Source organism: Deltaproteobacteria bacterium (assembly GCA_016208165.1).
GTDB lineage: Bacteria > Desulfobacterota > Desulfarculia > JACQYL01 > JACQYL01 > JACQYL01.
In genome coordinates this window covers 1-57,671 of the sequence record JACQYL010000058.1, presented here as the reverse complement: position 1 = coordinate 57,671, position 57,671 = coordinate 1, and the positions used below count along the sequence as shown (strand labels likewise).

The window sequence follows — 57,671 nt, the reverse complement described above, 5'->3', positions numbered from 1 at the left end:
GAGGAAGGATCCAAGGTGAACGTGCCGGAGGGGTTCGACCCGGCGTCCATCAAACTGACGGGCAATGTAAGCGGCAATCCAACTTTTACCGGGATCTTGCGTCATCCGGGTTGGCGGGCGGACAAGGTCTCATGGCCTGAACTTTCGGCTGATTATGATGTGAATATTATCGCACCCGCCGAGGTGGAAGTATTATGAGTCCTCGGCGGTCACTCGCTGAGCCCCGTTTTATCCTTCGGAGAGAGTTGCCGAACAGGTTTCTTCAGGATGTGATTCAAGCTTCTTGGGCGTGGCCGCACCGCCGGAAGCTGTGCGGCTCAAATTTGAAAGCGGTCAAGGTTACCCGCGCATCGCAGAAACAACGTCGATGAAAAGCTGCAGCTCGCTCTCGAGTCTGGAACCTGAAGGAGGGTCCGGATGACTCATCCACGATACATAGTGGGGATCGATCTTGGCACCACCAATTCGGTGTTGGCCTATACACAGGCGCCGGATTCCGACTCCCAAGAACCCGACATATCCTTGTTCCCGTTGCCGCAGGTTGTCGATGCCGGCCGCGTGGAAGAACGCATGCTGCTGCCGTCGTTTCTGTTTTTACCGGGGCCTCATGATGTAAAGGAAAGCGACCTGAATTTGCCTTGGGGCAAGAACTCGCGCGCAGTCGGCGAATTCGCTCGAGAAAGGGGAGCCGAGATTCCTTCTCGGCTGGTATCCTCGGCCAAATCATGGTTGTGCAACAGCGGCGTGGATCGGAGCAAACCGATTCTTCCCTGGGAAGATTCTGCGGACGTGGAAAAAGTATCCCCCGTGGAGGCCTCGGCCGCGTATCTCGATCACATCAGACAAGCCTGGAACCATTCCATGGCGAAAGACGATCCGTCCCGCCGTCTCGAACACCAGGAAATACTCCTGACCGTGCCGGCCTCGTTTGATGCGGTCGCCAGGGAACTCACCGTGAAAGCCGCGGAAATCGCGGGTCTGGGGGCAATTACGCTCCTGGAAGAGCCACAGGCCGCGTTTTACGCCTGGATCGAAGGCATGCACGATACGTGGAGAAAAGCGGTCAAGGCGGGTGACACGATCCTGGTCTGCGATGTCGGCGGCGGAACGACCGATTTCAGCTTGATCCGAGTGGGCGAAGACCAGGGAGATCTCACCCTCGATCGGGTGGCGGTTGGGGATCATATTCTTGTGGGCGGCGAAAACATGGATCTGGCGTTGGCCTACGCCCTGCGTCGGAAGTTCAAGGATCAAGGCCATAATCTCGACTCGTGGCAGATGCGTATCCTCTGGCACAAAGCGAGGGACGCAAAAGAGAAGCTGTTACTCGGCGCGGATATGGATAGGGTCCCCGTATCGATTCCGGGTAGAGGGACGGGACTCATCGCCGGAACCTTGCGGAGCGAGCTCAGCCGAACCGAAATCGAGTCCATCTTACTGGACGGGTTCTTCCCACGGTGCCAGGCCTCGGATCGGCCCGCCGCTTCCCGTCGTGCGGGCATAAGAGAATTCGGACTTCCCTATGCCGAGGACCCGGCCATTACCCGATACCTCGCCAAGTTCCTGGCCGGCGCTGGAGACGCTCAGGCCGGCGAAGAGCTGGTTATCCCCACGGCCGTTCTCTTCAATGGGGGAGTCATGAAAGGAGACCCTCTGCGGCGACAACTGCTGGAGGTCCTCGATTCATGGGCGCACACCGGGGCACGGGCTCGGATCCGTGAGCTGGAAAGCCGGGACCTGGAGTCCGCCGTGGCTCGTGGCGCCGCCTATTACGGCCTGGCTCGTCAGGGAAGAGGGATTCGCATTCGTGGAGGAACCGGACGTTCTTACTATATAGGGATCGAAAGCTTGATGCCGGCGGTTCCGGGAGTGCCTTCCCCCTTGAAAGCCCTATGCGTGGTTCCCTTTGGTATGGAAGAAGGCGCCGAGGCGGTTATTCCGGAGCGGCAATTCGGTCTGGTGGTAGGGGAACAGGTCGAGTTCCATTTTCTTGGATCCACCCTCCGGAAAGAAGACCGGTGTGGTGACGTCGTCGAGACCTGGGAAGATGAAATCCAGGAGATCACCACGATCGAGACCCGGCTCGATTCCGAAGGCGAGGAGGGATCGGTGGTGCCCGTGATGCTCGAGGTCCGGGTTACCGAGGTGGGAACGCTGGAACTCTGGTGCGTCAATACCGAGCGGAATCAAAGGTGGAAGCTCGAGTTCAACGTGCGGGAACAGTGAGCCCTTATGCGTCCCTTCTATCCTGCATTCAGACGGCGGCCCGTATCCGGGCTCCGGACCAACCAGGCCGGAGGAGCGCGTCTTCATCGAGGATGTTCGACCATGATACAAGCCCTCGTCGACGCGACAAAGATATTTCGAACCACGAACAGCTCAAACCAGTCTTTTTCGGGAATCTGAGACCATGGACGGATCGGAAGACAGATACATCATAGGCATTGACCTTGGAACGACCAATTCAGCCCTTTCTTTTGTCAGACCCGAAGGAATGGACCAGGATCGTCCGCCCATCGAGCTGTTTCGTGTCCCGCAACTGGTGGATGCAGGCATGGTTTCGACGGAGCAAGTATTGCCCTCGTTCCTGTATCTGTCGGGCGGACATGAGTTGCCCAAAGGGGCCACCTCCTTACCATGGCGACAGGATTCGTCACAGGCGGTTGGAATTTTCGCGAGAGAGCAAGGCGCGCGCGTACCCGGACGTCTGGTCGCTTCGGCCAAATCCTGGTTGTGTCATGGGGACGTAGACCGACTGGCCCCCATATTGCCCTGGGGGGCGGATCCGGCGATCGCCAAGGTATCTCCCGTGGATGCTTCGGCCTCCTATCTGGAGCATTTGAAGGCGGCCTGGAACCATACGTTTGCCGCTCGTGAGGAGGAGATGCTCCTCGAGAACCAGGACATCATACTGACGGTGCCGGCTTCCTTCGACGAAGCGGCGAGGGAACTGACCGTCACCGCGGCTCGCAAAGCGGGTCTCCACCGGGTTACGCTTATCGAGGAACCGCTGGCCGCGTTCTATTCGTGGCTACGGGAACACGAGCAGGATTGGAGCAATCACATCCGTCCGGGTGAGGCTGTCCTGGTGTGCGACGTGGGGGGCGGCACGACCGACTTCTCCCTGATCACGTTACGGGAAGCCGACGGAAGCCCCCGTTTCGAGCGTCTGGCTGTCAGCGATCACATGATGCTGGGAGGCGACAACATGGATCTGGCCCTGGCCAGATCGGTGGAACACAAGCTGACCGGCAAGGTGGGCAGTCTGGACTCGACCCGGTGGCAGGCCCTGGTTCATCAGTGTCGCCAGGCCAAGGAGGCGATCTTGGAAGGGCGGGAAGAACGCATTAAGGTCGTCGTGGCCGGCACGGGCCAGAAGCTGATCGCCGGGACCTTGTCGGACACTCTCACGAAAGAGCAGGTCGAGCGGATTCTCGTGGAGGGTTTTTTCCCCCTCGTCAAGGAAGGACGCGAACAAGAGGATCACAGAAAGGGGATCACCGAGTTCGGGCTTCCATACGCCAAGGAGCCGGCCATAACGGTCCATCTGTGGAGGTTCCTATTAAAGCACACCGCTGAATTCAAAGACACCATCGGCAGGTCCGAACCCTACCCCGACCTGATTATGTTCAATGGAGGCGTGTTCCGGTCCGCCGTGCTGCGTGACCGAGTAATGGAAGCGGTTCGAAGCTGGTTCCGGGAAACGGCGGACCCGGAATGGGATTTTCGGACGCTGCCCAATCCCAACCCGGATCTGGCCGTAGCCCTGGGCGCCTCCTACTATGGAATGGTCCGGCGGGGAAGGGGGGTGCGTGTAGGCAGCGGAAGCCCTCGCGCCTATTTTCTGGGCCTGGATTCGGAAGCCGGAGATCATCCGTTTCCGCGGCGGGACACGAAGGCCCTGTGCATCTTGGAACGGGGTGTGGACGAGGGCAAACAGTTTGTTATCACGCAGCACGAATTTCAGGTCTTGGCCAACCAGCCGGTGCGTTTCGACTTGTTCAGCTCGACGGCCCGGTCCGGAGATCGGCTCGGCGATCTGGTCGAGGTGTCGCCCGACGACCTGACACAACTCCCGCCGCTGCATACGGTCATACGCTTCGGGAAAAAGGCGGGAGAAACCGCGGTTCCCGTGCTGGTGGAAGTGACGTACACGGAGATCGGGACACTGGAGTTGAGATGCCGCACAGCGTCCGGCTCGAACAGTTGGCGCCTCCAATTCGATCTGCGGGGCGTCCCGAAGGACCAGACCGTTGACGCCGGGGAAACGCTGGACGAAGCCCGCATCGAAAAAGCGGTTTCCCTTATTTCTGATGCGTTCGGACAAAGCAGTTCCGGGAGCGCGAATCCGGAGAAGCTGGTGCGTGAATTAGAGGAGGCCATCGAACTGGAGAAGGAGTCCATTCCAGGTCCGGCCTTGAGGCGCTTGGGAGATGCGATTCTCAAGATCGATGACGGTCGAGGTCCGAGCCCATTGCATGAAGCGCGCTGGCTGAACCTGTTGGGTTTTTGTATTCGGCCGGGATTCGGGGATCCCCTGGATGAATGGCGGATCGGGCGAGTGTGGAAACTGTTCGGACGAGGCCTGCGATTCCCCAAGGACGCCCAGTGCAGGGTGGAGTGGTGGATACTGTGGCGCAGGGCTTCGGGCGGTTTGAGCGCCGGCCAACAGAAGTATTTGTATCAGCAGTTGTCTCCCCATCTACTGGTTGGAACGAAGAAGCCCAAAGAGAAGATCCGATTGAACCCTCAGGAACTGCTGGAAATGTGGCGCACTGCCGCCAATCTGGAACGGCTGCCGGCCGATATCAGAGGAGAGCTTGGAGGGAGCTTGCTGGCGGGACTCACCCCAAAGAAAAATAGCCCGCACGATTGGTGGGTCCTCTCGAGGCTGGGCGCGAGGATTCCGTTCTATGGCCCCTTGGATCGCGTGGTTTCCAAAGAGGAGGTTTCCGACTGGGTTGCATGGATGATCGGGCAGACCTGGAGAAATCCGGATCCCGTGGCGCGCGCCGTATGTCGGTTGGCCCGCCTGGTGGGCGACCGGGAAAGGGATTTGCCCGAAAAGGTGTTGGACTCAGCCCGGGCCTGGATGAATCGGGAGCAGATCAATCACAGATACATACATCCACTCGAGGAGATCGTCTCCCCGGACGCGGAAGAGGATTCGCTGGTGTTCGGCGAGTCGTTACCGTCCGGGATTCAACTGCGGGGCGTCTGATGTCGTGTGCAATGTTGGGGCGTTTGAACGAATCATGCTTTCCCATCTCGATTTCTTCGCAACAACAACACCGCGACGTTACCCGTTTTTACCGCAATCAAAACCGCGGCGCAGCCCGACACACCCACCACCGGGACTAGAAGCGATCCCGTGACGAGTGCGCCCACCAATGCGCCGCCATGGTCCCATGCTTCGAGGTCCGAAGCGGCCGAGGCTACGGCCCGGGCCCCCGAATCGGCGCCGAGCCGGTAGGAAAACACCAGCGGAAACTGGGCTCCGGCCAGCGCTCCCGCGGCCGTCACCAGGAACCACAGGAGCGGACCGCCCAGCAGGTCCAAAGGCAGCAGCGCGAGGGAGACCAGGCCGGTCAGGCCCATGTCCAGCCACAGGATCGGCCGGCGGGTGGAACCGTTTCGACGGGACCGGTTCAGGGCCGCTACAGCTCCGACGCCCAGCCCCAGCATAAACAGGGCCGTTACCAGGCCCACCTCCTCGTACAGAGCGCCTTTCCGAGTTTGATACACGAACAGGAGTATCATCTCGAACGACATGGCGCACAGTCCGGTGGAGAAAATGGTGCTGCAGGCCGCGCCGTTTCGTCCGCCTTTGAACACGAGAACCCCGACGGCGAGTGTCAGTGCGATGAGAAAAAAAGGCCGGATGTCGGGAAGTGACTTCAGCGACGCCAGAAACTCGACGGACCTTTGGCGCCCCGCCTGTTTCTGACGGATCGTCATCTGGTTCAGCACGACTTGGGGCCGATCGTCCGTGTTGAGATCGGTATCCGTGTCCTTTTCCAGAACGTCTTCGAGCAGGCGTTTTCGGCTGGATGAAAAAACCATCATGAAGGATTCGGGAAAGAAAAAAGGACTCGAGACGCCCAGTCTTTGGTACCGATCGGCCAAGGCCCTGGGATCGTCCATGAGAACGCCTTCCGTCTTGGCCGAGAAGAAGCGAACCGACGGTTCGGACGTGAACCGGACGTCTTTAAAGACGGATTTCAATGTGTAGAAAACGGAACGGAACAGCGCGCCCGTTTCGGCCCCCAGATAGGTCCCGCTTACGTTGATCGGGGTTACAAAAACCCCTTTCGGACTCAGCGCATCGGACACATCCTCATAGAATTCGCGGGTAAACACACGTCCCAGGAGGATCGAGTCGGGGGAAGGATACTCGAGCCAAATCAGGTCGTATCGATCCGCGGTGGAGCGGACAAAGGCCCTTGGATCGCCGATGACCGGACGGCATTCAGGACGGCTCAGATCCGAACGCATGCCGGGGTCCAGATGACGCGTCACCACGTTCACCAGGGTCGGATCCATTTCCAATACCGTAATCCGTTCTATCGGGAGTTTGAGAAAGGAATGCAGCAGGGCGCCGGGTCCGTTCCCGATCAGCAGGATCTTCCGAGGCGCATCGGCCACCGTGTACACGAGATGCGCCTCTTCGTCGAACAGGCTGGGGTTCGGGAACGAGTAAAAATAGGCGCCATTCCCGAACAGGCTGTATTCGCCGCCCCGCTCGCCCAGCCCGATATGCTGATAGGGCGAATCCACGGACACCCGCCTTTCCAGGCCGGGGTGCAAGGACCGCCAGCGCCGCTCGGCGAGCCTTTCCTGGAATCGTTGGGGCATGGAAGTCCCGACCGCGACGACCAGGAGGATGGAAAGGAGCGCCCACCCGAGTATTTTAAGGATAAAAGAACCGCGCGTCAGGGCTACCAGCAGCATCAGCGACAGCCAAAGGCAGCCCAAGGCCACGTCGATCCCGCTGACACGCCTCACCAGAAAGAAGGTGAACAGGAACAGCCCCGAGACGGATCCCAGCGTTTCCAGAACGTAGACGGCGCCCCCGCTTACCGCTTTCCGCCGAATATGGGCCCCGTAAACGTCCGTAGCCAGCACGAATACCGCTCCGACCAGGAATCCCACGGGGGCTGTTAAGCCCGTTACGATGGCGAGGTTCGACCAAAGGTCCGGAACTTCGCCGGGCGAAGCCGAAGTGAACGCCCGCGCAGTGTAGGTTAGGCTCAGGACGCCGGTCAGGAGCGCGGGTAGCCCCACGATCCCGCCTATATAAAACAACTCCGATCGGCCGGCGGGCAATCGACGGGCCGAGGCCGCGCCTGCAAAGATGCCCAAGAACCACGACGCGAACAATACCCCCAGGGTGACCGTGGGGGGAAACTTTTGAAAGCGTTTCCCCCCGTAGAGCCCCCTCCTGAACGTCTCAGGCAGGCGCCACCCCTCGACAAGCTCAGGGCAGGCTCCTGCGGGAGGCGCTTACCTGACGATCGTCGGGCGGATTCCAGATTCCCGGAATGCGTGTTCCGCAGTGCGGGCACGTTCCGTCGCTTTTCAGGCGTACTTCTACTCCATACAGTCCGGATCGTCGGACGACCATTTCCTGACAGTGATGGCAAAAGGTATGGTTCCACTTGTGACCCGGAACATTGCCTACGTAAGCATAATGAATCCCGCATTGTCCGGCGATGTCGTGAATCCGTTCCAGGGTGGCGACGGGGGTGCCGGGCAGATTCTGAATCTTGTAGGAAGGATAGAAACGGGTGAAATGCATGGGCACGTCGGGTCCGAGCCGATCTACCACCCAGGAGCACATGTCACGGATCTCCTGGTCGCCGTCGTTCTGCCCGGGCAGGATCAGAACCACGATCTCGAACCATTTATCCATACGGCGAAGCAATTCGAGCGTGTCCAGAACCGGTTTCAACCCGCCCCTGCAAAAGTCCCTGTAAAAGGTGTCGGTAAAGGCTTTCAGATCGATCTTCACGGCGCTCAGGTGCGGGATCAGGGCTTCCATGGGCTCTTTTTGGATGTAGCCGTTCGAGATCATGACCGAATGGATGCCGAAGGCCCGGCCTCTGACCGCGCAGTCGAACATATACTCGTAGAAAACGACCGGCTCGGTGTAGGTGTATGCGATGGAAGGGATGTTGTATCGCGCAGCCGCCTGGACCAGGTCTTCGGGGAAGGCGGGAAAGCACTCTACCTGTTCGGGTCGGAACTGTGAAATCTGCCAATTCTGGCAAAACTTGCATTCAATGTTGCAGCCGGGCGTGGCTACTGAAAGGGACCTGGCGCCCGGAAGGAAGTGGTACAACGGTTTCTTTTCGATGGGATCGTTGTGCAGCGCGCATGCTCGTCCGTAAACCATGGTCACATAGGAACCCGAACGGTTCTCGCGCACTCCGCAGAAACCCCGTTCTTTGTCGATAATGCGGCACACACGGGGACACAAACGGCATTCCACCTTACCGTCGTCCAGTTTCTGATAGAACCGCGCTTCCTTCACGTACAGCTCCGGATTGACGCCTCCCTCCTTCTTGAACGAGAAATCGAAATCGTCCTGGGCCGACGCGGGATCAAAGGAGAGCATAGCGGATGCGGCTCCGCACAGACCCAACTTCATCACTTGCCTTCGAGTCAAATGCATCCTCATCGCTTTGCACAGTTCCAATGGATCAGGTTGCGACCCGAGATATCCCGGGAAACAGTGGCGCCGTCGGTGACAATGCAGTCGCGAATTTGGACTCCCGCGTCTACACGTACGCCGTTCCACAGGAGAGAATCGGCGATATGACAGCCGCGCCCGAGAACGGCGTCCTGACCCACGCACGCCCAGCCCTCGAAGGTCACCCCGTTTTGCGGCCAAGTTTTACCATAAGGAAAAGTCAGCCCGCGGCCGGGGGCCATGTTGAATTTGGGACGTCGCCGGCCACACAGCAATTCCTTATGTACTCGTCGATAATCGTCCAGGCTGCCCAGATCCTCCCAGTACAGGTCGCTGCTTATGAAGGCGTGTATAGGCGCCCCCCGGTCGATCAATGTCCGATACACGCTGATGATATCCACTTTTCCTTCGGGTATGTCCGCCAGCAAATCTCGCTCGATGAGATGGATTCCGGTAAAAGCGAGAAGCCTCGAGTCTTTCACACCGGCCGTGGACCGGCCGGCAAAGGCGGTGATGCGGTCGCCCGAAACCGAAACGGAGTTGAAACGGGGCAGGTCGTGCAATGCCAATGTCGCCGGCGCACCGCTTCGAACATGGCTGGACGCCATCGCGCCCAGGTCCAGATCGGTGACTACGTCCGCGTTCATCACCAGGAAGGGGCCGTCCCCGGCAAGATGGCGCGCGCAGTTTTTAATGCCTCCTCCGGTGCCCAGAATGACCGGTTCATGTATCAGAGTCACATCCGCTCGATCTCGAAGCGAGCGGTTTGTGTAGTCCCTGATACACTCCCATAGATGGTGGGCATTCACGGCCGCCGAGCGGATTCCTGAACTGAAAAGATAGTCCAACACCCAATCCAGCAGCGGGCGGTTCAACAAAGGCACCAATGGCTTTGGCCGCACGAGGCTCAACGGCTTCAGGCGCTCGCCGTAGCCGGCGGCCAGTACAATGGCGTTTTCCACGGCGCCCTCCGGCTCGGCTTTCAACGAAGAACCCCTTTCGCGAATGTTGACTGGAGCTTGCAACGAACCACCCGAGCTAACCGTCTCGTCCCATCCTCTTCACAAACACCTCGACCGCTCTGGATATTTGCCTGCGGACGAACGTTTCCCGGTCGTTAGGGTACGTGTTCAGGTATTCCGTATAGTTGGGGTTGTCCTCGGTCACGTCCGGGAAGCGCGGGGCAAAGGATGCCTTGATGTCCGAACATCCGAGAACGAGCTGGAGTATGCTGTAGACTTCGCCGGGGAAATGGGCCACCCAGCCGAGACGCCGCATGCATTCGAAACGAACCTGGTCCAGAAGAAAGAGGGAAGCGTCGAGGACTTTCATCTTCGACTGGCTGTCCATATAGTAAAACTTGGCTCTGTGCCCGAAGTCGAAGGCGCCCATAATGAGATCGTAAATCAGATTCTGGCTCTCCTGACCGGGCTTGATCAGCACGGACAGGGTCTTATCGGAAAGCTCGGAAAGCCTCGTTTGAGCTGAAAAACGCTCGTGAAACCGTTTCTCCCACCGCGCGAAGGCGCGATGAGCGGCTACGTCTTCTTTGTAGCGTTTGAGGTGAATGATGGTGGCCAAGACGCGGTTACCTCACCTGTCCGTGATCGTGTATGAACTTCTCCGACCCTACTGCTCGAACGGTACGATTCATCCACATACTAAGCGAAAAGCAGGAGTATTTAAAAAGCAAAGCTTGCCGCGAATCGCATCCACGGGTTTTGCTCGCAGCACGGACCGACAGCGGTCCGAGTTACACCGATTCCAGGAGGATGTCCTGGTCCTCGGAGCTGATGCTTGTGAAGGCGGCGCCCAGGCGAACCATTCCGTTGTCCAGTCGTACGCAATAGACCACTTCGCATTGAGCTTCCACTATGTGCTCCCCGACTCCGATATCCATGATCAGTTTGGCGCCCGGAGGGATCTCCTGCGCCATTTCGATTGCGATTCCGCCCCGGCTTACATCCAGAGTTCGACCTACGTTGAAACCGGGAAGAGGAGTCCGATTTTCTCCGTCCGCGGAGAACAGGTAAATGGCTTCGATTCGAACAGACCTGCGCTTTTCATCCATGAGTAAACGTTCCCATCGTTAAAAAGTAAACTCCAGCGAGCGAATCGTCCGGGATTCGGGAGAATAGACGGCAAAAACCGGAGAGATTCAGCATCTTCGTTTACAATATCATACAAGCAATAAGGGACAAAACAAAATCCCTTTCCAAGATCCGGGCGCCCGGAAACCAGGATCGGAGACAATGGTGAATTTACCCTTTTCCAAAGTCATAACGCCCTGCGCAAATTCAACACTTCTTCCAGCACAGTGCGTTTGCTCAGAATTTCGTCGAACAATGCCCACTGCCGGGTCATACGATGAAGGTTGTGTTCCGATCTGCTCGAATAGCGCGAAGGATCCCAGGAAAAGAAGGTTTCCTCGAAGTAGTCGATCAAGTACCGGACGCCCAGCTCCAGAAAAATGAGAGGCAAAGCGTGTAAAAGAGCCGCTGTTTCCTCTCGCGTCCAGCTCGGGGCCGTCTCCCTGTAGCCCCGCCAGGCGGCGTCGAACAGGCTCTGGTCAAAACGACGTCCTTCCGGCCCGTCCTTTTTCCCGCACCAGGAACGAAACGCATCCGCCATTTCAACAGGATAGGCTCCCAGCATAAACGTGTCAAAATCGAGGAGGGCGCAAGGTCGCCCTTCCTGATCCCACAGGAAGTTGGATACCTTCAGGTCGCCATGAATGGGACGTTTCGGGAGTTCCTTGCTTGGGAGGTACTTGGGCACTTCCTGACGGAAACGTTCGATGAAGCCCGCCACCGGTGTTGCCTTTGGCGGATCCTTGCGAGCCGTATCCAGCAGTTTTTGAACCAGGAACGCCGGGTCGTGAAAGCCTTCCAGATGAAATTGCGGAACGTAGTCGATGTCTTTCAATACCGAATGCAATCGGCCCGTCATGATACCGGCTTCGAACGCCATGGAAGGGGAGGTCAGCGTTTCCCGAACGTGTCCGGGCATCCTCCGCATAACGCGATACACACCGGAAGCGTCGCTATAAAACGGCTCCCTCCGATCCGTCAGGAAGATCTCGGGAGCCGGGAATCCGGCCCCGATCAGGTGAGCCGTTACGGCATAGGCGTCCAGGGCGGTTAGATGGTTGAAAGGCGGTTTCAGCTCCTGGATCACGAACCAGCCCCGGCTTGTCCGAGCCAGAAAGGTCTCGTGTATCTTGCCGCCCCGGGCGAGTTCCAACTGAAGCGGTTCCCCGAGCCGGAATCGGTCGAATATATGCTTAAGGCGTTCGGGATTCATGCATGCCACGTCGTAGCCGGTGCTGAGCGACGCACCTCTTTAGAAAGCGTCTATTTCCGGTTGCGGTGCGATAGCGGCGCAACCCGCTTAGAAGATTTTGGAAAGGGTCTGGGGGAAACCTTTTTCAAAAGGTTTCCCCAGGCTCGGTCTCAATGTGCCCAGTATATTAGGCTTGAGTCGGTACCTCAAGTTCTCGTATAGTAAATCTTTACGACTTTCCCGGTAGCGGACGGCGTATTTCTTCTAAGTTCCACAAGGACGTCGTATGACACCCGTATGTGAAATCATAACCATTGGGAATGAGCTGTTGTTAGGGCAGATCGTGGACACCAACGCGTCCTGGCTCGGGCAGACGCTCAGCGACGCCGGCGTCGCCGTTACCTATCATACCACGGTTGGGGATCGGCTCAAGGCCATTGTCGAGGTCATGCGATCGTCGCTGGCGCGGGCCGACGTCGCGCTGTGCACGGGTGGAATAGGACCCACGGAAGACGACCTGACGAGGCAGGCCGCCGCAGAGGTGGCGGGTGTACCGCTGGAATTCAGGCAGGATCTCATGGACGAGATCGAAGCGTTGTTTCGCCGCATGGGTTTTCGAATGCCGGAAAACAACCGGAAGCAGGCTTACATACCCCAAGGGTCCATTCCTATTCACAATCCCATGGGCACGGCGCCCGGCTTTTGCCTGGAACTGAACGGGAAACTGCTGGTGGCGCTGCCTGGCGTGCCGAGAGAGCTGAAATTTCTTACCAAAGAGGCGGTGCTCCCCATGTTGAAAGAGCGGTTCGCCCTCGGGGAAAAGACCATTCGATCCCGGATTCTCAAAGTAACGGGATTGGGCGAGAGCGCCGTAGACCGCCAGATCGGCGACCTCATGGACGAGGGAGCGAACCCGTCCGTGGGACTGCTGGCTTCTCCGGGAGACATTCGCATCGTGATCAAAGCGGTGGCGGATAGCCCGCGGGAAGCGGACGCGCTGATGGACTCCACGGAGACGGAGATCCGCGGACGGCTGGGCAGACTGATTTACGGCACGGGCGACGATACCCTCGAGGACGCCGTCGAGGAACTCCTGCGCCGCCGCCGGCGGACCTTGGCCCTGTTGGACACGGTGACCGGGGGCGCCGTGTCGGTGCGGCTGACCCGCATCCCTTCCACCCAACTGAAGCAGGCTCTGATTCTCGGGTCGCCGGACGGGGCCCGCGATCTCCTGAGCGCTCCCGGCTGGACATTCGATTCCGAGGAAATATCGGCTCGCGCGGACGCCGAAGCACTCGCGCGGCATATCGCGGAACGATCGGGAGCCGACCTGGGGGTCGCCGTACTCGGCTTACCGCAAGCCCACAAAAGGGAGTTGAAAGTCGATCTGGCTCTTGGCGTATGGGGACCTGAACAGAGCCGGAGCACCTACTATTCGATCGGCGGCGACAGGGTTACCCTATATGAACGATGCGCCATCATAGCGCTGGACAATGTACGGAAATGGCTGCTGGGAGTGCAGCCTTAGGAGGTTTGATGAACAGGGCCAGATCCATCGGCGATCGCTTGACCCTTTTGGAGTTCCGTCTCGAACGGCCCGGATATGAGGGCTTTTTCGGAAGCTATGTGTATCGCGGTCTTTTGAATCTGTTGGTGGACGTGGGACCGGCGGCCTCGGTCTCCCAACTCCTGGACTTCCTTCGCACGGAGGGCGTCCATCATGTGGACGCGGTGTTGCTGACCCATATCCATCTGGATCATGCCGGCGGGCTAAGTGCGGTGGTAGATGCTTTTCCGGAGGTCCGGGTGGTGTGCCACGGGAAAGCGATCCCGTATCTGGTGGACCCCGATCCGTTATGGGAAGCCAGTCTGAAAACCCTCGGGGACGTGGCTCGGGTGTACGGCAAGCCGGAGCCGATCGAGGAGAGTCGCCTGACACCACATACGGAAGCGGATATCGAGGGACTCACCATCGTGGATACCCCCGGACACGCCCCGCATCATCTCTCGCACATTTTCGACGGTCTCATGTTCACCGGTGAGGCCGCTGGTGTACACTTGCCCGAGGAGGATCCTTTCTACCTGAGACCCGCGACTCCGCCCAAGTTTTTTCTCGAAAAGGCGGTGGCCAGCATTGACAAACTGGCGGCCCAGGGCGAGAAGAGGCTGTGTTACGGGCATTTCGGTACGGCCGAATCTTCCACCGCCATGTTGGCCGCTCACAGGGAACAACTGATGCTGTGGCGGGATCTGCTGGATGACGAACGGCGCCGCGCGCCGGAAGACGATTTGTACGAATCGTGCTACAGGCGGCTGCGGAGGGATGACCCGAGGTTGGCCTGTCTTTCCCAGATGGATCCCGCAAGGCGGGAACGGGAACGCTTTTTCATACTGAACAGCATCAAAGGTTATTTAGGCTACCTGGAGCAGTGACCGGTCAAGGCTCCGGCCGTTGCGCGGTTCCTATGTTGGTTTCCAAACAAGAAAAGGATTGACAAAAACTCAAAAATTTCTAAATTGCACGTAACGGCGGTGTAGCTCAGCTGGTCAGAGCATGCGGCTCATATCCGCAGTGTCCGGGGTTCAAGTCCCTGCACCGCCACCACCCATCTCACTAATTTCAGAAGCTGAGAATTCAATCCGTTCATTCTGTCCTTGTTCCTCGGTCCCCAAAACTCCATTTGAATCCGTAAAAACCGCCGCTCCTACGGCTACTTCGGAGGGAAGCATCATGCAGTGCATGATGGATCACATCGTTTTGAACGTGGAAGACGACGAGACCATGATCGTGTTCTATTCCAAGGTACTCACGCTTTCGACGGAACGTCTGGAGGAATACCGCGCAGGGAAGGCGCCGTTTCCGTCCGTCCGGCTGAATGCGGACACGATCATCGACCTGTTTCCGACGAAGATGTGGGAGAAAAGCGCGCGGTCGGGACCGGGGCGTGAGAACCTGAATCACTTCTGTATGGCTTTAACCAAGGCGGCGTGGGACGAGTTGTTGGAGCGACTTCGGGCCAACCATGTCTCGATCGAGGAAGGACCGGTTCCGCGTTGGGGCGCCCACGGTACCGGTCCGTCCATCTATTTTCGAGATCCGGAAGGCAATTTGATCGAAGCGCGGCATTATCAGGGCCACCATGATTCGGAGAACTGCCTCCTCGGGTCTTGAGCAGGCTGGTGGAGGTCCGAGGAACTCCGTCTGTTGGGTGCTTATGGAAGTCTCCGTCCGGTCACAAGAAAGAGCTCCAAGCCTAACCGGACCATGCGATGGCGACGGAGTCCCGGACCGCTACTTTTCTTTTCCCTGCTTCAGCATGGCTTCGAGAGCCGGTTGATCCGGCCCGACAAACGGTTCTTCTTCCGGCACGGCCTCGAGATAGTCGAGCAGTTCGGCGGTCACACCATGGGCGGGGGGGAGATGGCCGCTGAGGATAACGCTTGGCGATAGTTCGCGTAGAACGTCGAGCGACCCTGCAAATAGCTTTCTGTTTACCGAGTGCAGCCAGGGCGAGTCCACCTTTGTCCAGGTGGTCAAGCCTTCCTTCAGCCGTTCGGATCCAATGTCGGCCGCGTCAAACGCCGGCTCGGACAGGAGCGCGCCAAAGCAATCCGCACAGAAAAGCGCTCCGGATTTGACGTCGTAAAAGCCGGTGGTTTCGGGCGCATCGTAGGTGGGCGGTTTCAGCGCGACGAGGGTTCGGTCCCCCACATCGATCTTTTGGCCCGGATTCAGAAAATACGCCCGATCCAAGGGTATGGGCTGAAACAGGCTCATTTTCCCGGCCGCGAGAAAAGTGGTGATGACGCGTAGTTTGGGGGCCGCATCGAGGATGCGTTGCAGGCTCCCGATGTGGTCCGGATCGGCGTGCGTGAGCCATAACCACCGGAGATCCTCGAGATCGATGACCTTCGCCAGCTGATTCATGAAGTCGTCGCTCAACGGCGCCAGGCCCGTGTCCACCAGCACAGGTTCGGCCCCCTGGACCAGGAAAGCGTTTATCGCAAGGATCCCGAACCCCGGTATGGGAAAATAGGCGGGTAATACCGTTGTATCGGGCGCGGCCCGATACGGTTCGAACGCCGTGGGTTTATCTACGGATTTCATGCCCCTGATTTCCTTTTTTCTTGTGTGGCGCGTGGTCCATCGGCCATGGTCCCAGTGTGGCCGATCGGTCTAAGACGAACTCGACGCGGTGCGCCCGGCATCGTGTTCCCCTTTTTCATTATCCGGCCGTTTCTCAGGCGGTCTCGTTCGGATGCCAGCGGGACATGTGCGCCGCGTGTGTATTCAGATAGACGCCGGGCTTGTAGAACCGGTCGTAGAACTCAAGGTCCAGATGGTGCGCCTGCAAGTAGGTGATCAGAAAGATCGAAGGCACTGTGCCCGGAAACTTCCCGAAGGTGTCGAGTATGTACTGCGCCTGAAGCGCCACGCACTCCCGGAACCCCTCGTCATGGACCTGGGCCGAGGATCTGACTTTCCTCGAGTCCTTCCACGGACCCGGCGTATCCGGATGAAAAGGCCCGCCCGGGCCGAATTTCCTCTCACAAACGGCTTCCACGGCGGCGCGCATGTCCGCATAGTGAGGAGGACAGAATCCCTCCAGAACGCCGTCGAGACCCGTGGGATTCGGATACGGCCACGCTTCGTTTTTATCGTAGCGAAATCCGAGACCGGGCGCATGGGGATCGCCGCTCGCGCCCAGCACGGCGAAGGGGTCCAGACCGTTGAACATCCAACCGCCCAGACCCATGGCCTGAAGCATCAGGGCCCCGGCGTAACAGCTCGTCGCGAGTTCCGCGGTAAGCTCGGCCATGGACCACTGTTCCACGAAGGTCAGGGGCCAGACATTGTTCGCATCCACTATGTCGTTAAACTTCTCGATGCCCGGAATGGACCGCCCGTTGACATCGTCCTTCAACACCAGGCCGTTTTGGAGCATGTAGCAAAGATTGAGCAGCACGTGCTGGGCCAGATCTCCCACGGGGATGACGAGCAGCGTGCCCGGATGATTGACGACCCACGTGTTATGGGCTTCCGTATACGGAACCTCGGGGGGAATGCCCAGGCGCCCGTTCCGTATCTTCCTGATTGCGCCACGTAGGGCCTGCATCAACGTTTCCAGGTCAAGGGAACCGTCCTGGTTTCGTTCCGCAAAAGGCGGAGCGTCCCGGGCCTCCAACACGTAGACCCCCTTGTCGTCCGTAAAAAAGGTCTTGCTCGTGTGAAACCCCGCGGCCGAGGGAAACGTCCGCCCCCCGGCCGCCCCTGCGTAGTTGGACAAATACGGGGCGTATATTTGGCCCCGGTAAATCATATTATGCCAACTGGTGTTGCCGCCGCACGCAGTTACAACCAGCAGCGTTTCAAGCTCGGAGAGCGGCAGGTGTTTGTGTTTCGACTTGTAGGCGAAAACTCCGTCCGGAATCTCACCGCCCATGAAAAACCTGCGGGAACGCCGGCCGAGCAGCGCTTCGATAAAACCAAAAGTAGTCAAGTCCTGGAAACCAGGCGGAAACTCTTTCGCGGTCATGCTATCCCCCGTGACGCTCTTTATGGGGCACACCCCCCGTTCTCCATCGAGCACGAGACAACACCATTGGCCTGAGGCCGGACATAGGCTGAACCGGCCTCTTCGTTAATACACCGGAACCATTGAATAGCCTCTAGCCTCATAACCGATCTCCGAAATCCAACCGTTTCCCACGTGCTTGATTTCGGATTGAATCGATTTCGGATCCACCTTGAAGACATGCGCGGCAAAGAGACACACTTCAAAATCGATGCCGTCCTTGGCCATCTTGGAAATGGTGTCCGCCAGCTCCTTGAGGTCCTTCTGTTCTTCGGCGCTGAATTCGGCCTGGTTACTGGAGATCAGCTTGACCGAACTCCCCATGAAAACTACCACGAAAACCGGGTTTTTCTTCATGTCCGCAAGCTGCTTGTACGTGTCGTGAAGCAGCTTCATGTGTACGAGTGCGGATTTTGGAACGCCGTCTCTGAAGTCGAACATGGCCTGGACGTTATCCACTCCCTTCATGGCCTCGTATTCCTGAGCCGATCCGATTGAAACGGTTGACCAGACCAGGAACAACGCCACTACGTACAGTACGGCTAGGTTTCTTCGCTTTGTTTCCATTTTTTCGCCTCCCTGTTTTGGAATACTTCGTTGTTAAAAAATACGCTTGTGTTTGCCGTGTGCGCTTTCACGCTTTTTCCGCTTTTGATGGGACGCTTTTGGCCAATGGCGCGAGGGCCCGGCCCACGCGTTCGCGCTGTGTTTCCGTTGTCAGGCGTCCGAAAAGCTCCTGAAATCGAGGATGCTCGACTCCGGAAAAGATGTATTGCCAACGATAGGCCCCCAGGACCGTACTCTTAATTCGGGCGATTTGGTCGTCGCTGAACGTGCGTCGTGTATTCGCGATGAAGTAACCGGCGTCGGATTCACTCTGTTTCTTTAAAATGCCGTCCACCGCCCCCACCAGCTCGATCACTTCGTCGACGGCCTTGTCCCGTTCCTCGGGAGTCAACTTTTTGTCCACGCGCGGCCATTCGAGGGCATCCAGGAACGCGTGTTGCGCCTCTTCCTTCCAATGATACAGGAATACATCCTTGTAGAGCTCGGACAGATTCTCTTCGGGCTCGATGCTCTGCTTGTAATGTTCCTGGGTAAAGAGTTCGATTTCATAGATGATTGTCATAACGGCCCAGGTCGACTTTTCGAGGACCGCAGCCGCAATTTCGTTGGGGTCCCACGGGAACCTGTACCCCGGAGGCATGCCGGCGGCCATCATGGTTTCCAGGCGGCGGAACAACTCCTGGTGTTTCAACTCCTCGTCGGAAAAACGCACCAGGGCCTCGAGGGCCACCTGATCCCCCAGCCAATGGTCGCGGGTGATTTCGAGGATCTTGGCCACGATGAAGCGCTCGACAAATCCAAACATGTTCGAATATGTCCTTCCCTGAATCCGGCTGAGAAACCTCTGCTCGTCATCGTTCAGGAATTCGAGTCGATCCACTTTCGAGATGCCGTCCGGAAGGAATTTTTTCGAGAAATCGAAATCTCTTCCCCGAATAACGTCCTTCTCGATATCCCAGCGGATCCTTTTGGACCCGGCAATGCTCCTGGCATACTGTTCGGTCTCGACGCGATAATCCGGCGTACTCATGTGCTCCTCCCACGCGTTAGGCTCAATCCGTGTTCAGATTAAAAACGCTCTGACAGTCACCACCTCTCTCGATCTCAAGGCAGAGTTCTTGAGACCGGAGGAAGGAATGAAACGCCCCTCCCTCCATCTCGCCATGGTTAGCAGGCTGTCGAAAAACGCGATCTGCGGTGTTGCGCTTCATCCCTCGTCACTGCGACGTACTCTATGTACGCCTTTCCTCGGGATTTGCGCGCCTTGCATCTCATCGTTTTTCAACGGCCTGTTAGGTTTCCAGATGAACGCTGACCGGCGCCGACTTGGTAATCGTGTTAAACACCGGCGAGTATTTCTGCGCCATCCTGACGAGTTCTTCCTTGTCTTCGTCTGAAATATCCGCGTCGATCTTGAAATACACCCGGATCTCGCTGTACCCTACCGGCACATATTCCGACAGACCCAGAAATCCTCTCAGATCGATGTCACCCTCGTATCTGGATTCCACTCCCTTCACCGTGATGCCCCTTGCCGCCGCGTGGGCGACCAGGCTGGTGGTCAGACAACCCGACAAGGCCACCAGGAGGTATTCCACCGGATTGGTTCCGTAATTATTACCCAGGAGTACGGGCGGCTCATCCAGATCAAAGGCCGTTTCCTGTCGAGAACGATCTTCTTTCCCGGCCCCGTAAAAGTCCTCCACGGTTGCCCTGCTGTGGGTTCCCGCCAGCCACTTGTTTTTTGCCCGGAATTTAAATTTGGCTACCTCGGGCTTTTCCTTGATAAGATCGATGGTGCTGAAAAGCATATCCGTATCGATGCCGTTCACTAGTACGGTTTTTTCTTCAGTGGCTTCCATTCTTAGCACCTCCTAACCTTGGCTCCAGGGCTTTCGCTCGACTATGGATGCTCAAACATCGATCGAAGCCCATGACAACCACTCAATCTAAGCCATATACAAAGCATGGATCGTGCCAAACTGGCCAAACCATATTTCATTAATAATATCTGAATATTAGCTTCAATATACAAGGAGACGGGATATCGCGAGATTTCGTTAGTAGCGAGATATGGAGATAAAATAGCGAGATTTCGATAGGAAGTCCTACCGGAATACGTTCTTCGAGCGTGTCAGGTCATGCCGGCCGTTTGATTCCAAGCGCCTTCATGCGCGAATTCAGTGTCGAGGGAGGCATCCCGAGGGTGCGGGCCGCTCCTTCCTTTCCGGATACTCGCCACTGACTCGCCTCGAGGGCGCGAAGAACGTTTTCCCGTTCGATCCGGCGCATGTGTTCGACCGTGAGCACGTCCCGGCCGGACGGTTCCGAACCATCCGTTTCTTGCGCCACGGGGACCGATGACGCTTCCGGCGCGAGTTGAACGCCGTCGATGACGCCCTTCCGTGATGTGATGACCGCCCGTTCGATCGCGTTTTGAAGCTCCCGCACGTTTCCGGGCCAGTCATAGTCCTTCAATCGTTGAAGACATTCCTCGGACAGGGGTTCGATCCACCGGCCCATTTTCTCGGCGAAACGTTGTGCAAAGAAGGATGCGAGCAGGGCGACGTCGTTTCCCCGGTCTCTAAGGGGAGGCACTTTGATGGGAAAGACGCTTAGCCGGTAGTACAGATCCATGCGAAAGCTTCCTTCCTGCACGGCTTTCCAAAGGTCCCGGTTTGTTGCGGCAATAACCCGTATGTCCACCCTGCGTGTCTTGGAACTGCCTACGGTTTCAAACTCCCCTTCCTGAACCACGCGCAGCAGTTTGGTTTGCATGTCCCTGGGCAATTCACCGATCTCATCGAGGAAAACGGTTCCTCCGTCCGCCAGGCTCAGCCGCCCCTCGCGGGACCGGGTGGCGCCGGTGAAGGCTCCTTTCTCGTGGCCGAAGAGCTCACTTTCGATGAGGGTGGGAGGAATGGAGGCGCAGTCGATTTTGATCAGCGGTTTTCGGCTTCTGGCGCCGGCGGAATGGATGGCGCGTGCGATGAGTTCCTTTCCGGTCCCGGTTTCTCCAAGAATCAATACGGTCGCATCCGTGGAGGACACCAGGTCAACCTGTTTCAGCACCTTTTTGATGGCAGTGCTCTCACCCAGAATCTGGTCGAAATTCCGGCTTACTTTGATTTCCTCCAGGAGGTATGTGTTCTCGTCGATGAGCCGATTCTTGAGTGTTTCGAGGGCCTGGTTTGCTTCCAGGAGTTTCTCCTCGGCTTTCTTGCTCTTTGTCACATCCACCAGGCATAAAATGAGCCCTATTACAGCGCCCTTGGGGCCTTTAACCGGAAAGAGGCTCCAATCCCAGTAGGTCACCCCCCGTTCAGGATGTTCGGGGTATTCGAACGGTTTAGCGGACGCGATGTAGGTCTCTCCCGAATCGACGACCTTTCGGAATATGGCGTGGTTCTCTTCGTTCGGAAAAAGATCGAAGTGGTTCTTGCCGGGGAAGAAATCCGGACTTCGGCCGTCGGCTTCCGCATACGCGCGGTTTACCCGGATGAAATCGAAATCCGTATTCAGGTAGGCCACCAGGAAATGCATATTCGAGAATATGATCTCCAACAGCTCGTTCTTTTCCTGCAGCAGCGCTTTCCGCTTTCTGAGTTCGGCCGTGCGCTCCCTTACACGGATCTCGAGTTCGTCTCTCGCCCGGCGTAGCTCTTCCTCGGCTTCCCTGCGGGCCGTGATATCCAGAAACGTGCCGATGAATTGACATACGGATCCGTCCCCATCGCGGGAGAACACCGAATCCCGGGAAAGACACCAGATCCAGCTTCCATCGGATCGTCTGAAACGGTATTCGATCTCCAGAATGTCATCATCTCGAGCGCGGCTGATCGCCTCCACATGAGCGGCCACCTTTGTGTGGTCATCCTCGTGGAAAAGCGACTTGAATGTAGTGTGGGCCAGGCTGTTGAAATGCTCGATCGTGTATCCGGTGATTCTCGTGTATTCGGGATTGATGAAAATATTGAATTTCTTTTTCAGATCGTAGATATAGAGCCCGTTCAGGGAGGACGTCAGCACCTTGTTCGCGAACTTCTCGCTCTTTCGAAGCGCTTCCTGAGCCTCCTTTCGTTCGGTGATGTCACGGTTGCTTCCCCTGACTCCTAGGTACCTTCCCTCCTTGTCAAATACAGGCCTGCATGCATGGCTGATCCACACGGTCCGACCGTCTTTGTGGATGACCCGCAACTCGATTTCGCCCATCTGTCTGTGTTCTTCCACTTCACCCCAGTGAGCCTCGAAAACCGGTACGTCGTCCGGGTGAATGATGCGGGTGCCCAACCGGGGGTCTTCAATAAATTCGTTCGGCTCGTAACCCGTTATGCGCAGGGCTGCCGGAGAAACGTACAGATACCGCCCGTTGGGACCGAGCCAGAACTCCCAATCGTAGGTATTCTCCGCAAGGATCTGATACATCGTTTTGTAGTCACAAAACATCTTTTCGTGCATCACGTCCTCTGGAACGCCCATCCTGACTCCCTACTCGACATCCGGCGGAATCACGCCGAACCCAGTCGTTGCAAGCGGACAAAAACAGACAACCGTCAAAGCGGCATCCGAATTGGAGCGACGAACAGAACTTCCGGCCAACATCGATTCGGAATGACGGTGATAACAGCCGGCGGATCGGCAGGCTTGCCTTGACGCCTGATACGGATCCGGATACAAATTTTCTTTTGATGGAAAAGTGTAGGCAAACTCGGACCGGCATGTCAAGCGGGCTCGGAAAGGCCTCCCAAACGAAGGGCGACGGCGTGATCATGAAACTAGAGGTGCAATGCGGATGGATGAAGCCAGGCTCATAGAGAAGCTAATCCTCATCGAGGCCCTGTTCTCCGGCGCGACGACCGAGGGCGAGAGGGTTGCGGCGGAGCGGGCCAGGCAGCGAATTATGGAGCGGCTCCGAAGCCGGGAAAGGGAGGAGCCGGCTATCGAGTACCGGTTCTCCATGGGCGACCTGTGGTCGCGCAAGGTGTTCGTCGCCCTTCTTCGCCGGTACGGGATCCGGCCTTACCGGTACAAGGGCCAGCGCTATACAACGGTCATGGCCAGGGTGCCGAAGAAATTCGTCGACGAGACGCTGTGGCCCGAATTCCAGGAGTTTTCCGACACGCTGCGGCTATACCTGTCCGAAGTGACCGAGCGCGTGGTTTCCCGGGTCATCCACCAGGACAGCTCGGAAGCCGACGTTGTGGATGAACCGCTGACGCTTCCTTTTGACGGCGACGGCCGCGGTTCAGGGTCCGCGGCATATTCGGCGCCTCCGGACCCGCCGCCGAGAGGGGAAAACCCGACCCCGCAACAAGACGGCTCGAAGCCTTCCGGCAATCGGTCGAAAGGCTCGCTCAAACGTAAGAAGCGCAAGCGAAGATGAAAGCTCAAGAAGTTGATAAGACTTGCCGGGCAAATCGTTTCGGATACAAGGGGCCGGGGTGCAAATACGGGACGTTCATGCTTTTAGACTTCAGAAGAATTCATCGCACTTGATACGAGAGGACCATGCCACGGAAAGCAGGAATAGACGCGCCGGAGGCCCTGCATCCTATGATCCTCAGGGGGATCGAAAGACGGAACATATTCCGACGGGGTGAACACATTGAAAGAGAATATCGATTTAATTTGATTGGAGAATAAAGGTATAAAAGCACGGACGTCCCCACTATTTCTATATTATTGCAAGAAATTCAGAACTTAAGATCCCTTAGTCCTCGTGGCCGTTCGGGTTCGATCCCCGCCCCAGGCACGAAGTTGGGCCGAGCTGGGGCTCGGCGTTCCCGGAAAAAGAAGGGGTCAAAAGGGGTCAAGTCTCGTTTTGACTCTTATTAGGCCAACATCACAGGATGAACCGTAGCGAAGAGTCGGTGTCCGTATTGCCGCCTACAAGATAGAGTACCCAGCCATCCTGCCCGCAAAATCACACATTTTGCTGACGATGCGTAACAAGAACTCCTCGGCGCCGAGTAAAGAGTAGCGAGTTTAGTCCAAGCGGCGGATGGCCTGTGTGGGACGGCTGGGAGGCGTGGCTGGACTTTGCGGCTGTGCGAAGGTTGCGGGGGATGCGTCTCGAGCTTGTGGAAGGACTACTCAAAGGAAGAGCACACAGGTGCATGCGCTTCCGGGGCGGTTTGCCGGTGTGTGACGAAGAAATAGTTACAACTCTGCTTGGGACAATCGCGGTGACATTGAAAAAACACAAAAATATCGTCAAAATAAGGTTGACATTCGATCAAAGGATATGTAGAGAATATTAAATTTTGCTCCAAACCGGCCAGGGGTTTGGGTGGGCTTGGGCCGTTCATGCGCGGCCGCCCATTTCGATGCTGTTAGCGGGTAGCCATTGAACCAACGGTTACCCGTGATTCGTTTTACCGGAAAAACCCCATACTGAACGAGGACCCTTCCATGAGGGATTCCATAATTACAAGAAAGCCTTCTCTGCCGAACGGGCGAAGAACGGATATCGCTCTGTTCGCCGTATGCTTTTTGTTCCTCCTGTTCTTTTCCGCCTTTGTCGTAGCGCCTCCTCAGGTCTGGTCCGAAAGGACTAACGGAGTGCTCGTGAACTCGGACGGGGTCCCGACCGAAACAGCCACCGAAGAAGAGGGCGGCTCTCGATCTGTTCCGTATGCCGAAAAATCGCTTCTCGTTGCGGGCGCTTCCAGTTCGGAAGGCAAGAGAATGACCGCCAGGCGGTGAGGGCGCTCGCTTCGTCTGTTTAACCCGTCCCGGAACCTCTCGAATTCAGGCGCCTCCTGTTCAGGGCCGCGTGGGCCTTCATAGCTGTCAGGGCCGGGAACGCTTGCCATGGGAGTGATGATCCCGCTCCACCCCATCTACTTGGTCGCCCATTATGTATACCCATCCTTATGTATAGCCGTTTGACACTTTTCCTGCAGGACAGTATACTTTAAACAGGCTAGGGACGTTCGCCCGGCGCCTACGGCCGGACCGGCCGGCGTTACGGTGTTCTTCCAGCGTTTTTTCTCCTACCCGAAGTTTTTCATCGTCCGTCCAATGGTATGAGCCGACGGGTTTGGCAGTGCTCAAAGATCGAGCGTGCGGAAAGGCCGTTGAAGACGGGCGCAACTCTATGCCAGGTGCATGCCATGACGTACGAAACCGTTGCATACTCGAAGCAGGAGGGAATCGGTGTACTACGGCTCAATCGTCCGGAACGGATGAATGCCGTGATCGAGGAGATGTACATCGAGATTCAGGATGTGTTGATGCACGCCCAGGAGGACGAAGAAGTCCGCGTTCTCATTTTGACCGGCTCGGTGTTGAAAAAGGACGGCCGGGAAAAGCAGGCTTTCTGCGCCGGAGCGGATCTGAAGAAACATTCCGCCGGCGAGCGGACCCACCAGCAGAAGCGCGAGTATATCCTGCTTGCTCACGAGACCACCCGGCGGATCTACGAATTTGCAAAACCGGTGATCGCGGCTGTGAACGGTCCGGCCCGGGGAGCGGGCGCGGAAATGGCCGTGAGCTGCGATTTTATTTTCATGGCTGAAGAAGCGACGCTTGCGTTTCCGGAAACCGGCTTGGGTACGTTTGTGGGAGGCGGTGTTACCTTCCATCTTTCGAGGATCGTGGGTTTGGCCCGGGCCAAGGACCTCGTTTACTCGGGGAGGGTGATTGACGGTCGGGCCGCCCTGGAGACGGGTCTGGCATTCCGGCGTTTCCCCGTGGCAACCCTGATGGAGGAAGCACTGGCCTACGCCAAGTCTCTTTCGGAGAAAGCGCCGGTTTCGATGCGGCAAGCCAAACAGCGCCTGCAACAGTCTCCCGCCCTGGATCTGGAGACCATGCTGCTGCTGGAGGCCGAGGGTATCCTGACGTGCATGGATACCGAGGATTGGCACGAGGGGATTCGTTCTTTTGATGAAAAACGAAAACCTATATTCAGGGGTAGGTAGCCATGAACTTAAAGCCCGTATTGGATGCCGGCTCGGTGGCGATCATAGGCGCGTCGAGAGATGAGAAAAAACGGGGCTATCAGGCCATAAAGACGCTGTTGGACGATAAGTATGAAGGCGAGATCTATCCGGTGAACCCGAGGGAAGAGAGCATTCTGGGTCTGAAATGCTACAAGAGCGTCCTCGACATCGAGGAACGGGTGGACCTGGCGTTGATTACCACGCCCACCCGGACCATCCGTTCTCTCCTGGAGGATTGCGGTAAGAAAGGCGTTTCCGGGGCGGTCATCGTTGCGGGCGGGTTTGGGGAATCGGGGGCGCAAGGGCGGGAACTGCAGGAAGATGTGGTGGAAATCGCACGTCGGAACAACATCCGACTGGTGGGACCGAATACCTCCGGTTTGTTCAATACCAAGAGAAACCTGAATCTTGTGGGATTGCACGACGTGCCTAAGGGAGACATTGCCCTGCTGTCCCAGAGCGGCAACGTGGCTTTGCATGTGATCACCGAAGCGAAGCTCAAAAGCCGGAAAGGATTCTCCTACTACGTGGGTGTCGGGAACGAAGCGGATATCCGGTTCCATGAATACCTTGAGTTTTTCAGGGACGATCCGGACACAAAGACCATTGTGATGTATGTCGAGGGCTTGAAGGACGGGAGGAAGTTCCTTCAGGAGGCGTATAAGACCACCAAAGAGAAGCCGATCGCGCTGCTCAAAGGAGGAAGTCCATCCAAGGGCAAGTCTTCCGCCGGCTCTCACACGGGAGCTTTAGCGGGCATATCCGAAGTGTCGAGGACGGCGTTCCAGCGAGCGGGCATCATTACCATCGAAAATTCGGACGAACTTTTCCCGGTTGCGGAAACGCTTTCAGGTCTTCCGTTCATGCGGGGAAACAAGGTGGCCATCCTGGCGGACGGCGGCGGGCATGCCACCATTGCTGCGGATCTGCTGACGGATTATGGCATCGAGATCCCCACGCTGTCGAGAAAGGGCCAGGCGAGACTCAGGGAGCTGCTGCCTCCCAATGCCGCAGTAGGAAATCCCGTAGATGTCGCGGGCGGTACGGACGCGGATCCGGGGATTTTTGCCGACTGCGCTCAAGTTCTGCTGGAGGAGAAAGGCGTTGCGGGACTGCTGATTGTGGGGCTCTTCGGAGGGTACGGCATTCGGTTTGCGGAAAAACTGAAGTTCATGGAGGAGGATGCGGCGCACCGTATGGGCAAGCTCGTGAAGAAGACAGGTAAACCCATTATCCTGCACAGCCTCTACAACTTTGAAAAACCCCATTCCCTTGAACTCCTCCGGTACTAGAACATCCCGGTTTATGACTCGGTGGACATCGCCTGCAGGTGCTTGTCCGCGCTATACAGCTACGGCCACTATCGCAGCACGTACCAGCGGAAAACGAACTTCGTGCTGAACTGGGGGGCCAACGCGAAAGAGGCGTGTCAGGAACTCATTGACGAAGCGCTCAAAGAGAACCGGCGCGTGTTGCTGGAACACGAAGCCAAGGAGTTACTCAGGCAGCACGGCGCCCCGGTCTCTCTGGACCGGCTGGCCAAAAGCTCGGAAGAGGCGGTCAGGATCGCAAAAGAAATCGGCCAACCGGTCGTGCTGAAAATCGTGTCCCCGGACATCCTCCATAAGTCCGACGCGTGCGGAGTGCGGCTTCGGCTGGAAACCGACGAGGAGGTGTCGGAAGCGTTCGATGCGATTGTTAAGAACGCCAAAAAGTATGACTCCAAAGCGGACATCAAGGGCTGTATCGTATCCCCCATGGTGAGCGACGGTATTGAGATCATTATCGGCACTAAGATCGACGATCAATTCGGGCCCGTGATCATGTTCGGCTTGGGTGGAGTGCTGGTGGAAGTGGTCAAGGATGTCTCCTTTCGGGTGTTGCCCCTTTCGAGAAGCGCCGCGAACAAGATGATTACGGATATCAAGTCCGCCGCCATACTGGAAGGATTCCGCGGCAAGCCGCCGGTGGACAAGAAGGCGTTGGCCGATTTGCTGTTGACGGTCTCGGAAGTTATCGAGGCCTATCCCCAAATCCGCGAGATGGACCTCAACCCGGTCATGGCGTACGAGAACGGACTCTCTATTGTTGACGCCCGAATTATTTTGAACAGCGGAACCGCGAGAAAGCCTTCCTGAACAGGGTTCAAGGTGAATCCGTCCCCTGATGTGGTGCGCGGATCTCCGGTTGGGATCGTTTGAAACACGAGATTTCGGAAAGGTCCGTGCTGCGGTGCGCCGATGATACGGCTATGGCGATCGCATCAGTGGAATCCATTATCCGCGTGGGGGGAATCGACCGGCGGCGCCTCAGAGATCGGCCGGTCAACTCGCTGAGTACTGACTCCGGCGTACGGCCGGGGGATCCGGAAAGGAACTCTCCTCGTTGCCGTGTCCGGCCGGCCTACTGACCGTCGATATCGGAGACTAAACATACTGTTGGATACTTAAAGCGGATTCTCAGCTTCCGGGAAACGTTCCCAGCTACGGGAGGTCCGTCGGTTCGTCGACGACACACGCTTTCTCGGGGCAGAAAAAGCTCAGCCACATCCCCTTACCTTCTTTCTCGCTCACCCTTCTCACTGGAAGCTTCACCTTCTCTTCCTCGGTCAGGCAAGCCTCGTCCGGGCAGAACACGTCCAGCCAAAGTCCTTCCTTGCCTTCGGCCGCTTCTCGCTGCTCCTGCGGGAGGTCGAGGACTTCCTCTTCGGTCAGACATCGAGCGTTCGGACAAAACACTTTGAGCCAGGCGCCTTTGACTTTTCGAGACTTTTGATTTTCATCCATAGCGTTCTCCCCAGGTTGTTGGTATACGGGCAGGTTCCTGAATATTAAGATATCATGAAAAGTGTGTCAGGTTCAATCAAGAGGGGAGTAGGAAACGAATTGAAGGTTTCACGGGCTTCGATCCGTGACGTCAGAACCATTGGAAGTCGTCGGCATTGAAAACAAACCAGACCGGCTGTCCGGGATGAAGCCCGGCTTTCGTAGCCTGGTCGCGAGCGATTCTCGAAGTGAACGAAGACTCCTTGGAGGCGAGTTTAACAAGAAGCCGGCTCGTACCGTTCTCTATGATCATCTGAGTGATGGACCCGAGGAGAACCGTGTCGCCCGGGGATGCTTCGAGCGGAGTAGGGGATATGCGTATGTCCGATGCGTCCAGCACGGCCACGGCATCCGGATAGGGCGCGGGTAGAGCCAGCAGTCGCCGGCCTTCGGATAACGTTTTCTCCCATAGGCCCTCTTCGCCGGGCTTCCATGGTCCCAGGATGTAATTCTTGGCGCCGGATCCGACCAGCCTCCCATCGTACAAACCCAGGGTCTCGTCCGCCAGGGCGTGCAACCAGAGCGAGTCATGAGTGGAGATGACCAAAGTGGCGCCCCATTCATTTCTGGCCATAAGAGAGGCGTCATTAATCATCGAGGCGCTGGCGGCGTCCACGCTCGCGGTCGGCTCGTCGAGCAGTAAGACCTTGGGTTTGATCACAAGCCTCGATGCGAGCGCCACGCGCTGGGCCTCTCCTCCGGAAAGCTCGTGCCACGCGCGACGGGCGAATCGTTCCGGGGAGAGACCGACCCATTGGAGGGCCCGGTGGACGCGGGCGGTCAGTTGATTGGTGTCGTGTCTGACGCGAAGTCCGAACGCCACGTTTTCAAAAACGGAACGTCGCAGGAGATAAGGATCCTGAAATAGCATGGTCACTGAACTCCTTAAGGACTCGTCCTTCAAGTCCGCGGGTTTGCCTTTGAAACGGAGGATTCCTTCGGTGGGTTTCTCTATGAATCCGAGAATCTTGAGCAGTGTGCTTTTCCCGCTTCCGTTAGGCCCGGTGAGGCCTATGATCGCACCTTCTTCCAGGGCAAGGCGTTCGATGTGGAGTGCCCGGTGAGAGCCGTAGTACTGGGACAGATCGATGATCTCGTAGAGGATGGGCTTGCTCAACGTGCGGTCCTCCGCTTTAGTACGGCCAGCGAAATATTGACCGCAAACGCCATGACGATCAAGACCAGTCCGAGTGCGATTCCCATGGCAAATTCACCTTTCCCGGTTTCCAAGGCGATGGTGGTGGTAAGGGTGCGTGTGTGCCATTTGATGTTTCCGCCCACCATCATGGAAATGCCCACTTCCGAGACGATCCGGCCGTAGGCGGTGATCCCGGCGATGAGAACGGCAAACCGTGCCTCCCACAGACTCGTCAGGAGCAGATGCCTTTTTCGAGCCCCTAACGTGAGGAGGGTGGGAGCGAGCCGGCTATCCAGGCTTTCCACGGCCGTGGCGGTAAGCGCCGTTATTACGGGGACGCCCAGTATGGTCTGTCCTATGGCAATGCCCGGCAGAGTGAAAAGCAGCCCCCATTCGCCTGCGGGGCCTTGTTTGGACAGCAGCGTGTATACGAGAAGCCCGATGACCACGGTAGGAAGAGCCAGCAACGTTTCCACAACGGTCCGGATCGACTTCCGGCCCGGAAACTGGGTGTGGCCGAGCACAAAACCCGCAGGCACGCCTATTGCCAGGCTTGCGGCAATGGATAGGGAAGAGACCCGAATCGTAGCCCACATGGCGGACATGGTTTCCGGGTTTGCCGTCAGGATTAGCTCGATCGCATGACGAAACCCGTCAAAAATATAGGACATGTTCTCCGACCTTTCCGGACCGGATGAATGCTTCAGGTCCGGAATACTCACAGTGTGTACCTGTCCGATGCCGGAACGACACTGCATCTCGGCAGGCTCAAGACAGGAGGGATCTGAAGTTATGTAGCGCAGGTCCCACCGGGTGGGCCGTCAGCTAAATCAGGCGAGCTCTAATGAACGTTTACGTCGGAAGAATTGGAAGCCCTGCCTTGGGCAAACGGCGCTCTCGGAATCGAATATCCTTCTACCGGTCATTTCGGCGCATTTGGAAAAAACAGCTGAGCGTCCATCAACTTAAATTCAGCGATGAGTTTCTGTACCGGGGGTGAAGTGATCCATCGGATAAACGACATCGCCCCATCGTAGTTCACCTGTTTGCACCGGTCCGGATTTACGGCCATGACGCTGTATGGATTGTGGAGCATCGGATCGCCCTCGACGAGCACGTCGAGAGGAGGAGCGGCTTTAAAGTTCGATCGGAATCGAATAAAGGTGGCTCGGTCTGTTATGGAATAGGCTTCCTTTTCCGTTGCGGTGTACAAGGTGGCCAACATGCCCCGCCCTGTTTCGACGTACCAGGGTTCGGTATCCGGGACATCGAGTCCCGCGGCCTTCCAAATGTCGATCTCTTTCATGTTCGTGCCGGAGTTGTCGCCTCGGCCGGCGAATTGGACCTTTTTTGCGGCGATTGTCTTGAACGCGTCGACAGGAGACATGGACTTGACGCCGGCGGGGTCGTTGGTCGGTCCCACGATGACAAAGTCATTATACATGACCGGTGTTCTTTGCGCTCCGTACCCGTCTCTTACATAGGCCTCCTCGGCGCTTGGCGCGTGCACGAGAAGAACGTCGACATCGCAGTTCTTGCCCATTTCCAGAGCCTTACCCGTACCGGCCGCTATCCATCTAAGCTCGATTCCGGTATCCAGCATGAACTTAGGAGCCAGGTAATCCAGTAGGCCCGTGTTGTCCGTGCTCGTGGTTGTGGCCATATGGATGAGTCGGCCCTTGGTGTCGGTCGAGGAGGACTTCTCGGAAGAAGCGAATGCCGCACCGACCAACGATAAATACATCACAAAGACCCCTACCAAGCATTTCTTTAACATGACCGGACTCCCTTCTTTACCTATCGTTAACCCGAAAACGTCATGCGGAGTGAATCCTTCTTCCAGCTTCATTTTCCCTATGTAAGACGTTATATCAAGGTTGATAGAATATCAAGCGAACAGGCGATGTTGTCCGCTAAGTGCGGGTCCCCTGTGGATGCAAAGGCGGGAAGAAACATCTGAAGGCTTGGGTGAGGGAGGGAGCGGAAAAGACGTAAAACAGGGTCCGCGAGGTCCATCGGTCCGACCATGGGAAACAATCGGCAGTAAGCTTCACCGGTATCCATCGCATGCGATGACCCCCAGATCGACGAGAACCGGCCAGAGGTCTCGCTGCTGTATCTCGATCACAGCCCGAAGAAGATCGTCCCCAAAGCCGGACTGCTTCAAGCGGATCAGATCCTGAGCCGTGATGGATCGGAGCGGCCTCATGAGTTGGGTGCCGTATGTTCGCACCCGTTTCCGCGGCTCCGGGGCGGACACGAGGACCCTCAAGACGTCGTTCCCGACGCCGCTTTCTTTCATCCGAATGATGCCTGAAACGGTGACGATTCCCAACAGGTCCGCTTGTCGGTCGATAAGGATCTTCAATGTCTCGTCATCCACTCCATGTTCTTTCAGTTGGGCGATATCTTCCGCGGTGAATGCCGGGGCGGATATGGGGAGGGAAAGAAACGTCAGGGCCACCATAACGCAAAAAAACAGGGGCAGGATCGAGCACTTCATGTAGTTTTGCTGCCCGGTTCGTGGGCGCGGAGGCGCTGCGTTTACATTCGGTGGTTGTGAAGTTCGAGAAGACTTGTTACTTGACATTGTATCGCCTCCTTGCGTTCGAGAAGGGACCCAAGGCTAATGCAACGGACGGGATTCGGCTTTAGAGACAAGGTACAGCAGAAAGCCTCTAAAAGCATTCCCTTCTGTTCCGTAACAGGTCCAAGTGTATTTTGGCTGCGGCTTTTCGGAGTCGGGATGTATTTGCTCTCGGTTAATGTGGTATAGAAAAAAACAAAAGCTGCAATCAGACTCGGGAGATGCGTGACATGGTCCAATACGACGAATCCGGTTTGCTTCCGTATTTCAAGGCCTACGACATACGGGGAAAAGTACCCGAGGAGCTTAATGAAGAAGTAATGTACCTTATCGGGCGCGGGTTCGCTTCCGAAATCCGTCCGGACGAGCCTGTCGCAGTGGGAAGGGATATCCGCCTGAGCAGTTTGGATCTCTGCCATGCCCTGATGCGGGGTCTCAATGATAGCGGAGTGAACACGAAAAACATCGGTGTGTGTGGGACCGAGTTGATCTATTTCGCCGCCTCACGGCCTGGAATCGGCGGCGGCCTGATGGTAACGGCGAGTCACAATCCCAAGGACTATAACGGAGTGAAGATGGTGCGGGCGAACGCTGTCCCTATCAGCGGGGAAACAGAGCTGCCCGCCATAGAGCGCCGCGTTCGGGAGAAGGATTTCCTCGTTTCCGCGCTTCGAGGAGGAAGCGAGGAATGGTGCGTTACAAAAGAATATGTAGAATCCATCCTGAGATTTGTTCCCCATGACGTGCTGAAATCCTACAAGGTCGTGGCTAATGCGGGTAATGGGTGCGCCGGTCCGATTCTGGACGCTTTGGCGGAGCACCTTCCATTCTCATTCGTACGGCTCTTCCACGATCCGGACGGCGGTTTCCCCAACGGCATTCCGAATCCTCTGCTTCCGGAGAACCGCGCCGTAACCGCCGAGGCCGTGAGGAACCATAAAGCGCATTTGGGCCTGGCATGGGACGGCGATTTTGACCGGTGTTTCTTCTTTGACGAACAGGGAACGTTCATAGAAGGGTACTATGTTGTGGGACTTCTGGCCGAAAGGATGCTCGAAAGTTGCAGGAGCGCCCGCATCGTGCACGATACCCGCCTGATATGGAACACCATCGATCTTGTTCGAAACATGGGAGGCGTTCCCGTGCAGAGCCGAACAGGACACGCCTTTATGAAAGCGCGGATGAGGGAGGTGGATGCGGCTTATGGGGGGGAAATGTCCGCCCATCACTATTTTCGGGACTTCGGCTACTGTGATTCGGGGATGATACCCTGGATTCTGGTCGCTCTGGTCATGTCACGAACCGGGAAATCTCTTTCGGAACTGGTTGGGGACCGCATGCGCATGTTTCCTTGCAGTGGCGAGGTCAACCGCGTTGTGCAGGATCCGGATGCGGCAATAGGGGCGGTGCGGAGTCACTTCGAGGCCGAGGAGCCGGATGTTGAAACGCTGGATGGGGTGTCCATGGCTTTTGGCGATCGCTGGCGATTCAATCTGCGCAAATCCAACACCGAGCCGATTCTGCGTTTGAACGTCGAGTCACGAGGCGATCCGAATCTAGTGGTGGAAAAGACCCGAGAGATCTTGAGTTTGATAGAGATGGCCGACGGAGAAACCTGACTCGTCGCTTTCCCGGGCAGGACTATCCCTTCTTCGGCGGCGCGCAAAACAAAAACGGAGCCGCATTTCCGCAGCTCCGCTGTTCTTTGCCTCAGGGGCAATTCGCACTGTCGCTAGCCGTTCTTTCGGCGCCTCTCCCCACTCCTGAATCGTCTCGCTGCCGTGAATCCCAACATGGAGAGCAAACCGGATCCCATCAACAGGAGACTGGGCGGCACGGGAACCACAGCTACGACGCCGTCGTTACCGCAGGTTCCGGTACCCCAAAATGCCGTGAATCCATCGTCAAACGCCGCCAGAATCGTCGGGTCCGTAATTGTGAAAGTAATTCTTCTCATTAGGTTGCCCGGGTTCCCTGGAGTGATCGTGGTATTGACTGAAAGGTTCTCCTCCAGCACACCGGCGCCGATCTTCACATAATAGTCCTGATTGTAAAAAGACGTCGGGTAATTATACGCCGCGTTCTTGGGTTTGGTATACGAGTCCACGTACTGGTTGGCCGTAAGCGTACTCGAAATCTGGTAGAAACCCACGCTCAGTGTTGTCAAGGGGGCGGGGCTTCCGCCGAATCCGCCTCCATCCAGAGAGAACACAACGCCGTAGTCCGGATTGAAGTTGGACATGTCATAACTCTTGTCCGCATTCTTGGTTAACACCGGCGCGGAGGTATCGAAAAACAGGTCGGCGTAATAAATCTTCCACGTCACGTCCCCAACATTGTCACCATTCGTGTCGACCGGTTGGTTCCGAAGGCCGGTGAAATTCGTGTGCAATTCAAATGTGAACGTATTACCCACCCTCGTGACCGTTATGCCCTGAGTTTGAAAGGTACTCCCGTGAAGGTCGTCCGTGGCTGCGGGATCATCCGGGAAAAACATTGTAGAAGCCGCGGCATAGTTCCCCACGGAGAAAAACAGAGCCGAAACACATAAAATCGCTATCCACGTCCTCATGGCCCCCTCCTTCTGTGGACGCCACACTAAAAAAGCCGGGACGCCCTGTCAGGCAACCCGGCTATCTCTCTTATTCAGAGACCCGTGGCTTTCCGTCCCTGTCTCGCGACAGGTTTGGCTTTTTCTGGGTCTGATCACCATCAGCCGCCCGCTTTGATCGCCCTCTGGCAGCCGATGACTATACTCTTTGAGTTTGTTTTGATGCCCCCCTTGGAAGGAGGGAGTCCTACTCCACTTATGTCGGTTATGAAAAAACGGCTAACCTGCGTGATCTTATAATATTCAAACACTCACCGGTTGTCAATAGAAAAAATGAACCATTGCACTTTTGACCGAATGAATATTTGATGATTTGCATCATAGTATCTACCGGGACCCAAGTCAAGTGTAAAATACTGTCCGGGCGCCTTTTTCGACGTGGCGGTCGCCGGCGCCCGGTCGGGGCCGTACATGGTCGTCCGCAGAAAGAATCAAGTTTGTTGGAAGGAATTGCCGAATTAAACGGATGAGTGGATGCCCCCCAATTTCCGGTACTTGGCTAAGAATCCGCTTCTCCGGCTGGAAGGAGTCTGCTCCAGGCTGCACAGGGGGGCCTAGTCCTTAATCCGGATCGTCTCTTTCGTCGGATGCTATATGCCCGAGACGGCGTTTCAGGGACCGGTTCTGATCCAGAAGAACCCGCAAGGCCTCCTGTAGTGCCCGGATCCGTTCATTTTTGTCTCTCAACCGTTCCGTCAAGGAGCGTCTTTCCGAGATCGATCTTGCGTATTCTTTTCGGAGTTGCTCATAATGCTTCCACAGTAAGCCGTAACGCGAACTCAGGGTCGAGAGACGTTCCCGGTTTTCTTGGTTCAACGCCCAGAGGCTTCGATAATGATGGGCGATGACGTCTGCTTTCTTTTGGGGCGGATTACTGTTGTCCGGGGTTTCTTTGTTTTCCTTGTTTACCTGAAGAGGACTCGTCTGCCTCCGAGCGTCGGGAAGTGGGTCTGACGGCTCCCGGGATTCCTGAGAACAGCGGAAAAGGCGTTCAGCGTGCGCCTCCCTTTTGGGTTCAGCAGTTTCCAACGGACGCCGTTCATTCCGTTCGTAGTAGCTAGAAGCACTGCGAGTCCCGCCGAACACGCTCCCGCCGTTACCGATCTGAACGCGTCGGTCGTTGATGATCTTCTTCACGATATCCGCACCCACCGTCTGGGCGTCCTCCGCAAAGGCGTAAACGAGGGCGGTATCGCACACGGAATTGATCAATCGGGGCACCCCTTTCGTGTATTGGTGGATCTCTCCAACAGCTTCGGTCGAAAACAACGGGACGGAACGGCTGTAACCGGCCACGTGCAGGCGGTGCCGGATATATCGGTCCGCTTCCTCCTTTTCCAAGGGGTAAAGATGGTAATGCATTGAAATGTTTTGGGAAAGTTTGAGGAGTTCAGGGCTCTCCAGACGCTGTTTGAGTTGGGGTTGCCCGCACAATAGGATGTGCAAGAGTCTACTCTCACCGGCCTGCAGGTTGGTGAGCAAACGAATCTGGTCCAGTGTTTCGATGGGTATGTTTTGCGCCTCATCAACGATCAAAATGGAACGCCGACCAAGCGCGTGCTGTTCAAGAAGAAAAGACCGCAGTTCTTCAAAGGGCGAAGCTATCTCGCGCAGCGGGTTGTCTCCTCGAAATCTTCGGAGCGCCGCCTCTAGAAACTCCCCCGGATCCAAATTGGGGTTGATGATCATCGCCAGATTGGTATCGTCCCCGATTGTTTTCAGGAGTTGGTTGAGCAGGGTTGTCTTTCCAGTGCCAACGTCACCGGAAAGCACAATAAACGGCTTGTGATCGGTTATGCCGTTTTCGAGACAGGTGAGCGCCAAATCGTGCCCTGGGCTGGCGTAGAGAAATCGGGGGTCGGGGAGGAGTTCAAAAGGTTTTGATCTGAGACCGTAGAATTCAATGTACATGACGTAGGTAATCCATGCGGAAAGTGATGCCGGGCTGCCATCTCGGGTTTTAGTAGGCCCACTCCTTGCGGACATCGCCGCGATTGAGTACAACTCCCACTACATTTTTTTCCTTCAGCAATCCCATGCAGTTTGTGAGGTCCTCCCCGGAAGTGAAATTGGCCCGGGCCACTACAACGATGGCATCCACATACGACGCAAGCACGAGCGCATCAGGGCAATTATTCAAGGCCGGGGTATCAAAGATGACGTACCTGTCCGGATATCGACTCTTGATTTCCCGGACCAACTCTTCGGTCCGATACGAGCCGATGATCTCTGTCGAGTTGTCCATTCGCCCACCGGCCGGCAATACCGTGAGGGCCTCGATATCCGGATGAACGAGAATATTCTTTAAGGGCACGTTGTTGAGAAAGTAATCTTTCAGACCGGGTCCTTCTTTGATGCCCAGGATTTTGTGAACCGCGGGTCGGCGCAGGTCCATGTCTACTAATAGAACGGTTTGGCTGGACTCCGTCGCCAGAGTTATGGAGAGGTTGATTGACGTCAGACTCTTTCCTTCTTTTTCTTTGAAGCTGGTGACGAGAATGGTGTTATACCCAAAGGAACGGGTCTTATTGAGAAGAACGGTCCTCAGCAGCTTGTACTGATCCGCTACCCGATTTTTGGAGAGTATGGAGAATACCCGTCTTTCGAGGAGCTGTTTGCGGTTTAGGGAAACATTCCTGGTTTGGGAGTACTGGGGTTCCGAAACAGCGGTCTCGGTAAATGCGAAGTCGGAAACAGCTCCCTGGGGAGGAGCGCTCGCCGAGGCAATCGGCCTTCGGGAGGAGGCGGGTGCGGGTTTAGGTGTGGCCGGGGCGGCAGTGGGACTCATTTCTCTCCGAGGAACAGAAGAGGATGAAACGGCAGCCGCTTTCGGTAACGGTAGGCGAGGCTTGTCCTCGATAGGCAGCCGGCGCTGAAGCTGGGGTTGCCCGGCCAGGACGATCTGGATCAAGTGGCGGTCTTCCGTGTGGAGGTTGGACAGCATCCGAACCTCTTCCAGTGTATCCAGGGGCAGATTTTGCGCTTCGTCGATGAGAAGGACGGAGCGCCGCCCATGATTCAGCTGGTTCAATAAGAAGCGGTGTATGTTATCAAAAAGTAAGGACTTTCTGTGGTCATCCGCGTTCTCGCCGAACTGTCTCAGCACCACTGCGAGGAATTCGGTGGGATCGACATGAGGGTTAACGATAACGGCGGAACTGAAATCGGTTTTGAGTTTTTTCAGTAGGTAGTTGAACAGCGTGGTTTTGCCCGTGCCCACATCTCCGGTAAGAGCGATCAGGGCTTTGTTTTCCAGGATGCCGTATTCGAGATGGGTCAAAGCCAGATCGTGGCCCCTGCTCACATATAGGAAGCGAGGATCCGGCAGGAGTTCGAACGGCTTGGTTTGAAGGCCGTAAAAAGCTAGATACATGGGGTCATTCCATTTCCAACAGGCGCCGGCCGGCAGCCCGTTCGGCGACCTAATAGGCCCACTCTTTGCGAACCTCGCCGCCGTTCAGCACCACGCCGATGACGTTTCTGCCTTTAAGCATGTCCATGCATTTCATCAGTTCGTCACCGGTGGTGTAATCGGCGCGTGCGACGAGCACCATGCCGTCGATGTAAGCGGAGAGTACAAGGGCGTCCGGGCAATTGCTCAGGGCAGGACAGTCGAAAACCACGTACCGGTCCGGATACCTGTGCTTGATTTCGCGCACGAGCTCTTCCATGAGAACGGATCCCATAAGTTCGGTTGAATTATCCAGACGTCCGCCGGCCGGGAGGACGGTAAGCGTCTCGATATCCGGATGCACGAGCAATTGTTCGAGGGGTTTGTGGTGCAACAAGTAATCCTTCAATCCGGGCTTTCCGGGAATGCCCATGATTTGGTGCACACTCGGCTTCCTAAGATCGGCGTCCACCAGGAGAACCGTTTGCCTGGACTCTCTGGCCATAATAATCGAGAGATTCACCGCGGTGAGGCTCTTGCCTTCTTCTTCCTTGAAACTGGTTACGGCAATCGTGTTATGTCCGAAGGGACGCGTCCGGTTCAACAGCATCGTCCTAAGCAGTTTGTACTGATCCGCGATCCGATTCTTGGGGAGAATGGAAAACACCCGATTGCCGACCAGGTGTTCCTGATCGGTTTCGACGCTCCTGGTTTGCACATAATTCGGCTTCGAATCGTATGCGCCCCCTGTGTCGGGAACCTGTTTCGCCGAAAGAGGGCTTTCTGAGGCTGCTTCTTGAGAGGGGACGGATTCCGGGGTTTCCCAGGCTTCCGTGCGGGACTCCCGCAGCAGAAGCGAGCCGTCTTTCCCGGCTTTTTCCAGGGCTTTCTTGAGATGGCTCACGTGGTTGCCCCGCTAAAAAGAGAGAAAATAGCGCTCGGAAAGGAATCGAAGCACCTTGTAGTAAAAAACATACAGATCCATGTACAAGAAATGGATCGCCGCCAAACCGAGTACGGGAACGCCCACGATGAGGATCACAGCTGAAACGGCCTTCAAACGTCTCCTTCTTTTGTCGCCCGGGGAGAGGATATTGGGTATGATGGTGAGGACCGTCGTTCCGGTAATCCGCTCCACTTCCTCGGGCGTCCGGATGGCATGATCGCTGAACTCCTTGATGGAGCCCATGCCTATCCCAAAGCCTGAGCCAAGCACCAGACTGATCAAAAGAATGGCGGGCCGATTCGGTTTGTAGGGTTCCTCCGGAAGATACGGCGGCTCGATCATGGTAAACTTTTCCGCGAGCTGTCCTTCTTCCATTCCCTCCGCGATCTTGGCCACCTGGTATTTCTGTTCCAGCTGGGACAAACGTGTCCTCACGGTTTCGTAATCCGTCGTCAGTTCCCGGTATTGTTTTTCCACGCCCGGCATGGTCCTCAGCTTCTTTTGTGTTTGATCCCGTTCTTCAATAAGTCTCTCTTTTTCTTTTCGTAAGAATTTCAATCGAACTTGAGCTTTTTCGACTTCCGATTTCAGGGAGACGTACGCGGGATTGGTGGCTTCATTCAGTGTCGGCTCAGAGTTGGCTGTTTGTGTGGACGAAGGTTGTTCAGCCGCTGCAACTTCTTGCTGAAGCGCTTCCAGTTCCGCCGATGATTTCAAGACGGCAGGATGCTTGCCGCTGTATTTGGCCTTCAATTGGGCCAAATCATGCTCCAGTTGCTGCAGCCGCGCCTTCTTTTGGGTCAAATCCTGGTGCTGCCCGGTGGTGGATTTCAATATTTCGATTTCGTTCTCCAGGGCCTGGAGAGCGGGATGCTTGTCGCTGTATTTGGATCTCAGTTGTGCCCGCTTGAGTTCCAGTTGCTGTAACTGCTCGTTATCCGTAAGCACGCGGGAAGTGGAGGATCCCAGGAAGGGATCCAAGGAAGCCAGTTGGTTTTTCAGATTCACCGTTTGTTCTTCCAGGGAGACGATTTCTCGCGTTACGTTATTGATGCCGTTGTTGATGCTTTCGAGGTTCTGGATGTTCAGCGTCATGAATTCGGGGAGCTCTTCCAGATGCTGCTGTTTGAACCGCGAGATATCCTCCTCCAACTTTTGCGTTTCAACCTTGGTCACTTCCACCTGTTTCTCTAGGAACTCGGCCGTGCCTTTGGCGCTGTCCTTTCTGGCTTCGATATTGCTGGACAAGAAAAAAGACGCCAACTCGCTGGTCACTCGCTGGACGGTCTGAGGATTTTCACCTTCAAAAGCCAGACTGAAGGCGATGGTCAGGTCGGAAGGAGCATTGGAGCGGACGGTTTTAATCTCCGCGCTGATGGGGGTAATGGTGATCGATTCCTTCACCTTGTCCACCAGCGTGTCCGTTGGCATCTTTTCCCGTTCGCTGGCATAGAGGTCGAACTTTCTGACCAGCTCCAATATTTTCGAACGACTCATCACCTGCTGAGCAATGGCCTGAATCCGCTGGTCCGCATAAGTTGTCACCGTTGTGGGCACCAGAGCTTCGGTGATCTGCTGACCTTCGATGAGAATCACGGCTTCGGATTTGTAAATATTGGGCAAGAGCGTGGCCACGGCCGATCCGACCAGAATCAACAACACGGCGGGCCAGACGATCCAGTGGATCCTTCTTCGAAATACGGCAACGTAATCGCTGAATCCTTTAACATTCTCCATTTCGTTTTCCGGTATGGTTGTGGATTTGGATCAATGTCCGCTGAACAGGCGCTCCCACGCAACGATCAGTTTCAGACCGGCTTCGTAACGGTCGGTGCTGTCCGTTTCGTCGTAGTACGTGTAGTTGAAGAACCCTCTCAGCGTGACTTCCCGAGTCCAGCGGAAATCCATGGACGGCGTGACATAGATGTAGCTGCTGTCGTCCCCGCCTTCATCGCTGGTGGCGCGGACATAGTCCAGACTCGCGTGGGTCCGAAATCGCTCGGACCAGGTGTAACTGCCCCGAAGGCTGGCGCGGTCTCTTTCGAGGCTGTCGCCTTCGAGGGAAGAGTACTGGTCCCGACTCAGATCCAGCTCCATGAACGACTGCTGCCAGTCTTTGTGGAACACCAGGTTGGCTATGAAACCGGAGGAATCGCCATCCTGATTCTCATCCGGAAAAAACGGGATCTTGGAGACCGACTTGCCTTCCGTTTGGGTGTATCGGTATCCCGCTCCCACCTTGGCGTTGAAGTCCTCCGTGAATCGATACGTGACGTAGGGCATGATATTGAACGTCTCGATTCGTCGATCCACCAGAACAAAGAAATCGGATTCCAGGTTGTCGTATTTGGTCTTGTAGTATCCGAGACTGACAAAAAAGCTGGTCTTGGGGTTGAGTATGTACTGGGGAACCAGGGTCACGGAGTCGCTCCAGTAGTCGGCCGTATCCACGGGATCATCCGGGTATCGTGTATAGTCGCGGCCCACGTCGAAGGCGCACAAAAACACCGGGGAAAACACATAGTCCAAACCGGCCGTGCCGCCGAATCGTTGCCGGTCCTCCCGGCGGGCCAGGCGCCCTTCCTCCAACAATTCCGTATCCAGCGTGGTGTCTACTCTGAAAAAACCGCTGGCCCGGAGGTTTAATGTCTGGAGGAGCGCATAACCCAGCGACAGCCTGTGATCGTGGTGGATGGTGTCCAGTTCGTCTTCTTTGATGAATTTCTGATATTCGGCGTATGTATTGAAAGCGGACTGAAACCGTTCGGTACGATAGCCGGCTTCCACTTTGGGTCGGACATATGTAATGAAATCGTCCTTCTTGTCGTCCTTGGTGACCAGAATGTTGCTATCGTAACGCTCATCGAGCTCGAAACGAGGGGTTACATACCAATCCGCGGCCATGGAAAAGGTCGAAGAAAATACCATGGCCACGACGAAGCACACGGTCCAATGAATGGAACGACGATACATCACGCTCTCCAACGTTTTCGCCTTCACTGATTCACCTCCGCTTCAATAGAGGTCATGGCACCAGAACAACGTCCCCTCTCTCCAACAGGATGTTCTGTTCCAGGCTTTTCCCGTTGCGGACGTCGCTGTAGTCAAAGGGGATCTTACGAGTGTCCTGGCTATGGCCGCGTATGATGAGGATATTGTCGGGGTCCGCAAACGTGGTCAAGCCACCGGCCAGGGACAAGGCCTGCACCACCGTCAAGGGAGAAGATACGTTGAACACTCCGGGTTTCGCCACCTGGCCGAGGACAAAAAAGATGAGACTGCCGAGTTCCTGAACGATAACGGTGGAGCTGGCCTGAGGGATGAAGGCGCTGACCTTTTCATCGATGACTTCCTTCGTTTGCTTGGTCGAACGGCCCGCCACCTGTATGTCCCCGATCAATGGGAAGGAGATCTTGCCGTCCGGACGAACGACGAGTTTTCTCACCAGGTCCTCCTCACCGTAAATCGATATCTCGAGCACGTCCATGGGATGAATCAGGTAGTCCTTGGATGACTCCTCCTTCTGGCACCAGGCCGGTCCCGAGGCCAACAGAACCACCATCGCCGTCACGAATGCCGCGCTCCATAGGATCTTCATACTGTTTCCCCCTTCTCGATCATGGTTAACAGGCTGTTGGAAAACGCGATCTGCGGTCACGCCAACGGCGTGACGCTTCACCCCTCCTCACTGCGACGTACTCTATGTACGCCTCATTTCTCGGGATTTGCGCGCCTTGCATCTCATCGTTTCTCAACGGCTTGTAACAACCCGGCTTTTTCGATGGGCTGTTAAGTAACCTCGATGCCTAGGAAACCAAAACGCAGACGAAATGTCAATTTAAAAGACTTGGAGTGCACTCAGCCCATATCGCTACTAGTGCATCTTGTAAGTTCGACGAAAATTACAGAACCCTATCCGGAAATTCCTTTGATGCCTACGATAATAAAACTGATCAACGCAGAAAGCGTAACCAGATTCCAGTATTTTCTGCCGTTCCTTAGAATGACTTCCGTGGTCCAAAGCAGCACTATCATACCTCCGGCGATGGTGCCCAAATGAAATTCCCGGATCTGTTCCATGGGAAGGAAAGGTATAAGTGCTACCAGGAGTAACAACAAGTAGTCCAGGGTGCTGACACCGAGATCTCTGAAACGGCTGATGACCAGATATACGGCCAGAATGAACGCGATGCTCCCCCAAAAAACATAGTTGTAGACACTAATCGAGACGGACAGAAAAGCGAGACGTTCCCCCTGAGTGGAAAACAACAGATAAAATCCCAGCAAATAGAGCGAAAAACGAACCATAGTTGGAAACATGGATCGACGGATCCAGTAACTTGCAAGTGCGGCCAAGGCCACCAGCCAGAATAAAAGCGGCTCCCATAGGCTCTGAAATCTCGGGACGCTGGAAAGCGCCAACCAGACAAGGCCGGCGGACAGAAGGATGCTGAGTACGGCCAGACACCCCTGTTGCAGACGCTCGAACGTGTTCCGGCCGAGGACGTCCGCCCAGCCTTCCCCCCAATTCAATACACGACCGATTTTCCATCCGGATCGAATACTGATCCAGGGGACCATCAGTATCGGTATGGCGATGAGCAGATAGGTGAGGCAGACCCACTCTTCCGGATAATACCTGAGATACAGCGCCAAAAACAGCATGCCGCCCTGGAGGATATAGATATACACCACCGAGGCGATGTGCGAGGCGCCCATCTTCAGCAGACGATGGTGAAAGTGTCGCTTATCCGCCAGAAAGGGGGAATGGCCTTCCAATAGGCGCTCAGCCATCACGGACGCCATATCCAGCAGCGGGAAACCAACGATCAGGAGAGGCAAGGTGCGCGCAAGGGCGGAACTCTCGGATTGTGTCAAGTACAGGGAGAGTACGCCCGCCGAAAAACCGAGCAGTTGGGAACCGGTATCGCCCATGAACACGGTTGCGGGAAAGGTGTTGTAGCGAAGAAAACCCAGGAGCGCACCCACGATGACCAGGCAGCAGGTGACGATCGCCATCTCGTTTTGCCCATAGGCCAGAAGGGCAATGCATCCGAAAATGAAAATGCACAATCCCCCCGCCAATCCGTCGAGTCCATCCGCAAGATTGATGGCATTGGCGCCGGCCAGCAGGAACAGGATGGTCAGCGGAATCCCGATCCATGGGGTCAGGGAAATGTCGTAGCCGAACCACATGCCCAGGTCGGAGACGTAGAACTTTCCGATGACCATGACGGCAAGCACGCCGAGAAACTGGCCCAGAAACTTCTTTTTGTAGTCGAGTTGGAAAAGATCGTCCAGCAACCCCAAGATGAAAATGATGGCTGCGCCCGTGAAAAACGCTTTGAACGGTAGGGTCAAAGGGACCCAGAGCCAGACGGGAACCAGTATGCCTCCGGCCAAAGCGATTCCACCGGTTCTGGGTGTGGGAATCCGGTGGACTTTTCGCTTTCCGTCCGGTTGGTCCACCGCGCCGAACAGGGGCGCCAGCCTGTTGGTCAAAGGCACCAGGATGACCGTTACATAGAAAGCCAGGATGAGGGCGAACAGGGCGAACATATTAATGTCCCCTTCGGGGAATGGGAGAAAATCCCTCGACTTCAGGCGAAGACTTTAGTAGGCTTGCGGTATTATGGAGAAATATCGCAAAACCTCGCATGCTGTATATGACATCAAGTATCACTCGAGTTCTCGCCCGGGTAGATAGGTCTCCAGCAGAGGCGCGACGAGCCAGGTAAACCGGGTCAGTCGCTTATCCGCCTCTTCCAATGACTCTACCGGGTAAACCGGCGTGATGATTCTCACCAGGGCGCCGTCGGTGCGCTGCATGGTAAGCGCGTCCCAGAACACATACCACTTCAACTGATAGGCATTGGTGAGATTTCGTCCTCGCTGTGGAAACCAATAATAGCTGAGCTGTTTGCGATCCAACTTCTGCATGAATGCCCGATTGACGGTGAGGGGACGTTCGTCCGGCCCGGGCGGCCGCAACGTAACGCTCCCCGCCTCGTCGAAAAGCCAGCCGCTGCCCGGCAGGCATGTTTCGGGCGAGTGGATGGATTCCCCTTTTCGTTGGCTTTCATAATACGCTACATAGAGGTTGACGGACTGTCCCTGGGGATTGAGGTATTCCGTGAACACATATTGGCTCAAATCAAGCTCAGCGAGGACTTCCGGTTCAATGGTCAGCCGGGTTCCTTTCCATTCGCCGATGGTGGCGGGAAACTGGCGGATGTCCTTCAACGGAGGGGTTTGCTCGCGAAAGTCCACGGATCGGGAAAAGAGCAGGGTGGCGCCTAAAACCACAATTCCCGCGCAAAAAAAACCTCCATTCAAAATCGTCCGGGAAACCGATATCCCTGTGCCGGCCGATGGGGCGCGATCCGAATCTTTATCCGCGGCGCCTATTCCCGCAACCGGCTTGGGTGCGATCTTGCTCAAAATCCACATTTCGATCAAAAGAACGCCCAGGGAAAACATGAATATGAACCAGCCGGAGAAGCCGTGGAAAAAACCTTCCGCCGCTTCGGGGCTCCAGAGTTCGGACAGGATTCCCGTCAGAGCGATCCGCAAACTGTTGCTGAAGATCGCCAGCGGCACGGTGGAGATGACCAGTATGGCTCGTTTCCAGAACGCCCCGCGGAAGAAATAGGCCAGGAGCAAGCCAAGAACGATGAGCGGAAATAGATAACGAAGGCCGCTGCAGGCTTCCACCACTTGGAGTTGCGTAAATCCCAGATCGATCACATTTCCTTCTCTGTATACGGACAGGCCCGCCAGTTGAATGAGAGCCACACCGATCTTGGACGCCAGGAGCTGCAATTCCACGGTAAGCCTATTGTGCAGGAAGGCGGGCAGGCGGAACATGGTGGGAATCAATATCAAAGGAAACGCCATGATCTTGATTTTGGCCGTGCCGAAATGCATCCACAGAATCCCCACCAGCACGAACCAGAACGAGAAGTATAGCGTCAAGTATTCTCCACCCAGTTCTCCCAGCCAGAACAAAAAAACGCCGAAAACAAAAGGCAGCACACCGATCCAGGAGGGCTTCGACGGGTTTTCCCTGAGAGGTCTTCGTTTTTCCCACAACAGGTAGAGAATCACCAGGGGAATCAGATAAGCGTAACTGTAATCCCCGTCCCATCCGGATACGAGGTAGGCAAGGGAAGGGTAGTATAGGACGGCCAACAGGAGAACATACACAATTCCCCCGACCCAGAAGAGAACTTTGGATTTCAAGAGGGAGCCTCCTTATGAAAGGTGTTGTTTGATTGGGGATTGCTCACCGGGCAGAATAGAACGAAATGAACCCATTGCCAACACCCAATGACCATTAACAGGCTGTTGAAAACCGCGATCTGCTGCGTTAAGCTTCATCCCTCGTCACTGCGACGTACTCTATGTACGACTCATTCCTCGGGATTTGCGCGCCTTGCATGTCATCGTTTTTCAGCAGCCTGTAGCAACCAGACTTTTTCAACGGGCCGTTCATATACTCCCTCACCCTGGGCCTTCCCCCCGTGTCCGGGGGCGAGGGGACCAAACCCCATGGTCGATTTCGGAGATAATAGTTCGTCCCAACCCCGGTGTGGCTCAAAAAACCCCCTCTCCCTCTGGGAGAGGGCCGGGGTGAGGGTGTCTCTTTCTCCCTCTCCCCCCGTTGTGACGGCGGCTCCTGCCGACGCATGGGAGAGGGCCGGGGTGAGGGCTTGTTGACCGCTTGTCGTCAACCCGCCAATATCTTCCAGATCCGCTCCGAGGTTTTTCCATCCCATTTGGGGGGCACGGAGAATGCTTTTCCTCTTCCGGCCAGAGCAGCCTCGAAGGCATTCAGGATGCTCGTTTTCGTGGTTCCGCCGAGGATGTTCGTTCCCAGTTCGATGGTGATCGGCCGTTCTGTGTTTTCCCGGAAGGTCAGGCAGGGTATGCCCAAGGCGGTGGTCTCCTCCTGGAGCCCTCCGCTGTCCGTGAGCACCGCTTCGGCGTCTTTCCAGAGGTAGAGCGATTCATTGAAACCCAGAGGCGGCAGAAGGAAAATGCGATCCGAGAAGCGGATGCGGAAGCGCTCCAGACGCTCTCGAGTGCGGGGATGAACAGGAAAGACGATCGGCGTGGCGGCCGCAATCCCGTTCAGAGCGGCCGCAATATCTTTGAAGGTCTCCTCGGAGTCCACGTTGGATGGCCGGTGAAGCGTGAGGAAAAGATATTTCCCAAGCGTTTCCTTGAGACCGTGGGAGGCGAATCGGACGGTGTCCTGGTTTGCAAGCTTAGCCAATTGGTAGTACAGATTGTCGATCATTACATTGCCCACGAAATGGATCCGGGATCGGTCCTTACCCTCGTGAACGAGGTTGTCTACGGCGCTCTGTTCGGTTACGAAGAAATGATCCGAGATCGCGTCCGTCACCATTCGGTTGATCTCTTCCGGCATGGCGCGGTCGAAGCTTCGGAGTCCGGCTTCCACGTGCGCCACTTGCACCAGACATTTCTTGGCTACAATGCTGCAGGCCAGGGTCGAGTTGACGTCCCCCACAACCATAACCAGATCGGGACACTCGCCAGCGCACAACGCCTCAAAGGCCAGCATGATTTTCGATGTCTGCTCTGCGTGGGTCCCCGAGCCCGCGCCAAGAAAAAAATCCGGCTCGGGAAGATCGAGGTCTTCGAAAAACGCCTGCGACATCTCGTAGTCGTAGTGTTGACCTGTGTGCACAATACGACAAACAACGGACGCGTATTTGAGCGACTCGTGAAAAATGGGCGCAATTTTCATGAAATTGGGGCGCGCGCCGGCGATGAGAAGAACGTTCACGGGTTGTACTCCAAAGCATGCGATGGTTTTAGGCCTTTGTCCGCGGGCATGAAATCTCATTCATTAGATCGGACGAAAGTCTTACTTTCTTTAGTACGTCATCGACAGCGTCCGGAGTAACCGGCGGCCCCGCGCTTATACCGGTTACAAATAGCGCTGAATCGGCACGGTCCATGAGTCGAGCATGCAAGACACTACACTCTTCTTTCGTCCCGTAGCGGGACGAATACCATCCCAAAATGGGATTCTCGCTGCCCTCAATGAGAAAAAACCGGGGACCACGGAAAGCTCGGTTCTTTCGAGGATACTTGCAGTGAAAGGATTTGTCCAAATGAAATTTCCTTGTTGCACAGCCTGGTCTTTACCGTCAACCGTTACGGTATTATGGGATCTCGTTCCTTTGAAATACTTCCGGAGTTCATTGACACGATTGTAGCGATAGGTTCCGGGATCAACAAGAATCTGACGCCCATCCACGGAAAGGGTTAGGGAAAGACAGTCGGCATGCCCATGATTATATAGCGGGGGCATGCCCAACGGACCATGGTCAAAGATGATTCTTGTGTTACGCCCGGCCTCCATGAGCGTGTATCCGGAGCGAAAAAAACTCAGGCAGCGGCCGTATCCCCAAGAGAGAGGCTTGTGGACCTTTTCTGCGCCGCCCACTGCATAGTGTATTTGGCCAAAGCGATCGAAGATGTCGTTAGGCGACCGGATAGAGCTCGGTTGCGAGGCTCGTCCAACGGGCTCCTCGGATGAGACCAAACCTTCAAAAGACTTATGAAATGCGACGTTTTTCACTGTATCCACAATGTGTCTCTTGGGTTTCAGTCCAGGAGCGATGGCGTGACTATCATCTGAATCTCCAATCATCGGAAAATTCTCTTCATGTTCTTCAAACGATCTAAGAAATCGTTCACCCATCACTAATCGGCTGTAGACATTGGAAGGCACATGCAATCCGTTTTTAACGAGAAAGTCTACCGCCACCCAGTATAAGTCTAACAAGAATCTATGATACCCAAATGCTTGTTCGGCTGGGCCTCCGTCCTCCAGTATTTGACTTTGAACTTGCCGATATAATATTCTTGTCCCTGTTGACAGCCACTCCTCGTCGGTGTCTCTGAAAACCATACCGGCAAAAATCAATCCGACACATTCAGCTATGGTATGGTTGCCTGTCGACGAATATAAAGAAAGTCGTTTAGATATGAACCATGCGTGCTTGTACATGGTGTTTACAATCGTGGTGTACTCGGATTGAGACAGATTATCGATGAATTTAAGGCAGCATAGGAAAACAGGTATTCTAAGCCCGCATTCCATCACGGAAATATAGTGAGGACCCATAAGAAACGGATTGTTCGAAATCCACCTCAGGACCACTTCTTTTGCAGAGTTGCCTATATTAACATCGCCGACAATCGGGCCTGCGCTTCGACTGTAAAACAGGAGGAGCGAAACATGCTGAAGTCGTGCAGGTTCCCATAAAGAACGAATGTCAACTGGAGCCTTCGCCCATTTGATCCGAGAGAAAAAGAGGCCTCTCCATCGGCTCTCGATCGTTCGCACAGCCGAGTGGTTGTCAGTGTCAAAGAAGTTTCCTTTTAGAATGGATAGAATCGTCTTTTTACTGACGCTGCCGGTGATGCCATGCATCTGGATACTATCGACACGTGCGCGGACAGTTTGAGAGGGCCTTAGTAGTGTACTGAGGTGATTTTGACGTATTCTCATCAGAAATACAGAAAGAGACTGTTTCACCCTGTAAAATATCTCAGGGATGGAGGCGTTCATTAACCTGATGAGAATAAACCTTAGAGGGTGCACAACAGGTCCTGTCCACAAGTTGTGTAGTATCACAAGTTAAATCGTTTTTCTGTGGCTCGAGCTTTGGCGCATCTTGGAAAACATATCCATCAATTAGGAAATTGAAGTACCTATATTGATACCAAAACAAATATGTAACCGGTAGTTGTAAATCAAAGTAACCTCATCGATCCTGTAGGTAGCTCAGAGTGCCATTTCAAATAACTTATGCAAATCAATGTCATTATAAACTGTGGGAATGAAGTCCGAACCAAACAAGACAAGCAATATATATGCCAGGTCTTGCTTTAAAAGTATCCTTTCACTATAAGATTCGGTCATGCTGATTTCTCGAGTCTTAAATAATCGAAAACAGTATACCTTCCATTGCTGAATAAGTGGTGACAGCCTTTGATCCTAGGGTAAAAATGAGGAACAATTTCGCAAATCTCCACCTCACTGTATGTTGACAAAGATAAATCAACTATCTTGGCTAATGTAAGGCCAGATCCATATGAAGCAAAGCCTTGTTTTTGTCTTACCCTGACAGGAGAGTCACTACCAGCGTCAAGAATACCTCCATTTCTAGCAATATTACTATTAAAAATCAGAGGGTTATTTTTGTGAGGGGTCCATTCCTCTGAAAGTGGATGATCAGTATAGTAGGCAAACAGTTGTGAATCGTAGTCATTGCTATTTTTGATAGCGACATTGGTAAATAACCACCATCTTTCTTTATGAGCAAATAGCATTGAATCGGATGTATTAACATTATTCATCAAGGTCTTTTGATATTCCCAATGTAAAGGAAAGTTGACACATTTATAAAGCCTTATTGAGTTTGTTTCATGAGTCTCAGGTATCATATACAAATGGTTATCATACTCGAAAAGATAAGGAAACGACATATGAAACGGCTCTTGGATTACCGGTCCAAGTATATTGTATGTCTTGTTGTCAATAAGCTCAATTGCAGTAATGCAACCTTTATTTCTGCTATAACAAAAATCCTCAACATAGCATATTGTCTTGCCCTCTCTTGTTACTACAAAGGGATCCGCAAAGAAGCGATTTGAAGGATTGTTTATCTGTACACCATCCCGGAGAATTGCATCTTGCCATTTACTTGCTATAAAGGCAACGCTCCACCTTTCATGTTTGTGAAAAACCTTTTTATTTAATCCTAACCTGAAAAGTAACAACCCTGTTAGTAGTAAATACTTTATCGACTGAAAAATGGATGGAGCCTTTAATATTAACTCTGGGTAGGGAACTTTGTCCTCAGCTACGGGAAGATACCCGCTATTTGCATAAGCAAGAATTACTTTTGACAGATATGGATAGCTTTCATTATATAAATTGACTAGGTTCTCCGTGTATGTTCTACGGGTAGGAATTTCACCTCTGAATATTACTGAACCACCATCTAGTTCTTCTGTCAAGATCTGTATGATGAACCCTGTCGAAGGTTTGTGTAGGTAAACTTCCCAAAAAGCAGCCGGTCCTCCTCGATTCCACCGATTGTCACCATGATGAAAAGATATAATTCCTTGTTTTGCCGACCTAAGTATCGCTCCTTGGAATATACCTCTCGCATTTCCCTTTATAATCAGATCTAAATTTAATGCTTTAATCTTATTTATAGCATCATCTGAAAATCGAACGAAGAGGGCAGATTTTGAATAAGTTCTCTTAACATGAATTAGATTGTTATTGATATAATCAGATAGATTATATAACTTGCTATGAGCTTTGAGTTGAGATGATGAATTGGATAATATTCTGTACTCGAATTGGGTTAATTTATCAAAAAAAGCCAATTCAATAAAACGAAGTAATCCTGAGGTATGAAGTTTAGAAATGAGTTCTTTTAACCAGTGCTGTTTTGGTTTTCCATCGATAGTTAACAAAAAGAAAAGGTTAACTCGCCCATTTTGAGCCAATTCTTTAACAGTATCGTGGAGGTATTTATCGCAATTAAGCGAGTCGATAAGTATACCTATTCTTTTCACTTTAGCTCCTTCTTATCGTGCTTGAGGGCCAGCGAAGTGTGATTCAGAAACCGCTGGTGCCAAATACTAGACATCCGATGACTGAACGCTGCTTCGGTGACTAAGGTGTGGTTTTTGCTGCCAACGGATGATAGGGGATGATAAGAGCACTGCGGTGCGAGGCCCAGTAGCGCGGTGTGGAGATAGCGTTGCTCCGGGTCTTCATGGTATTCTTGACTTCACATCTAGGGGCGTTTATTATAATGCCTGTAATAACGTGCATAGACTCACCAAATAGATAAATGACAACAATTGTACATAGTTGCGATCAACACAGAATTTCTGTGCGTTAGGAGCAAGAGGTAAATATGGGGTGAAACTGGATACGTATGCAATTAAGGTCAGGAGCCTGTCAATTGACGTTTAATCTGAGTATTATACTATTCTGCTATTTTACAAAATGATACTTATATTAGACTATGAAAACAGAAGTGATTAGTCTACAGAAAGCAGTTCTTATATGTATAAGGAATTGTTAACCATCTTGAGGCTAACGAGATGAGTGCTCATTGTCATAAACCTCGAGAATAATACAGAGCCATTTCGCAGCAATGGTTTTCAAATCATACTGAAGAACCGAGTCGTAGGCGATGGCCGCCTTTTGAGCTAGAAGGTTCGGATGGTCCAAACAAAAAAGAATCTTTCCTGCCAAGTCCTCAATATCGCCAGGATCAGAAAAGGTCGCGGAGGCCTCGGTGAGGATTTCAGGTATTCCTCCGACTTTGGTGGTGAGAATGGGAGTTTTTGAGGCCATGGCTTCAAGAAGTATGCTCGGTATTCCTTCCGAATAAGATGGAAGAACCAGCAAGCCGGTCGTCTTAATCTGTTTGATCAGGTCACGTTTTGAAAGCCAGGCATTAACTTCAATGTGGTTCTGTAATGAGGCTTCCTGAATTATAGTCCTTAACAGGTCGAGCTGTTTGTTTCCGAAGATGGAAAGTTTGGCGGTTGGCTGTCTTTTAATAACGCGCTGAAAAGCCTTGACAAGGTCGAAAACGCCCTTTTCAGGCAGTATAGCACCGAGATACGTCACGAGAAGGCGCTGGCGAGGGATATCTTCAGGATGATCATATTGTCTCACAATAATGGGGTTGGGAAGGACAAAAACCTTTTGGCCACCCAGGTAAAACGAAAGAAAATGCTTCATCTCCTTTGTTAAAACTACTATACCATCGCATTTCCGCAAAATTGACAATATGAATCGGGACCTTCTGGTTGAATTTTCAAGGAAGTTCTTGAAGTGAGTCGGATGAATATGTAATATAACCTTTAACATAAATGCTTTAGATAATAGAACAAATATAGACTTTCGGAAGAAGCTTGAAGAAGCAGAAGAATGGATATAGACTATATCGTAAGACATGAGCAAACATATACATATAAACCGTGCAATAGAAAATAGATACGTCACTAGCTTTATAATGCTGTTTTCCCCGACAGAAGTTGGAAGGTATCTGCCTTTTAGTAGCTTAAATTCATTGGTTGAACAGAGTCTGGAGCTGATTTGCCGAACTCCGCCACGAACAATTAAGCCTGGTCCGATCATCAATAGCGACGGTGTCAGTACTGCCATGAAACGCTCAATCCTAAGATGTACTACGCTTTCTGTAAGACGGAAGAGACATCTTTGATGTAATAAATTCCCATTAAAAACCAAAACAATTGGGCCAGCTCAACCCTCGTAATATAACTGTTGCTGACAAAATTCATGAATAGAACCGAAGTTAAAACGGCAACCCCAAAGTACTTAAATTGTGGGGCCATTCTCAGCCGAACAATGTGCAAAAACAAGATACACATCATCATGAGATAAATTCCCAGGCCCGTAACACCCAATCCGATTAGAAGAGTGAGTAGATCGTTGTGACTTTCAGGAATTCTTCCGTAAACAGACGTGCCGCGAGATCCTTCATTGCCCAAACCGATGCCAGCTATCTTCGATGCTAATCCAAGTCTGGAGAAAAACGCCAAATTTGTTTTCCATAAGTGAATGCGCCCTCCGCCAGCCATGTCCTTAATTTTTTCGCTCCTGCTTTCAGCAGCTCGGAAGACGTCCCAAAAAATAGTTCTGACAGCTCCATATTGTATAACGGATATCAGAATCAACAGTGTACAGAACAGAAAAAGAAGCTTTTTACTATAACCAAAAAGAAAGATAATCCAAAAAATCAAAAACCCTAGAATTGCCGTTCTAGTAGCGCTTTTGTAGATACAGTACATGGATGAAAGTAAGCTAAGAATAAGTAATAATCTGTAAACATGCGAAAAAGCTCTGATAGCTGGCTTACGTACAAGTAGATAAAGTGCCAATAAGAATGAATAAACTAGCATGGTATGTGCCATTGCATGAATACTTTCAAAGAGCCCTTTGTAACGTTCAAGTCCGGTCCAGTAAATCACCATGCCAACGGTTACACCTTTGTAGATATAATATGCGTTCAACCAGATCACGGAAACATAGGTGATTAGCATAAACAAGATGATGATCCGGATATGATCCCGAGATGTCAGCATGGCTGCTGTAGCAAAAAAGCACACGAAAGGGAGGATCTGTCTGGCTGTTTCTCGCAGATGGCCACCATAAAAAAGAGTGAGAATATAATAAAGAACAAAAAAGAAAACCAGCAAGTGGAATGGGCCGAACTTGATCTTTCCAATAGCAAGAAGGACAAGAAAGAAGGAGCCGAATAAAGCAAAGGCCTCTTTAAAAGTGAATATACCGAGATGGAGGTCGAGATCCATCGCAAACACAGGGCGAAGCGACAGATATATACTGAGTACGAAAAAGCCAATAGTGAAATATGACGTACTCGTCCCGGTATGTGTCAGAAGGTGGCGATCGCTCCGTGAGCCTTGAGTCATGTAGTGTGCATCTCTATGGAATGAATATTTCGATAATAAAGCCGACTTAGTGGCTGCCAAGTCTATTTACCACACCAAGATAGTTTCTTCCAAAAAAAGAGAAAGCCAGGTACAGAAACGGGGGGAAGTGTCTCGGCCACAGCGTCATGGATTTTACAAATTCTTTTCTGGCTTCACGAAAACGACCCCCATAGAGTAGACTCCTTCCAATGAGGAAATGATGGTGCGCCAGGTACTTAGTGTTTTGGCTTATGAGGTTGTAGTGTTTCTGGAGGAGAAGGCGGTATCCTAAGGCGCATCTAAGGTAGCTGGTTGATATTCTATTGGTATCTTTGTGTATCAAATACAGAGGCTCTTTGATCCGACCGAAGTAACATTTCTGTGATAGTTGGATCCATAAATCCCAGTCCTCGCAAGCTGGGAGAGTCTGGTCGAATCTGGTTGCCGATTGAAAGCATTCCCGCTTGATCATGACACTTGTCGGATGAATTGCTGGATTTTCATATAGGATAGAGCTGCTAATATCTCCGGAAAGCTCTGCCACGAAGTACCTCAATCCTTTGGTGTAAGTACGTGGATAGTAGAAGGCCGTGTACATCACCCCTATTGTTGGATCGCAACGATCAAAGTTGGACAGTTGTTTAGATAACTTGGTCGGAAACCATTCATCATCGCTGTCTAAAAAAGCGATGTAGTTCCCTTCAGCTAAATCAATACCAACGTTACGGGCAGTAGATGCTCCACTGTTTTTGCTGAGGCGTATATATTTCAGCCTGTGGTCCTTTAGTGATGTGACTATTTCCGCGGTCTTATCATTAGATCCGTCATCGATGATAAACAATTCGAAAGCTTGATAAGTCTGGTTTAGAACACTATTAATGGCCCGGAGTATAGTCTTGCTGCGATTGTATGTCGGTATGATGACCGAAACCAACTGCTTGGATGCGTAATGTCGCATAACAAAATCCTCACGCTCAGATAACAGAGTGTTTCAGGCCGAGAACTGAGGAGAAAAGTATTTCTCCGGTGACCATTCAAAGGGAGGCTTCAGGGGAAGCGTGATCTCCCTGTATCCCCTCGGCAATCCTTTTAAAACGGTGCCACTGTCACACCGAGGGAGGTGCCGGCAGGACAAACGCCGCACGCTATTCCCTGTAGAGAAGGCTTCGTCCCCTCATGCGGCATCCTGATCCCAGGGCCATCCTGGAAGCATAGGAAGGAAACCTATTCTTCCGGAACTTACACTGCGGAGTGTTCTCCAGCTACCCGCTAACGAATACGGTTTACTTTCTTTTGCGGGGGGTTATCCATCTATCTCCTTTAGGTGACGGTTCAGTCGCTTGGCCATGTATGATAACTTGTTGAAACTCAAGCTCAAACAATTGATAAAACTAAAGTTCCGTTTTCTATTGTGATAGGTTTTCGTGCAGGGTAAGCCGATCTCAGAGGTTCAAAAAGATGATTTGGGCGAGAGGCTTTTTCAAACGTCTTGCACGGTGGACGATCACATATGTTTTACGATGGCTATTGTATCCTTGTAAGGAGTAATATAAACTCGACCCCCTTGGAAAATGCCTATCCATTCGCTGCTGGTTAGCCACTGATAGTTATCCCTTATATGATTGTAATCCTCTCTGACGGCATTTCTTAGACCATGCAAGTTTAGGGTCCTTGTAAGAGTTATCTTAAAGAAGTAGGGTAGCAATTGAAAAAATGGAAATTTAAAATGTGGTTCTATAATTGCATATTTCCATGGCACCACTATAATCCATTGTTTAGATACTCTGTCTATCTCAGAATACATCCTTCTTAGTATTGAATGATCACAAATATGCTCCATCATTCCAAATGAGACACACAAATCGAATTCATGGTCTGCAAACCTGCTAAGGTCTTGTGCATCTTGTTTGAAATACTGGAAATTCGGATGATTCATATGGATCTGATCTTCATCAAGGATATCAACACCTACAATCTTTAGATCCCTGTGAGCAAAATCCTCGAAGCTTCGGCCGTCAGGACCACAACCAACATCCAATATTGACATGCCTGAAAACACATCGACCTTAGATAGAACGAAATCAACCCTCTTTTGGCGACGATAGCTCAGAACGGTTTGAATAAGCTTTGTGTTGTAAAGCAACTCGGCCAAATAAATAGCTCCTGGTGAGATGACTTTTCTGGACTCCAAACATCAGTCGATTTCAAAGAAATTGTGATGACCTCTCAAGATAGAAGGTAAGTGTTCACAGGGTAGCGCCCGATTCTTCTAACTGATTGATTTTACGGTATAATTTGGTGTTCACATAACATATTGAAATAATTAGAAAAAAATCTAGACTTTTGAGTTCTAGTGTGCTAGGCTTCCCTTATGGAAGCCAAGAGACCGTTTAGCGATGCCGATTGGCTGGCTACTCCGGAGCCTGTGCGGCAATATATCGAGCACCTTGAGCAGGTCACCCGGGAGCACAGCAGCCTGCTTGAGCAGCAACGGCAGCGGCTCGAAAAGATCGAAGCGCGGCAGAACCGGGATTCCCAGAACTCGAGCAAGCCTCCGTCTTCGGACTCCCCAT

At 54.0% G+C, this 57,671-nt stretch carries 43 protein-coding genes, 1 tRNA gene, 2 pseudogenes and 1 riboswitch (1 of these 47 running past the window's edge); of the genes and pseudogenes, 13 read left to right on the top strand and 33 right to left on the bottom strand.

What is annotated here, in order from left to right:
- The 3 genes from HY788_12825 to HY788_12815 all read left to right on the top strand — a co-directional run.
- A protein-coding gene (locus HY788_12825) for a DUF2760 domain-containing protein (protein ID MBI4775039.1) crosses the window boundary here: on the top strand, positions 1-198 show its 3' portion. 567 nt of this gene lie to the left of the window's left edge; the window shows 198 of its 765 coding nt (coding positions 568-765); the start codon falls outside the window, past its left edge; the stop codon is at positions 196-198.
- 219 nt (positions 199-417) lie between these two features.
- Positions 418-2,226: an Hsp70 family protein gene (locus HY788_12820; protein ID MBI4775038.1), complete on the top strand. Its 1,809-nt coding sequence runs from the start codon at positions 418-420 to the stop codon at positions 2,224-2,226.
- Positions 2,227-2,410: 184 nt separating this feature from the next.
- Positions 2,411-5,221, top strand: coding sequence for a hsp70 family protein (locus HY788_12815; GenBank protein MBI4775037.1), 2,811 nt, complete (start codon positions 2,411-2,413; stop codon positions 5,219-5,221).
- 32 nt (positions 5,222-5,253) lie between these two features.
- Here HY788_12815 and HY788_12810 read toward each other — a convergent pair whose 3' ends face one another.
- From HY788_12810 to HY788_12785, 6 genes are all read right to left on the bottom strand, one after another.
- Positions 5,254-7,284, bottom strand: coding sequence for a hypothetical protein (locus tag HY788_12810; GenBank protein ID MBI4775036.1), 2,031 nt, complete (start codon positions 7,282-7,284; stop codon positions 5,254-5,256).
- 193 nt (positions 7,285-7,477) lie between these two features.
- Positions 7,478-8,668 carry an AmmeMemoRadiSam system radical SAM enzyme gene (gene amrS, locus HY788_12805; GenBank protein MBI4775035.1) on the bottom strand — a complete coding sequence of 397 codons (1,191 nt, stop codon included), beginning with the start codon at positions 8,666-8,668 and terminating at the stop codon, positions 7,478-7,480.
- Between the two features lie 8 nt (positions 8,669-8,676).
- Positions 8,677-9,678, bottom strand: coding sequence for an NDP-sugar synthase (locus HY788_12800; protein ID MBI4775034.1), 1,002 nt, complete (start codon positions 9,676-9,678; stop codon positions 8,677-8,679).
- Positions 9,679-9,730: 52 nt separating this feature from the next.
- Positions 9,731-10,273, bottom strand: a complete 543-nt coding sequence (locus HY788_12795; protein ID MBI4775033.1) for a hypothetical protein — start codon at positions 10,271-10,273, stop codon at positions 9,731-9,733.
- Between the two features lie 172 nt (positions 10,274-10,445).
- A complete protein-coding gene (locus HY788_12790; protein MBI4775032.1) occupies positions 10,446-10,763 on the bottom strand; it encodes a PilZ domain-containing protein in 318 nt (105 codons plus the stop codon).
- Positions 10,764-10,969: 206 nt separating this feature from the next.
- Entirely contained in the window at positions 10,970-11,995 is a 1,026-nt protein-coding gene (locus HY788_12785; protein ID MBI4775031.1) for an aminoglycoside phosphotransferase family protein, read from the bottom strand.
- A gap of 265 nt (positions 11,996-12,260) precedes the next feature.
- On the opposite strand from HY788_12785, the gene HY788_12780 reads away from it, so the two are divergent.
- The 4 genes from HY788_12780 (at position 12,261) to HY788_12765 (ending at position 15,146) form a co-directional block, all read left to right on the top strand.
- A complete protein-coding gene (locus HY788_12780) occupies positions 12,261-13,502 on the top strand; it encodes a CinA family nicotinamide mononucleotide deamidase-related protein (protein ID MBI4775030.1) in 1,242 nt (413 codons plus the stop codon).
- An 8-nt stretch (positions 13,503-13,510) separates the two neighbouring features.
- A complete protein-coding gene (locus HY788_12775; GenBank protein MBI4775029.1) occupies positions 13,511-14,407 on the top strand; it encodes an MBL fold metallo-hydrolase in 897 nt (298 codons plus the stop codon).
- Between the two features lie 95 nt (positions 14,408-14,502).
- Positions 14,503-14,579 (top strand) — tRNA-Met (locus tag HY788_12770).
- 126 nt (positions 14,580-14,705) lie between these two features.
- A complete protein-coding gene (locus HY788_12765) occupies positions 14,706-15,146 on the top strand; it encodes a VOC family protein (GenBank protein ID MBI4775028.1) in 441 nt (146 codons plus the stop codon).
- A gap of 120 nt (positions 15,147-15,266) precedes the next feature.
- Here the strand turns inward: HY788_12765 and HY788_12760 are convergent, their stop codons facing one another.
- The 6 genes from HY788_12760 to HY788_12735 form a co-directional block, all read right to left on the bottom strand.
- Complete coding sequence (locus HY788_12760; GenBank protein ID MBI4775027.1) at positions 15,267-16,082, bottom strand: MBL fold metallo-hydrolase; 816 nt, start codon at positions 16,080-16,082, stop codon at positions 15,267-15,269.
- A 133-nt stretch (positions 16,083-16,215) separates the two neighbouring features.
- On the bottom strand, positions 16,216-17,511 hold the full coding sequence (locus tag HY788_12755) for a hypothetical protein (protein MBI4775026.1): 1,296 nt from the start codon (positions 17,509-17,511) through the stop codon (positions 16,216-16,218).
- A 105-nt stretch (positions 17,512-17,616) separates the two neighbouring features.
- Positions 17,617-18,117: a DsrE family protein gene (locus HY788_12750; protein ID MBI4775025.1), complete on the bottom strand. Its 501-nt coding sequence runs from the start codon at positions 18,115-18,117 to the stop codon at positions 17,617-17,619.
- Between the two features lie 67 nt (positions 18,118-18,184).
- The gene (locus HY788_12745; GenBank protein ID MBI4775024.1) at positions 18,185-19,147 is read right to left on the bottom strand and encodes a hypothetical protein; all 963 of its coding nucleotides are present in this window, start codon (positions 19,145-19,147) and stop codon (positions 18,185-18,187) included.
- Positions 19,148-19,409: 262 nt separating this feature from the next.
- Entirely contained in the window at positions 19,410-19,979 is a 570-nt protein-coding gene (locus tag HY788_12740; GenBank protein ID MBI4775023.1) for an OsmC family protein, read from the bottom strand.
- Positions 19,980-20,256: 277 nt separating this feature from the next.
- Positions 20,257-22,596, bottom strand: a complete 2,340-nt coding sequence (locus tag HY788_12735; GenBank protein MBI4775022.1) for a sigma 54-interacting transcriptional regulator — start codon at positions 22,594-22,596, stop codon at positions 20,257-20,259.
- 307 nt (positions 22,597-22,903) lie between these two features.
- On the opposite strand from HY788_12735, the pseudogene HY788_12730 reads away from it, so the two are divergent.
- From HY788_12730 to HY788_12715, 4 genes and pseudogenes are all read left to right on the top strand, one after another.
- A pseudogene (locus HY788_12730) lies at positions 22,904-23,311 on the top strand (hypothetical protein).
- Between the two features lie 1,217 nt (positions 23,312-24,528).
- Entirely contained in the window at positions 24,529-24,822 is a 294-nt protein-coding gene (locus tag HY788_12725) for a hypothetical protein (protein ID MBI4775021.1), read from the top strand.
- A gap of 410 nt (positions 24,823-25,232) precedes the next feature.
- A complete protein-coding gene (locus HY788_12720) occupies positions 25,233-26,042 on the top strand; it encodes an enoyl-CoA hydratase/isomerase family protein (protein ID MBI4775020.1) in 810 nt (269 codons plus the stop codon).
- A gap of 2 nt (positions 26,043-26,044) precedes the next feature.
- A pseudogene (locus HY788_12715) lies at positions 26,045-28,201 on the top strand (acetate--CoA ligase family protein).
- A gap of 345 nt (positions 28,202-28,546) precedes the next feature.
- On the opposite strand, the gene HY788_12710 reads toward HY788_12715, so the two are convergent.
- The 5 genes from HY788_12710 to HY788_12690 form a co-directional block, all read right to left on the bottom strand.
- Complete coding sequence (locus HY788_12710) at positions 28,547-28,849, bottom strand: hypothetical protein (GenBank protein ID MBI4775019.1); 303 nt, start codon at positions 28,847-28,849, stop codon at positions 28,547-28,549.
- Between the two features lie 130 nt (positions 28,850-28,979).
- Entirely contained in the window at positions 28,980-30,005 is a 1,026-nt protein-coding gene (locus tag HY788_12705; protein MBI4775018.1) for an ATP-binding cassette domain-containing protein, read from the bottom strand.
- On the bottom strand, positions 30,002-30,697 hold the full coding sequence (locus HY788_12700; GenBank protein MBI4775017.1) for an ABC transporter permease: 696 nt from the start codon (positions 30,695-30,697) through the stop codon (positions 30,002-30,004). Before HY788_12700 ends, HY788_12705 begins: the two co-directional genes overlap by 4 nt.
- 251 nt (positions 30,698-30,948) lie before the next feature.
- Entirely contained in the window at positions 30,949-31,803 is an 855-nt protein-coding gene (locus tag HY788_12695) for a substrate-binding domain-containing protein (protein ID MBI4775016.1), read from the bottom strand.
- A 273-nt stretch (positions 31,804-32,076) separates the two neighbouring features.
- Positions 32,077-32,529 carry a hypothetical protein gene (locus HY788_12690; GenBank protein MBI4775015.1) on the bottom strand — a complete coding sequence of 151 codons (453 nt, stop codon included), beginning with the start codon at positions 32,527-32,529 and terminating at the stop codon, positions 32,077-32,079.
- A gap of 314 nt (positions 32,530-32,843) precedes the next feature.
- Here HY788_12690 and HY788_12685 point away from each other — a divergent pair, with 314 nt between their 5' ends.
- Positions 32,844-34,232 carry a phosphomannomutase gene (locus HY788_12685; GenBank protein ID MBI4775014.1) on the top strand — a complete coding sequence of 463 codons (1,389 nt, stop codon included), beginning with the start codon at positions 32,844-32,846 and terminating at the stop codon, positions 34,230-34,232.
- Positions 34,233-34,345: 113 nt separating this feature from the next.
- On the opposite strand, the gene HY788_12680 is transcribed toward HY788_12685, so the two are convergent.
- From HY788_12680 to HY788_12605, 16 genes are all read right to left on the bottom strand, one after another.
- Entirely contained in the window at positions 34,346-35,185 is an 840-nt protein-coding gene (locus HY788_12680; protein ID MBI4775013.1) for a hypothetical protein, read from the bottom strand.
- Between the two features lie 48 nt (positions 35,186-35,233).
- Positions 35,234-35,314: riboswitch (cyclic di-GMP riboswitch) on the bottom strand.
- 471 nt (positions 35,315-35,785) lie between these two features.
- Positions 35,786-37,135, bottom strand: a complete 1,350-nt coding sequence (locus tag HY788_12675) for an AAA family ATPase (GenBank protein ID MBI4775012.1) — start codon at positions 37,133-37,135, stop codon at positions 35,786-35,788.
- A 49-nt stretch (positions 37,136-37,184) separates the two neighbouring features.
- Complete coding sequence (locus tag HY788_12670; protein MBI4775011.1) at positions 37,185-38,597, bottom strand: AAA family ATPase; 1,413 nt, start codon at positions 38,595-38,597, stop codon at positions 37,185-37,187.
- A gap of 49 nt (positions 38,598-38,646) precedes the next feature.
- Positions 38,647-39,519: a polysaccharide biosynthesis tyrosine autokinase gene (locus HY788_12665; protein ID MBI4775010.1), complete on the bottom strand. Its 873-nt coding sequence runs from the start codon at positions 39,517-39,519 to the stop codon at positions 38,647-38,649.
- Between the two features lie 12 nt (positions 39,520-39,531).
- Positions 39,532-41,298, bottom strand: coding sequence for a hypothetical protein (locus HY788_12660; GenBank protein MBI4775009.1), 1,767 nt, complete (start codon positions 41,296-41,298; stop codon positions 39,532-39,534).
- 30 nt (positions 41,299-41,328) lie between these two features.
- The gene (locus HY788_12655; GenBank protein ID MBI4775008.1) at positions 41,329-42,561 is read right to left on the bottom strand and encodes an outer membrane beta-barrel protein; all 1,233 of its coding nucleotides are present in this window, start codon (positions 42,559-42,561) and stop codon (positions 41,329-41,331) included.
- Positions 42,562-42,586: 25 nt separating this feature from the next.
- On the bottom strand, positions 42,587-43,159 hold the full coding sequence (locus HY788_12650) for a polysaccharide biosynthesis/export family protein (protein ID MBI4775007.1): 573 nt from the start codon (positions 43,157-43,159) through the stop codon (positions 42,587-42,589).
- Between the two features lie 314 nt (positions 43,160-43,473).
- Positions 43,474-45,120, bottom strand: coding sequence for an undecaprenyl/decaprenyl-phosphate alpha-N-acetylglucosaminyl 1-phosphate transferase (locus HY788_12645; protein MBI4775006.1), 1,647 nt, complete (start codon positions 45,118-45,120; stop codon positions 43,474-43,476).
- Positions 45,121-45,240: 120 nt separating this feature from the next.
- Positions 45,241-46,803: a VPLPA-CTERM-specific exosortase XrtD gene (gene xrtD, locus HY788_12640; protein MBI4775005.1), complete on the bottom strand. Its 1,563-nt coding sequence runs from the start codon at positions 46,801-46,803 to the stop codon at positions 45,241-45,243.
- A gap of 487 nt (positions 46,804-47,290) precedes the next feature.
- A complete protein-coding gene (gene wecB / locus HY788_12635) occupies positions 47,291-48,376 on the bottom strand; it encodes a UDP-N-acetylglucosamine 2-epimerase (non-hydrolyzing) (protein MBI4775004.1) in 1,086 nt (361 codons plus the stop codon).
- A gap of 144 nt (positions 48,377-48,520) precedes the next feature.
- Entirely contained in the window at positions 48,521-49,300 is a 780-nt protein-coding gene (locus tag HY788_12630; protein ID MBI4775003.1) for a heparinase II/III-family protein, read from the bottom strand.
- A 1,223-nt stretch (positions 49,301-50,523) separates the two neighbouring features.
- Positions 50,524-52,197, bottom strand: coding sequence for a hypothetical protein (locus HY788_12625; protein MBI4775002.1), 1,674 nt, complete (start codon positions 52,195-52,197; stop codon positions 50,524-50,526).
- 529 nt (positions 52,198-52,726) lie between these two features.
- Complete coding sequence (locus HY788_12620) at positions 52,727-53,383, bottom strand: glycosyltransferase (protein ID MBI4775001.1); 657 nt, start codon at positions 53,381-53,383, stop codon at positions 52,727-52,729.
- Between the two features lie 449 nt (positions 53,384-53,832).
- Positions 53,833-55,158, bottom strand: a complete 1,326-nt coding sequence (locus tag HY788_12615; GenBank protein MBI4775000.1) for a hypothetical protein — start codon at positions 55,156-55,158, stop codon at positions 53,833-53,835.
- On the bottom strand, positions 55,145-56,056 hold the full coding sequence (locus tag HY788_12610; protein MBI4774999.1) for a glycosyltransferase family 2 protein: 912 nt from the start codon (positions 56,054-56,056) through the stop codon (positions 55,145-55,147). Before HY788_12610 ends, HY788_12615 begins: the two co-directional genes overlap by 14 nt.
- Positions 56,057-56,602: 546 nt before the next feature.
- Positions 56,603-57,250, bottom strand: a complete 648-nt coding sequence (locus HY788_12605; GenBank protein MBI4774998.1) for a class I SAM-dependent methyltransferase — start codon at positions 57,248-57,250, stop codon at positions 56,603-56,605.
- A 219-nt stretch (positions 57,251-57,469) separates the two neighbouring features.
- On the opposite strand from HY788_12605, the gene HY788_12600 reads away from it, so the two are divergent.
- Positions 57,470-57,671: hypothetical protein (locus tag HY788_12600; protein MBI4774997.1), on the top strand; the 202-nt coding region annotated here is incomplete at its 3' end.

What these genes read in the sequence shown, in the direction of transcription:
- HY788_12765 (MBI4775028.1), top strand. Translation starts at nt 14,706, where the DNA reads ATGCAGTGCATGATGGATCACATCGTTTTGAACGTGGAAGACGACGAG.
- HY788_12645 (MBI4775006.1), bottom strand. Translation starts at nt 45,120, where the DNA reads ATGTTCGCCCTGTTCGCCCTCATCCTGGCTTTCTATGTAACGGTCATC.
- HY788_12755 (MBI4775026.1), bottom strand. Translation starts at nt 17,511, where the DNA reads ATGACCGCGAAAGAGTTTCCGCCTGGTTTCCAGGACTTGACTACTTTT.
- HY788_12735 (MBI4775022.1), bottom strand. Translation starts at nt 22,596, where the DNA reads ATGGGCGTTCCAGAGGACGTGATGCACGAAAAGATGTTTTGTGACTAC.
- HY788_12695 (MBI4775016.1), bottom strand. Translation starts at nt 31,803, where the DNA reads ATGTTAAAGAAATGCTTGGTAGGGGTCTTTGTGATGTATTTATCGTTG.
- HY788_12790 (MBI4775032.1), bottom strand. Translation starts at nt 10,763, where the DNA reads ATGGATGAAAAGCGCAGGTCTGTTCGAATCGAAGCCATTTACCTGTTC.
- HY788_12630 (MBI4775003.1), bottom strand. Translation starts at nt 49,300, where the DNA reads ATGGGTGAACGATTTCTTAGATCGTTTGAAGAACATGAAGAGAATTTT.
- HY788_12745 (MBI4775024.1), bottom strand. Translation starts at nt 19,147, where the DNA reads ATGAGTACGCCGGATTATCGCGTCGAGACCGAACAGTATGCCAGGAGC.
- HY788_12685 (MBI4775014.1), top strand. Translation starts at nt 32,844, where the DNA reads ATGGTCCAATACGACGAATCCGGTTTGCTTCCGTATTTCAAGGCCTAC.
- HY788_12610 (MBI4774999.1), bottom strand. Translation starts at nt 56,056, where the DNA reads ATGCGACATTACGCATCCAAGCAGTTGGTTTCGGTCATCATACCGACA.
- HY788_12780 (MBI4775030.1), top strand. Translation starts at nt 12,261, where the DNA reads ATGACACCCGTATGTGAAATCATAACCATTGGGAATGAGCTGTTGTTA.
- HY788_12700 (MBI4775017.1), bottom strand. Translation starts at nt 30,697, where the DNA reads ATGTCCTATATTTTTGACGGGTTTCGTCATGCGATCGAGCTAATCCTG.
- HY788_12820 (MBI4775038.1), top strand. Translation starts at nt 418, where the DNA reads ATGACTCATCCACGATACATAGTGGGGATCGATCTTGGCACCACCAAT.
- HY788_12725 (MBI4775021.1), top strand. Translation starts at nt 24,529, where the DNA reads ATGAGGGATTCCATAATTACAAGAAAGCCTTCTCTGCCGAACGGGCGA.
- HY788_12785 (MBI4775031.1), bottom strand. Translation starts at nt 11,995, where the DNA reads ATGAATCCCGAACGCCTTAAGCATATATTCGACCGATTCCGGCTCGGG.
- HY788_12750 (MBI4775025.1), bottom strand. Translation starts at nt 18,117, where the DNA reads ATGGAAACAAAGCGAAGAAACCTAGCCGTACTGTACGTAGTGGCGTTG.
- HY788_12760 (MBI4775027.1), bottom strand. Translation starts at nt 16,082, where the DNA reads ATGAAATCCGTAGATAAACCCACGGCGTTCGAACCGTATCGGGCCGCG.
- HY788_12740 (MBI4775023.1), bottom strand. Translation starts at nt 19,979, where the DNA reads ATGGAAGCCACTGAAGAAAAAACCGTACTAGTGAACGGCATCGATACG.
- HY788_12680 (MBI4775013.1), bottom strand. Translation starts at nt 35,185, where the DNA reads ATGAGGACGTGGATAGCGATTTTATGTGTTTCGGCTCTGTTTTTCTCC.
- HY788_12650 (MBI4775007.1), bottom strand. Translation starts at nt 43,159, where the DNA reads ATGAAGATCCTATGGAGCGCGGCATTCGTGACGGCGATGGTGGTTCTG.
- HY788_12720 (MBI4775020.1), top strand. Translation starts at nt 25,233, where the DNA reads ATGACGTACGAAACCGTTGCATACTCGAAGCAGGAGGGAATCGGTGTA.
- HY788_12710 (MBI4775019.1), bottom strand. Translation starts at nt 28,849, where the DNA reads ATGGATGAAAATCAAAAGTCTCGAAAAGTCAAAGGCGCCTGGCTCAAA.
- HY788_12670 (MBI4775011.1), bottom strand. Translation starts at nt 38,597, where the DNA reads ATGTATCTAGCTTTTTACGGCCTTCAAACCAAGCCGTTCGAACTCCTG.
- HY788_12675 (MBI4775012.1), bottom strand. Translation starts at nt 37,135, where the DNA reads ATGTACATTGAATTCTACGGTCTCAGATCAAAACCTTTTGAACTCCTC.
- HY788_12620 (MBI4775001.1), bottom strand. Translation starts at nt 53,383, where the DNA reads ATGAAGCATTTTCTTTCGTTTTACCTGGGTGGCCAAAAGGTTTTTGTC.
- HY788_12660 (MBI4775009.1), bottom strand. Translation starts at nt 41,298, where the DNA reads ATGGAGAATGTTAAAGGATTCAGCGATTACGTTGCCGTATTTCGAAGA.
- HY788_12775 (MBI4775029.1), top strand. Translation starts at nt 13,511, where the DNA reads ATGAACAGGGCCAGATCCATCGGCGATCGCTTGACCCTTTTGGAGTTC.
- HY788_12690 (MBI4775015.1), bottom strand. Translation starts at nt 32,529, where the DNA reads ATGAAGTGCTCGATCCTGCCCCTGTTTTTTTGCGTTATGGTGGCCCTG.
- HY788_12815 (MBI4775037.1), top strand. Translation starts at nt 2,411, where the DNA reads ATGGACGGATCGGAAGACAGATACATCATAGGCATTGACCTTGGAACG.